A 56,091-nucleotide genomic window follows, 5' to 3' on the forward strand; every position below is an offset into this window, starting at 1 on the left:
TTGTTGTATTCTTTAACGAATGCGACTGTGTTGTGCGCGGTGCGCATGCCCTTGCCGCCGCCACCGGCGACAGCCTTAATGATGACCGGGAAACCAATTTTTTTGGCAGTTGCGAGTGCGTCCTTTTCATTGTCAACAGTGCCATCACTACCTGGGATGACTGGCACCTTGGCTTTGATTGCCATGTCGCGTGCCTTAGCCTTGTCGCCGAAATTGATGATCGCTTCGGAGCCAGGTCCGATAAACTTGATGCCACATTCGGCGCATTGCTCGGCGAAATCAGCGTTTTCGGCAAGGAAGCCGTAGCCGGGGTGAATGCCATCCACATCTGCAATCTCGGCAGCCGCGATGATGCGATCACCCTTTAGGTAGCTGAGGTTGCCCGCAGCTGGGCCGATGCAGATTGCTTCGTCAGCGAGTTGCACGTGGAGAGATTGCTCGTCTGCCTCGGAATAGACGGCAAGCGTCTTAATCCCAAGTTCGTTACAAGCGCGGACGATGCGAAGTGCGATTTCGCCTCGATTTGCGATGAGAACTTTTTTAAGCATCCGGATTAAGCCGTTTTAACTTTGAAAAGCGGCTGGCCGTATTCGACGGCTTCACCGTTCTCGATGAGAACTTCTGTGATGGTGCCGCTGATTTCGGCTTGGATTTCGTTCATCACCTTCATGGCTTCGATGATGCAGACGGTCGAGTCTGCGTTCACTTTTGTGCCAATCTTAGCGAATGCAGGGCTCTCAGGGGAGGCTGCTGCGTAGAAAGTTCCGACCATCGGAGATTTGACGATGGAGATGCCGACTTCTTCGACCGGTGCGGCTGGTGCTGCGGCAGCTGCTACTGGCGCTGCGGCAGCTACTGGCGCGGCTGCGAGTGGTGCTGCGGCTTGAATGATCTGAGTTTCGCCATTCTTGCGGCTGAGGCGTAGCTTGAAGCCTTCCTCCTCGATTTCGAATTCGGAAATTTCCGAACGTTTCATCATTTCAACGACCTGTTTGATAGCTTTTAAGTCCAAGGTGATTCCTTTCTGAGGGCTTTAATTTAATAGAGAGTGTGAATCAAATCTCTGTGCTCTATGGAGTGCATAAGATTGAATTACCGATCATGTAAGTGGAGCTTTCGCTTGGGTGCAATGACTTTGTTACGTATTTGATCAGGGGGGGGTAGATGCAAAAACGTAGTTTAGTCGTTTGGTTTGGCCTGTGCGATTCGGCTTTTTTTGAAGCGGTCACTGAATGTTGTCTGATCTGTAAATTGAATGCGTGCGGGCACTTTGTAGGGGCTGAGTGCTTTGCGGCAATGTTGCTTGATCTTGCGCTTGAGTGCCTTGCGGTCGGTGTCTTGAGCGGGGACGACTTCAGCTGCAACGTTTTGGCCCGTGATTGCATTTAGTTGGCCATAGACGAGGCAATCGGCGACTTCTGGGAGTTCGAGCAAGATGCTTTCGACTTCCGAGGGAGTGACTTTTTCGCCGCCGACATTAATTATATCTTCCCGTCGGCCTGTAATCGTGAGGAATCCGTCGTCGGCTTCTTCGACGAGGTCACCAGTTTTAAACCAGCCGTCGGCAGTGAAGCGCGACATCTCGTGGTTGAGGTAGCCTAGGATTTGGCTTTTGGAGCGCAGCCAGAGTTCGCCTTCGACGATTTTGTGTTCGGAGTTAGGGTCGTCGATTTTAATTTGTGTGCTGCTGGAAGAGCGACTGACCGTTTGTGAGATCCCAGTTTCGCTGGTGCCGAATGTTTGGATGAAGGCGACGTCGGGTAGCGCTTCTTTGAGTCTCAGTAGTAGGCTTTCTGGCATTGGTTCGGTGCCATACGTTATGAAGCGGAGGCTAGAGAGGTCGTAGTTCCGGTGGGCGCCGCTGAGTAGGAATAGGTTGAGGAAGGTCGGAGATGCTGGCAGTAGATTGACGCCGTGGCGCTGAATGGCTTCGGCGACGATATTGGCGTCACGTGAGCGTGGCGTGACAATGAGCGCGCCGCTTGCGAGGCCGTTGAAGAGTGTGTTGAGGCCTCCGATGTGATCGAAGAGCAGGAAGATCAGGATGCTGAGTCTGCGTTTACGTTTTTTAGCAAACTGATTGAGTAGGTGATCGGTGTTGTGGATCATGGCCTTGGGGTGGCCAGTGCTGCCGCTGCTAAATAATATAAGGCCTGCCGCTCCGCTTTGAGTGACTTCTACGATGAGTGCGTGTGGTGCTTGTTCTTGTGGATCGACGAGTCGGGACAGTGTGTGCGTGTGGTCTTCGTGGATCGTGAGACTCCAGTTTGCGTTGGCGACTTCTCTGCGCATCTCGATTTCAGTTTGAGACACGGTGGCGACGGGGGCGGCAATCGCACGTAACTGAAAAAGTGCAAACAGTGCGGCGATGCCTTGTAGCGAGTAGTCGGTTTCGAGGGTGACGACATCGCCGGCTTGTAGGCCTTGTTGCGCTAGAGCGCTGCGGTAAGCCTCGATTTGCTGGGAAAGCTCGGAGTAGGTGTGAGTTTCGGAGTCTTGTGCGAGGAAGGGGCGCTCACCGAATTCTTTGAAACGTTCGAATAGCCAATCGCTCATATTTAGTAGTTAGGAGATCCCTCCGAGGTAAAGTGTTTGCCCTGAAATGAAAGCGCTTTCGTCACGCAGGAAGAAGTCTACACAATTAATAACATCATCGATCGTGCCGAGTCGCTGGATCGCTTGGCGCGCGATGAGTGCGTCGATGGCATCTTTGGGGACGGTGCGGATGAGGTCTGTGTCGATCGGAGTCGGGCCGATTGCATTGACGGTGATGCCGTATGAGCCGAGCTCTTTGGCTGCAGTGCGTGTGAGTGATTCGATGGCGGCTTTACTGGCTGCGTAGATAGCTTCGCCTTCTAAGTTGAGCGGTGCGGCGACTGTGCTGAAGTTAATGATGCGGCCATGTTTCTTACGGCTCATTTGCTTAGCGCATTCGCGCATGCAGATAAATCCGCCCAAGACATTCGTTTCGAAGATCGCGCGGCAGGTTTTGGCAGGAGTGAGCAGTAGGTGGTTCATGGACGCGATGCCTGCGTTATTGATCAATGCGTCCATCGGTCCGAGTGTGCGCTTGATGCTGCGCACCATTTTTACCACTGCGTCTTCGTCTGCGATGTCGAGGTTGTAGTGGTGATAGTTGGGCGAGTCGATGTCGCTGTTGCGGCGACTGCAGCCAGCAACGATCCAGCCTTGCTGTAATAAGTGTTCGGCTAGGGCGCGGCCGATTCCTTTGCGCGTTCCTGTGATGAGGGCGATTTTGCTCATGCTTGATGCTCTGCGATTAGTTCCATCGTATAGTCGATGCAGCTGGAGACTCTGCGGAAAGGGGAGTGTGTGCGGCTCATTGCGCTTTGATTGGCGAGCGTGATGTCGATCTCGAAGTCGTCCGAGATACGTTCTTCGACATCGGCAATGAAGTTGACTAGATTCATACTGTCTAGGGAACTGCGAGCCCCGAACAGGCGTGTGGTTTCATCCGCTGTGGTGAGTTCCTCTTTTTCGAGATCCTCCCCGAGTTCGTGTAGTGTTTCGAGGACGATGGTTGCGATGTCGTTTCGAGTCGGTTGCATGGGGAGTCGTGATTTGGGTGTTTCTAGTGGAGGGGGCTATCTGTTGAATGAAACTGTTAAGCATGGTTCGGGCAAGACGTAATGCTTTGCTCACTTTGTGCGTTGAGGTGGCTATATTTGGGCGGAGGGAAATTGGACTTCCCCTTTCTTTCGGGAGTCCACATGGTTCTACTATGGCGAAAAGTTGCTTTAGTGGTGTGCGCATTGGAGGTGTGGTGACATGTGTTCCGACATCAGAGAAGTGTATCGATGATGAGATTGATCTGTTTGGAGGTAACGAGAAGCAAATCGCTCGTCTGAGAAAGACGATTGGCTTGGATCGTCGCCGAGTGGTGGACCCTGGCACGACCGCGGTCGATTTATGTGAGGCGGCAGCGCGACGATTGCTCGAAGCCAGTGAGGTGGGGGTCGATCAAGTGGATGCGCTGATTTTTGTCACACAAACACCGGATCACTTGCAGCCTTGTAATGCAGCAGTGCTGCATGGCCGTTTGGATTTGGCTAAGAGCTGTGCTGCGCTGGATGTGAATTTGGGCTGCTCGGGCTATGTGTATGGCCTATGGTTGGCGCATATGATGGTCAGTGCGGGCGGTTGCGAGCGTGTGCTGTTGCTAGCCGGTGATACGCTGAGTCGGGTTGTGAACCCGAAAGATCGCACCGTTGCGCCGCTGTTTGGTGATGGGGGCAGTGCGACCTTGATTCAAGGTGATGATACGGCCGCGCAGGCGTGGTTTAGCCTCGGCACAGATGGAAAAGGGTTTGATAAATTGATCGTGCCCGCAGGGGGGCAGCGTATGCCGAGTTCGGTAGAGACGCAGGTCGAAGTGGCGGATGAAGACGGGAATGTGCGCTCTGCTGAAAACCTCGTTATGGATGGCGCCGAGGTTTTTAATTTTTCGATTACTGTGGAGCCGAAGGCTGTGCGCGAGTTAGTGGACTATGCAGAGGTGGATTTGGAAGCAGTGGATTATTTCGTCTTTCATCAGGCGAATCGTTATATTTTAGGTAATATCGCGAAACGCTTGAAGGTGAATAAAGCTAAGGTGCCGATGCAGACAGTCGAGCGTTACGGGAACCAGAGCTCGGCGTCGATTCCGTCCGCCATGTGCGGCGAATTGTCGGAGGTGTTATGCGGCGCGGAAGCGAAGCGTGTGTTGCTTTCAGGCTTTGGAGTCGGGCTTTCGTGGGGCAGTGCTTTGGTCGATTTATCGGCATTGCCCGTGTGTGAGATCATTGAGTTGAATTCATCGCAATAGAACCTTGTGCCGAATGTGAATTTTTCGAATTGTTTGTGGGATATGAATTTAGATCAATTAATCGGAATTTTTTCGGAGTGCTTAGAGGAGTTGCCTGAGAATGCACTCGCTGCGGAGACCAAGTTTAAGGATTTGAAAGCATGGGACTCCTTGGCAGTGCTGACTGTGACTGATGAAATCGACATGGAATATGGAGTGTTGCTGCGGAAGACCGATTTTCAGAATCTAGCAACGCTTGAGGATTTATGTAAGTTCGTGAATGCGAAGCGTGGAGCAGCTTAAGCATTAATGAAGAATTTATACATTGTCGGTGCGGGAGGCTTTGGTCGGGAGGTCTATGCTTGGTTGCTTGATTCACCCGAGTGCAATGTAGAATGGAGGGTTCAGGGCTTTCTGGATGATAACTTGGGCGCTCTGGATGGATTCGACTATGAGCTTGGAGTCGTCGCGAGCATTTCGGACTTTCAGCCGAGCTCGGATGATTTGTTCGTTTGTGCGATCGGGGCGCGTGCGCATAAGCGTCGTGTGTGCGAGTCGCTGAAGGCGCGTGGTGCGAGCTTCTTTACGCTCGTGCATCCAACTGCGATTGTTGGTCCGAATGTGTCGATCGGCGAAGGGGTGGTGATCTGCCCGCGCGTAACTGTGACTTGCGATGTCGAAATCGGCGAGATGGTAATGCTTAACCTACATTGCACGGTTGGGCATGATGTGCGTGTCGGAGCCTGGAGCACTGTGAGTGCGCAGTGTGACCTGACCGGGTTTGTGCAGCTAGGAGAGGATGTCTTCTTAGGATCTGGCGTGCGTGTGATCCCAGGGAAGCGTATCGAAGACGGTGCTGTTGTTGGCGCCGGTTCTGTCGTGATCCGCAATGTGCGCGCAGGGCAAAAGGTCTTTGGGAACCCAGCCCGAGAGTTTGCTTAACCCTGAGGCGACTCCACTTTCTCTTGCATTCCCAATTGTAGGAGTGCGTCTAGGATTTGATCGAACCCGTCTTGCTGTTTGAGCTCTTCGAGGCTTTTGTTGCTCGAGAGTCTGACGAAGAATTGCTCTTGGCGTAAGTTTAGGCCGTGATTTTTAATGTCTAAAAGCGCGCCGAATATATTCGGCACTTCTTTTTGAGTATAGCCATGTGCTTTGCCGCCCACTAGGTGCCAGAAGTAGACTTGCTGGGCTTGTCCTGATTTTGAATAGATCCCAAATTCGGCGGGCTCGAGTGCTTGGCCATCATGTTGGAAGGGGATGCTGTATTCACGCTCATCGCGAGTCCATCCGTTAACCACCCAGCAGGTGTCGGGTGTGTGAGCGCCAGCCCAGCGGTAGGAGGCTTTGCCGGGTGTCCAGTAGGCGATGTAGAGGCCGACGAAGGTGTCGCCTTTCTCGAAGACGCGGAAAATAGCGTCGTCGAAGTTGAGGAAGTCGGTGATGCGGGCGCTGGACTCGGGGGACTCGGCCATGTCCATGTCTTTGATCTTCCAGCCGGGGAGTGCGCTGGGGACAATATCGGCGAGTGCTTTGTGCAGCGTCGGCTCTGGTGGTGGGACGAAGGCGAAGTAGGCACGTAGCCCGAGAGCGATGAGGAGGGTGGCGATGCCAAGAGTGAGGATGATTTTTTTCATTTGGGGCTTGAGAGTGGCGTCATAGAAACGGCTTCTGCTATAGACTCAAGAAAACAGATTGATTGATGGGTTCCCCGTTATGTCATTTAAGCGTTTGCATTTTATTGTTTATAGAGTGGTAGGGACTGTGTAATGCCTACTTCCTAATTACGAATTCCCCTAAAGTTATTTCTATTATTCTATGCCTTCACTGATCGATAAAACCGGTAATGTGCCCTACTTTGGCCGTCTCTCTTGGGGGAACTTCGTCGATTGGCTGGTTACTTTTTGTCTCGGGGGAATTATTGCCGCATCAACGATGCTGCTTGGAGGGGTGCGGCCAGATACGCATGTGCTGATTCTCCCGCTGTTTGTGTGTTTGATTGTGATGCATGGGCTTTGGCTGGCGGTGGATAAAGAGAAGCCGAAGCGGCTAAGCCATATTCCATTGTTTTTTGTCCCGTTTGTGGCGTGGGTGGTGCTGAGTGTTTTTTCCAAGAGCTCAATGGCGTGGCGTGGTTGGTATGAGCTGATTTATGTGCTCGAGGCTCTTATCTTTCTGTGGGTATTGGTGAATAATGTGCGCACGCGCGCGCACTTGTGGGTATTGATTACGATTGCGCTGTCGCCAGCGGCCTACGCCATTTTTATCGGATTTTATCAATTTTTTCAGAATCCAGGGAAACTCGCGACAGCGTTGACGGAGTATGGATTGCAGCTCAGTCCTGAGTTCTTAGGACAGGCGACCGGTTCGTTTGCGGATCCAAATAGTTTTGCCGCGTTTCTTTTGATTCTATTGCCGTCATTGCTGATTGCAGGCTTAGTGCCACGTTTACCGAAGGTCTTGCGCATTTTATGTATCTACATTGCAGTGATGTTTGTTGTGGGGATTTTGCTGACGCAGTTGCTGTGGCCCTTGGCATTGCTGTTCGTTATTTTAGTGGTGTTGCCGTGGGTGTGCTTCTTGAAAACGTCGCGCAGGGTGTGGGGGAGTGTGCTTGGAGCCTCTGTGATCGTGATGGCGGTGTTGCCACAGATGGCTCTGTCCCCGAAGTTTCAGGAGCGTGTTGGGCTGGCGATGACTGAGGAAGGTGAGGCGGTTCGTTTGGTATTATGGCAGGAGGCGCTGGATGTTACTTTGGGAGCGCCTTTGTTTGGCTCGGGTGCGGGAAGTTTTTCTGCTGAGTTTGAGCAGAGTGATACGGTTTCGTTGCACAAGTTACCCGCGACGCCGCACAACGATTATTTATTAATTTTGTCGGAGTATGGGGCTGTCGGAGGGGTGCTCTTTTTGCTGCCGATTGTATGTGTGGTCTGGTGGGCGTTTCGACAGTGGAGAACTGAGCCTGCGCGTGTGAAGTTGAAAGATGTAAAGGGCACGATCATGCCACCGACGAAGTTTTTCCTGTCGGTTGGATTAGCTGGAGTGTTGTCGTTTGCGCTCTGTTTGTTGTGCACTTTTGTTTTTTATACGCCTGCTCTCACGTTGTATGGTGTGCTGTTTTTCGCGATACTTATAAAATCCAGTCTACAGCGGCGTTTGAGCCTCCCTTCTGGTGGCTGGATGCGTTTTGCGTATTTCTGTTTGAGTATCGCGGTGGCATATGGGTTTTATTCGGTGAGTGCGTTCCGTGTCGAGTCGCAGGCACTGGAGTTGCATGCTCGTCAACGCTTGGATCAGATCGTTGAGCAGCGTGTGCATGTGTCTGGGAATCTAGAGTTGTTGGATGAGGTGGTCGAACTGTATGAGGCGGCGGTGTTGCTAGACCCTGACAATGCAGATGCATGGATTGGTCTGAGTGCGGCACATTGCCAGTTCTTTTATGGCAATCCTGCGAGTTATGAGTATCTCGGTGCGTTGGCTTCGGATTATGCTCAGCGGGCGATTGATCTCAGCGAGACGTATTGGATGGCTTGGGCGCAGTTGGGCATCGCTCAGGGCTTGGGCGGGGATGATGCTGAGGCGGAATTGGCATTGGCACGTGCCCTAGAGTTGGCTCCGAATAATAGTAATGCGCATTATTATTGGGCTGCTTATACGAGTCACTTTAAGGAGAGGCGCGATGAAGCAATCGTATCCGTGGAGCGCGCGCTAGAAATTAATCCAGATAATGCTGCGGCTCGCCGCTTACAGCAAAAACTTCTCATTCTATGAGTGTCACTTCCCGCAAAGTCTTTTTTGTCATTTTAACATGCCTATGCGTGACGTGTGCCATCGGCCAAGCCGAGCAATGGATGCGTGGTTCGGCGGTGGTGACGTCCGTGCGAGGTGAGCCGCGACTGGAAGAGGTCGGGGGGGAGATGCTACAACTGTCTTCGGAAGATTCACAGCCTCGTCATGTGCTTGGCTTATTTCAGGTTCGCACCGCGGTGGGGGAATCGGTCTTTCTTCAGACATCGAATCGGATCTCAATTTATAATCAAGGTTCGGGCTATTTTGCGATTGAGCGCTTTGAACAAGATATCGCGACGTCTGAGGATGCAGGCAAAAGCCGAATGATTTTGAATTTGAGGCAAGGTTTGGTGGCGGTCGACAACCGTGCGCTAAGTGATAATTCTCAAATGATTGTAGAGACGCCAGTGGGGCGTATTTCGGTGAAGAATGGCTGGTGGTTAATGGAAATCGTCTATGATGAGCGCAGTCATATCTATGATTTTTCTATTGAGTGTGCGGATGGTGTGCTTCGGTTTACTAATCTGAAGGGTGATACGTATACTTTACGTAATGGGCAGCGCTTAAGGGGAGCGGGGGCTTCGGGGCGCCCGTCCATCGAGGTGGCAGAAGTCTCAGAAGAAGCGAGCGAGCTATTTGAGGATTTTGCAGCGATGGAGGCTGCTGTGACTGAGTTGGATATATCGGCAGGGGCATTTCGCGCGAACATGAAGCCAATGCAACGTGCGGATAGCGGCGCCGATGCCCTGGCTGAAGTCGCTGAGGCGCGGGGAACGAAGCGACCGCTGTTGATTGAGTATGCGCCACAGTCTGCGCCAGTGACTCCGTCCCGCGCGGTTATTCAGTCACCATCGAGCTACGAGGCTGACTTGTTCTGAGGCTTGGCATTTGCCGCGAACTGATGCAGCTTGGTGTTTCTTGTGAATGGATTGAAGCAACTTATTTCTTATTTCGGGCTGATCGGGGTCTCGATTGCGGTGTGGATTTTTCTTTGGTCGGAAGGGGTGTTGGACGGCTTTGAGCAAGAGACGATGCGTTGGCGCTATTTGGCGCGCGGCGAGCAGCAATCGACAGCACCGATTGTATTTGTTGACCTTGATGCGGACACTGTGTCGTCGATTGGGGATCGACCATGGGATCGCCAGAACTTCGGTCTATTGCTCAATGCCTTACTGGGGCCAGGGAAGGCAAAGGTGGTTGGCGTTGATATTATTTTGTCGAAGTTTGGCAAGGGGTCGCTACTGGATGTCGATCGCGCGCGAAAAGGGGACCAATCCTTTGGTGAAGTGATCGAGCACTATGGCGATCGAATCGTTCTCGCCTCGGCGTATAATGGAACTTACTCGAATGTCGCCGACGAGCTGTCTAATCTCTTGTTTATACGTGATGGCTTTGATGATCCGACTGTGATTCCCTTTCCTGAGGCGCCGACATTTCCAATTATTACAGAGGAGTATGGTCGGATCGGCTTGGCGAATGTTGATGAGATGCTGAGTGGTGGAGCAGTTCCTTATCTAGTGCCAGCATTCATCGAAATTGAGGGAGCCCGCTTTAGCTTGCACTTAATGGATGGTGCTATGATGCAAAAGATGGATTTCATGAATGAACCGCAGGTCGTGGCCGAAGGAGACCAGTTTAAGTTAGTGGATAAGGATGGTTGGGAAACGTATGCATTGCCGAAATACTCAAAGCAGAGAATCCTTACGTTTGGTTTGGAAGTTTTCTTGGCGGCGCATGGGCTCGGCCCTGATGCGGTGACTCGAGAGGAGGATGCGCTGATCATATCAGACGGTTCTCAGGAATTTCGGAGAATCCCACTAGTGTTGTCGCAGTCACTGGAAGTGAACTGGTTCGAAGGTTGGCAGGAGAATGCTTTGGCTGAGCATTATAGTATGAAAGAAGTGCTTGGCCGAGCGAGAGCGCTCAGCGTAGCTCGTGAACAGAATGATGCTTCTATGACACAGGAAATGGAGCATTGGTTTAAACGTTTTCAGGGAAAAGTCATCTTTGTCGGTCCTGTTGATCCCCAGTTGAAGGACATCGCGCCCACTCCCTTTGATCGGTCTCCTGTGCCGAAAGTCGGTTTGCATGCGAATCTATATCGCACGATTCAGGATGAGGCTTACATTCAGCGTTTAAGCAGTGCTGGGGTAGTCGTGTTGACCATCGCTTTGACCCTACTAGTGGCTTGTATGACTCTCTGGAGTGGTCGGGGGTATAGCTTGACTCGAGTTGGCTCCTTGCTGGTGCTTACGCTTTACATCGTAGTCGTGTTTTATTCGTTCGCTATGCTGAACTGGGTGTTGCCATTGATTGCACCTGTGTCTGCGGCCTTCACCACCGCGCTCTTTGTAGTTCTGTTAAAGTTGGGCTCGGAAGAATGGCAACGTCGCCGTATGACGACGCTTTTCGGTGCCTATGTGTCACCGGAACTGGTGGATGAGATGGTAGAGTCCGGGCGCGACCCGGAGCTCGGTGGCACTGAGGCGGAGGTCTCGGCTTTATTCTCAGATGTGGAAGGGTTCTCGGCGTTTTCGGAGCAGTTGCCGCCCAATGAGCTGGTGCCTTTGATGAACGAGTATTTGAGCGCGATGACCGATGCGCTTCAGGCCGAGGGGGGCACGCTGGATAAGTATATCGGTGATGCCATCGTGATGATGTTTGGCATGCCGCTGCCAATCAAAGACCATGCCGCTCGTGCTTGTGCGGCTGCGTTGCGTATGCAGGAGCAGCATGAGAAATTGCGCCAAGAGTGGGCACAGTCAGGTCAGTGGCCAGATGTGGTGTCGCAGATGCGCACTCGTATCGGTATTAATACAGGAGTCGCAGTGATTGGCAATATGGGCAGTCGTGTGCGCTTTAATTACACTATGATGGGCGATTCGGTTAACCTGGCGGCACGTTGTGAAAGCGGAGCGAAGAGCTATGGCGTGTATACGATGGTCTCTGGATCCACGTTGCGCTCTGCGCTTCAAACCTTGCCTGAACTGTTTTACCGCAAACTAGATCGTATCGTGGTGAAAGGGCGAACTGAGGCTGTTGAAATCTTCGAATTGTGGGATCGAACTGTGGATCGCGCGTCGGCAGTGCGTTGTCGCAACCTTTATGAAGCGGGCTTGCAATTATATTTCAACGGCGAGTGGGCGGCCGCGTTGGAGCGGTTCAATGCGGCTGAGGCAGATGAGCCATCAAAGGCATTTGCTCCGACGACGCCTTCTACGGTGTTAGCGCAGCGTTGCCGTGAATTCTTGGAGAGTGGTGGCCCTGAAGATTGGGATGGTGCCTACCGTATGCAGACGAAATAGGCCCTACCAGGCTTCTTTACGCATCATGTTTTCTGGCTTGGAGATTTCATGCACGAGTGTGTCGCCGACGTAAATCTTTACCCAAATCCCTCGAATCTCGTCTTTACTGGTTTCTTTGCCACCGTTTTTAAAGTAGTAGCCGCTCTCAAGCTTGGTATCCATCATTGGGATGGGCTTGGTCTCTACGCTTACTTCTGAGCGCTTTGGTAAATACTTTAAGGTTGTGTTGCTCTTGAGGCGTCTGATTTGGCCTTCACTGCGCTTCTGTGCGGAGATGGCATCTTCGAATTTCAGAATGAGGTATTCGATTGTGAGATCAGATAGGTCTTCGTAGGCCGTGTTCTCGATTACGATGGAATTGTTGGACTTGTATGTTTCGCTTTTTATGCCCCCGCTACTTGCCTTGTGTTTGTCGGTCTTCTTTTCAGTGAAGCGCACTTCAAGGATGTCGCTTTGTAATAAGGCCTCTTTCGCCCATTCTTCTATGTAAGATTGATCCTTTTTACTGAAAATCGAGCGCTTTACCTTTGTGCTGAGCCCATCACGGCGTTCGATGTAGACGTCATCCCCGCTGATACGAGTGATTTTTGCTTCCATCTCTCGGCCTTGAGTATCTTTAAACGTATGAAAATCAGCAGCCTGTAGGGCTGAGCTACTCATGAATAGGGCGAGGATTAGGATGGCTAAGCGATGCGTGTGCATGCTTAAGGGCTGTTCGCTCTCGCTTCGGTTGTCAAACCGTTTCATGGAGAGGGTTTAGTAGCGAGGCACGGACGCGTCGACTTCGCAGCTCCAGGCATCGATACCGCCGCCCATGTTGATGATGTTCTCAAAGCCGCGTGATTCCAGATATTGGAGCACATGCATACTGCGCATCCCGTGGTGGCAAAAGACCACCAACGGGCAATGATGGGGGAGCGCTTCCGCTCGTTCTGGGATCTCGTTCATCGGGATGTGCAACGCACCCTCAATACTGCAGATTGCGAGCTCGTCGTCTTCGCGCACGTCGAGAAATGCGACGTCTTCGTTGTTATCACGTAAAATAGAGGCTTCTGTTGCACTGATTTCCTTGTTCATTGGCGAACTTTCATGATGATTGTCGGCTAAATGTCAAAGACGCCTTCTATCATCGTGCCAGCTCGACTGGCTTCCACTCGTTTCCCACGCAAGCTGTTGCATGAGGTGCAGGGCAAGCCGATCATTGTGTGGACCGCTGAGCGTATCCGCACGGTGGCGCCTGAATTCCCTCTGTATTTTGCAGTCGATGATGATGCGCTGGAGAGCTGCCTGAACTCGGCTGGCTTTGATGTGGTGCGCACGCGCCCCGATCACCCGAGCGGCACCGATCGTCTGGCCGAAGCGAACGCATCGGTGGGCGCAGCAGCAGTGATTAACGTGCAGGGCGATGAGCCGCTCGTCACGGGCGAGCAGATCCGTGCCTTAGCAGCAGGGCTGCAGAGCGGCGCGGCAATGTCGACCTTGGCGATCCCATTTGACCGTCCTGAAGACTTCGCCAACCCCAACCAGGTCAAGGTCGTGCGTGATCGGGCAGGCATGGCACTGTATTTCTCGCGTTCGTCGGTTCCTTTTGCGCGCGACACCGGCGGCGACGTCGGTGCGGCGTGGCTTGCAAAGCACCCGTGCTACCGTCATCTCGGGCTTTACGCCTACGATGCCGACTTTTTGAGCGCATTTTCTACGCTGGAGCCTGGCTTTCTTGAGAACATTGAGAAGCTCGAGCAACTCCGCGCCATGGAGCATGGCTATCGTATTCACGTCGGCATTACCGACCAACCCACCATCGGCATCGACGCCCCCGAGGACATTGCTGCCTTCGAAGCGCGTCTGCCTGCTTGACAAAGCGCCCCGCGCACAACCGTATTCTAATCATGGAGACCGCAAACCCATCCCTCGAAGTCGATCCCGTCAGCCTGCCTGACGCGCGTGGCCACTTCGGCACCTATGGCGGCATGTATGTGCCCGAGACTTTGATGACGCCGCTATTCGAGCTCACCGAAGCCTACGAGGCCGCACGTAAAGACCCCGAGTTCCAGAAAGAACTCGATTTTCAACTACGTGAATTCGCCGGCCGCCCGACCAATTTATACTTCGCCGAACGCCTCACAGAGCACTGTGGCGGGGCAAAGATCTACCTGAAGCGCGAAGATCTGCTCCACACCGGAGCGCACAAGATCAACAACGCCCTCGGCCAAGCGCTGCTCGCTAAGCGTATGGGCAAGAAGCGCATCATCGCCGAAACAGGCGCAGGCCAGCATGGTATCGCGACCGCGGCCATGTGTGCCAAGATGGGCTTCGAGTGTGTGATTTACATGGGCGAAGAGGACATGCGCCGCCAGTCGCTCAACGTCTATCGCATGCGCCTCTGTGGTGCCGAAGTGCGCGCCGTCACTGCAGGCCAACGCACGCTCAAGGAAGCGGTCAACGAAGCGATGCGCGACTGGGTGACGAACATTCGCACGACTCACTACATTATCGGTTCTGCGCTTGGTTCACACCCGTTCCCTATGATGGTGCGCGACTTTCATCGTGTGATCGGCGAAGAGTGCCGTCGCCAGATTATAGAGAAAGAAGGCCGCTTGCCGGACGAAGTCGCCGCCTGTGTCGGTGGTGGTTCCAATGCGATCGGTATCTTTTTCGCCTTCCTTCAGGATTTAGATGTCAAACTTACTGGTGTTGAAGCCGGTGGTCTCGAAATCACACGCGGACACCACGCAGCGCGTTTCGAAGGTGGCAGACTCGGTGTATTACAAGGATCCAAAACCTGGATTTTACAGGACGAGGATGGTCAGATCGACCTCACGCACTCCGTTTCCGCTGGTCTCGACTATGCCGCTGTTGGCCCTGAGCACGCTTATTACAAGGAAAAGGAGCGTATTGACTTCGGTTATGCGACCGACGCCGAAGCGCTCGACGCATTCAAAGCACTTTGTTCGATCGAAGGCATCGTGCCCGCGCTCGAATCGTCGCACGGGCTAGCTTACACCATGAAGCGCGCACGCGAAATGTCTCCGGATCAACTCATCATTGGCAACCTTAGCGGTCGCGGTGATAAAGACGTGCAGGAAGTCGCGCGCGTCCTAGGCGACCAAGCCTAGTCATCATTCATCACTTTCACTACCACCTTTTACTCGTCACTCAGCTATGCTGTTAGTCATCGATAATTTCGACTCTTTCACCTACAACCTCGTCCAATATTTTGGGGAGCTTGGGGTGGAGCAACAGGTCTACCGCAACAATGCGATCACCGTGGAGGAGGCTTTGGAGCTCAACCCGGATCGCGTCATGATCTCGCCAGGGCCGTGTTCGCCGAACGAGGCGGGCGTCAGCCTTGCCATGATCGAAGCCTTTGCAGGCAAGAAGCCGCTACTGGGCGTGTGCCTCGGGCATCAAAGCATCGGCCAGCATTTCGGTGGTAAAGTCGTGCGGGCAGATCGCCTGATGCATGGCAAAACCTCGCCCGTTACGCATCGTAATACTGATATTTTCGAAGGGATGCCCAACCCGATGGAAGCCACCCGCTATCATTCACTCCTCGTTGAGCGAGCAACCCTGCCGGATTGCCTCGAAGTGACTGCTGAGACCGCCGAAGGCGAGATCATGGGCTTGGCGCATAAAGACCTGCCAGTCTGGGGCGTGCAGTTCCACCCCGAGTCGCTCGCGACGCAAGAGGGCATGCGAATGCTCGAAAACTTCCTGAAGTTATAGGGGTGCGTTGTCAGTTGCTTGTTGTTGGTTGCTTGTTACCAGTCTCCAGTTAGCGGTTTTTCAGGTGTCAGTCTCTACAACCTCAGTTTTCCTAATTCTTAATTCCTAATTCCTAATTCCCCTATGCGTTGCCCTAAATGTGCCTCCCTTGAGACCAAAGTGCTCGATACCCGAACCGGTAAAAACGAGACTTCGATTCGCCGTCGCCGTGAGTGCCTTGACTGTGGCTATCGCTTCACCACGATTGAGGAAGTGCTGCGCGCTGACCTACAAGTGGTCAAACGCGACGGCCGTCGTGAAGATTTTGACCGTGCTAAATTGCTCGGCGGCTTAAAGAAGGCCGTGGAGAAACGCCCGATCGATGTGATGCAGATCGAAATGCTCGTGGCCGACGTGCTCGCTTCGCTCGAAAAGGAATACGATCACGAAATTCCATCCCAAGCGGTGGGTGAGCATGTGATGCAGCGCCTCAAACACCTCGATCAGATTGCATATGTGCGTTACGCTTCGGTTTATAAAGATTTCCGTGACTTAACTGAATTGGCGCAGGAAATTCTCGATCTGAAGAAATCGACCGAACATGGTAAAAAGTGACCCAGTTGAGCAGCTGCGGACTTTAAATGAATTGCTAGCACGCACGGGTGCTTCGGCTCCAGACCGTGCAGAACACGCTCGCCGCGCACTTGATTTCTTTAGTCAAGAGCAAGACCGGGGCTTTATGGAGGTGTCGCTGCGCGACTGTGCGGACCGACTGGCACACTTGCATTTCGGAGGGGAAGGGGAGAGCGAGTTGGCCTTTGCGCATTGGCATGTGCCAACCGTTGAAAATTTTAGCCCGTTGTGGATTCGACAGGCGATTGTGGTGGAGATGAAGAAGCTCGCCGGTCGTCGTGCGGCCTTGCTGTTGGTTACTGGGCTACGCGAAGCGGTGTGCCCCAAAGGCGCCTATTGGACGAAGTCTCGCCAAGCGCAATACGATCGTGTCCGCGGATGGATCGACGACCTGGCCTGTGCTTGGGCGACTCGCGGCTCGCAGCTGCAAGTGGTGGTGCTGTAGCCGAGTTCCTTTCTTGGCCTATGCCTGTCGAATGCAGGTGCTCGGCCGATTGTCGGTTGATGGCGCTGTCGGGTGACGAACTACATTCGGCAGGCTCATGTCAGGCAAGCAAGTCACCTACTTTCAGATTCGGCAACCGCATGCCTGATGGAATATCTGCTGGCGTCAAAAACGCATTGTGCTTTTATCGGGAGCCATGAGCACATTGTTCGAAAAAATCATCGCCCGCGAAATTCCTGCTAATATCGAATACGAAGACGATCAATGCATTGTCATTCATGATATTGATCCGCAGGCGCCGACCCACTTTTTGGTAATCCCGAAGCAGCTGATCCCACGCGTGGCAGAGGCCACCGCTGAGAATCAGGCAGTGCTGGGGCACTTGCTGCTGACAGCGGCTGCCGTCGCCAAAAAGCTGAACCTCGAAGGCGGCTTTCGGGTAGTGATTAACAATGGAGCCGATGGTGGCGAGACCGTGCCCCATATGCATGTGCACGTGCTTGGCGGACGTTCACTTGCGTGGCCTCCGGGCTGATTTGAGCATACTAACTTATTTATGGGATTTAGTAGTAAACAGTAAATCAGGTGCACACTCGACAATTGCGCTTGTAAAGCGCAAAGAAACTGTCAAATCGAGAATTGGTAGGCGATATTATGTCTACTTTAACCCCCCACAAAAGGATATATCAATGAAGGTAAAAGCATTAATCCTGAGCGCGATCTTCGCTGCTTGCGTCATTCCTACTGCTGTTCAAGCGGTCAATAATGAGGAAGGCGGAGGCAAAAAGAAAGCACCCAACCCAACTAAAGTATTTGAGAAGCTGGATGCTGATAAAAGCGAAGGCCTCTCAAAAGATGAAGTCGCTAAAAATAAGGGACTGACTAAGCAATTCGACAAGCTCGACACTGATAAGAGTGGTGAGCTTTCTCTCGAAGAGTTTAAGGCCGCTAAAGGAAAGAAGTCTAAGAAAGACAAGAAGGCTAAAGAAGAAACCGGCGACGAATAATCTCCGATCGTTTTATTTCACAAAGCCCGGGCATGAAAATGCCCGGGCTTTTTCATGTCCCAAACTGCTTAGTCTCCCTGCAGCACGTGCAGGTTCGCCATCGAGATGCCGCTGAGCATCGCGCCGATGATGCCCAAGAAGCCTTGGTCGGTGCCTGCTAGGTAGAGGTTGTCCAAATGGGTGCGGCCGTCCTTGATCTTGTTGGGCGCGCCATAGATCGCGCCTTGTAGGTGCCCGGTAAACTTGCGCACGGTGCGTGGCGTGAACATGTCACTGGCGATGCGGGCATCGTCGAGGCTGAGTCCGTTCTTCGGCGCGGGCAGAATGCCGAGCGCAACTTTCTGAAGCTCGGCATACCAGTGCGCTTTCTGCGCGAGGTAGTCCGCGGGGCTTAGGGCGCACCATTGGTCGTGGTTGGCCATCGCAGTGATGCGTAGAAAGCCTTCGTCGAGCTGGCGGCCGTCGCCGTATTGATAGTTGTTTGGGAAGCAGATCACGCCGCTGGTGGGATCGACGAGCTCGTCGTGCACGCCTGCGTAGTGGAAGCGTTCGCGGGTATTGAAAAAGATGATGGTGTCGTCCCAGCCGAACTCGGCGGGCTGCTTGTTGAGCGCGGTAATTGTCTCAGTGAAGCTGAGTTGGCCGATGTTTTCACTCGCGGCGTCGGCGGGTTGATCCGCGCACATGCGGGTGGTTTCGACGACGCCAGCGGTGGAAATGATCTTATCGGCAGTGAGGACTGCGCCGTTATCGAGTTCGATGGCGGAGGCCTTGTTGCCGTTGGTGTGGATCTGCTTGATGCCACACTTCATTTTGCGGATGCCGCCGAGTGAGCGGTATTTATCCTGGAGCAGCTTAATAATCACGCGCACGCCGTCGAAGGGGCGGGCGAAGCCTTCGAAGAACAGCGAGCGAAACATGATGCTGAACTGGCCGTAGTCCATGTCGTGCTCTTCGGCGCTGCCGTAATACATGACGGGGCAGAAGATCATATCTTCAAGGAGCGGATCGGAAATGTGGCGTTGCACCGCGGCACGAGCGGAGGTCGGAATGGCTCCGAGGTTGAACGCGTCGAGGGTGCGCACTTCTTCGGCCAGGGCACGAAAGCCGTCAATTTGCTTGGGAAAGGCGCGGGCGACTTCGGTTTCAAACAGTGCGAAGTCGTTGCTAAATTCGAGCTCAGCGCCTGGGAAGGCGATACGGGAACCGTTTTGTTGGCAGAGATCGAGCGCGTCGTAGGGGATGCGTAGCTGGCGTAGCAGTTTGGTGAGTGGCGTGCCTTTGGTGCCCTTCGGCACGAAGTTGGTCATCGCATGCAGGCCGACGTCGTATTTACGCCCCTCGATGCTGTAGAACGAGTTGAGCCCGCCGCTGGCGTTGTGGCGCTCCAGAATGATGACATGCTTGCCTGCGAGTGCGAGCCGGATGCCTGCGGCCATCCCTGCCATGCCTGCGCCGATGATGACGGTTTCAAAGTGTTGGTTGTCGAGGTCTGAGGGTTTCATGGGAGGCATGTGATACAGGCATTCTTGCCTGTTGCGTAGGGTGAGTGCTGACTCTGATGGGACAGACAGGAATGTCTGTTTCACTTTGCGGACAGACAGGAATGTCTATCTCACTTCCAGATACGACGAAACACAGGCAGGATGCCTGTGCTACGTGGTGGGTCGAGGCTGAACGCCTCGAAAAGCTATGCGTTGAACTTGGGAGTCAAGTAAGCCGCGCAGGTATCGAGCGATGCGAGTTGCGGGTAGTCCGCCTCTGGCACTTCGATGTTATGCTGCTTGCGGAGTTCCATGACGATGTCGAGGAAGTCCATGGAATCGAGGTCAAGCTGCTCGCGGAGTTTGATCTCTGGCTTGATGTTGGAAGTGTCCTCATCGGGCGCGATTTCTGCGATGATATCGATGACGATTTGTTTTACTTGATCTTCTGTCATTTTAAAAATGGGTGATGTATGGTGTAGTTTGACTGATGCGGGTGCTTAATCTTCGTATTTTTTAACGATGAGAGCGGAGTTGATTCCGAGCATGCCGAAGGAGTTGTTGAGGATAACTTTCACTTCGTCAACCTTGAGTGGCTCATTTATGACCAGATTTGGCACGGCGCACTCGGGGTCGAGATCATCGACGTTGATGGTTGGGTGAATGATGTTGTCCTTAAAAGAGGGGAGATTGCCTGCCAGCTCCAGCGCTCCGGCGGCACCCATGCAGTGGCCGATGTAGCTCTTGGTGTTGTTGACGTAGGTCGTTGGGCTGTCGCCAAAGACTTCGCGGATCGCTTTGCACTCCTGAATGTCGCCCATCGGGGTCGAGGTGGCGTGCGTATTGACCAGATCGACATCTTCAGGTTGCATGCCTGCGACCTTGAGGGCGGCGCGCATGCACTCAGATTGGCGCACCGGATCGGGTAAAACGTAGTCGCCAGCGTCGGAATTGATACGGTAGCCGACGATTTCAGCAACGATATCAGCGCCGCGGGCAAGTGCGTCGTCGAGGCGCTCTAATACGTAGATGGCGCCACCTTCGGAGACGACGATACCGTTACGGGTCTTATCAAAGGGGCGGCTGGTCTTGTTGACATCCGTCTCATGAGAGCCGAGGGCGCCTTGGCTCTTGAAGCCGGCGAAGATGCCGAACGATTGAATACTTTCACTGACGCCACCTGCGAGGGCGACATCGACTTCGCCGAGGCGGAGCATCTGTAGCGCTTGGATGAGTCCCGCATTTCCCGCTGCGCAGGCTGCACCGATGGTGTAGTGCGGTCCGGTGATCCCCATGTTGATGGTGATCTCGCCCGCCGGGTTATTGGCGACGGTGCGTGGATTGTGGTGGTGTGTCCAAAAACGTGTGTCGTAGTCGAACTTCGAGATGTTATACACCTCGTTCTCGGTCTCGACATTGCCGTGCTCGGTGGTGCCGACATAGACGCCGATACGGCTCTTATCGAAATTCTCAAAGTCCAGCCCGCTATCATTAATCGCCTCGTGGGCAGAATAGACGGCGATGCTACCAGCACGAGTGCCGACGCGCAGTTCTTTGCGGGTCTGATACTTCTTTGGATCGAAGTCGCACACACCGGCAGGAACTTTGCCCATGTAGCGCATATCGATGATTTGAACGCCAGCGACCCCAGCGAGGAGATTCTTACGATATTCCTCGAGAGTGTTGCCGTTGGGCGAGGTCAGGCCGACGCCTGTGATGACTATACGCGACTTGTGCATGAGTAAGCGGTAACTGTTACCATAATTCGTGGTGCAACTGTCAATAGTGTAAAATCCTTCGAGGACGGCAAACCTCGATTATGTTTTACTATCTATGGCTGTGGGGCGCGGTTTAGTCATGGATGAAGGGTGTTTTAATGTAATTGGTCTATCAACGTTGCTTCCTTGCAATCTTCAGAAGAATTGCTTTAGCTCAAGTATCTTAATGGCAACCACAGGCTCAGTCTCCAAGACCTTCGCTCCGGCGCAGGACGCTCCGCTCTCGGAGCGCGACCTCGATTGGGCAGTCGTGCAGCGTGTGCAAGCTGGCAATGTCGGTGCCTTTGACCAGTTGGTGCAGAAGTATCGCGAGCACATCTTCTCCGTCGTTTATAACATGACGAGTAACCGCGAAGATGCTTCGGATCTGACACAGGAGACCTTCATTAAAGCGTTTCAGGCGATTGGCCGCTTCAGAGGCAAGTCGTCCTTTTTTACTTGGATCTATCGAATTGCGATTAATACGACGATGACGTTTCTGAAGAAGCGCAGTCGCCGTCGCTATATTAGCTACGAAAATATTAACGAAGAGGTCTCTACGACTGAGATTTTTGAGAATTTGACTGCGAAGACTCGCACCGAAAAAGGAGCTTTAGTTCAAGAATTACAGGAAAAATTGAACGATTCGCTGCAAAAGCTGTCTCCTAAGCATCGAACTGTTGTTGTTTTACATGAAATTGAAGGCCTCGGCCATGCTGAGATTGCTGAGATCACCAAGACTTCGGTGGGCACGGTGCGCTCTCGCTTGCACTATGCAAAACAACAACTCCAATCATATTTAAAGGACTATCTGGCATAAGCCGACTGCGATTCATTATTCATCTATGTCTAAACTACCTGAAGAGCGCCCTGCTGACATCAATTTAGAAGATCTGCTTCGTTTGAAGCGATCGGAACGTCCGTCGGATGCATTCTGGAATGATTTCGACCGAGATTTGCACCAACGCATGCTCCAGACCTTGGTTAAGAAAGACCCTTGGTATTTTCAGCTGACACGTGCGTTCTCGGGGCGTATTGGTCAGAGTATCGCAGTGGCTGCTGCGGCCGCAGTGGTGGCGATGGTTGTGGTGCGTCCTGCGTTTCAACCTGTGGCAGGGCCTGAGAGTTTTGCAGTTGCGCCAATGCCGCTCATCGAAATGGCTCAAGCACCTGCAGTTGAAGCAGTCAGTGCTCCGGTTGAAGTGGCTGTTGCATCGCTGTCATTGGCTGAAATTGCTGATTTGAACAGTGCTGCAGATTATCATGCCGACCGCATCTCCGTTAATGAATCTGCCAACGATGTGAACTTCGTTCGTGATTTTGGCATGGAGAGCATGCAAGTCGCGTCGTATGAAGCCTCCGCTTATTCTGGTGATACTGCGCACGCGCGTGTCTCGTTTGCTTCGACTGGTGTGGCTAGTTTAGTCTACTAGTGTTTCGACTTATGCTCAGACTTGGGTGGATTGCTCTTTTGTTGGTCGCAGGTTCGGTGCATGTGTGTGCCGCTTCTGTAGATGCACTTGCTCTGCAACAACGCCTAATCGATGTGTTTGAGCAGAATAAGGATGCCGTCGTTCGTGTGAAGGCGGCCTACCGAGGCCCCGACGAAGATGGTAAAGCGCAAGTGATGCTACGAGTGGGCACGGGCTTTTTTATTAGTCGCGAAGGACATGTGCTCGTGAGCGCCAGTCGCGCTGCAGGTGCAGATCGCGTCTGGATCGAATATAAGGGCAAGCCCTATGCAGCAGAGGCAATTGGGCATGATCGTCTGACGAATGTCTCAGTGCTACGCGTGCTGGAGTTGCCAGAGGATTTTGCCATTATATCGATGGATCCGAATGTGACGCAGCCTCGCTTGGGGGCGATTGCCATTGCGATTGCGTGTCCGCTTGACTTTGAGCCTTCACCCTCGATGGGGCTAGTTACGGGGATGGATAAGAAGCTGGGCAATAAAGTGTTTCCGACTGCGTATATGCGCACCTCGATTTCAGTCGATGCGGGGCAGGGCGGTTGCCCGATCTTAGATATTAATGGGCAATTTCTCGGGATGTCGGTGGCATCGATTACGGAGCTGGATGCGTCCTATTGTTTACCAGTCGCTGCGTTGGCACGTGTGCGCGACGATCTTTTGTTTTCCGGGCATATCATTCATAGCTGGATGGGCTTTGAAGTGGGTGAATTGTTGGGCACGGATTCTGAGAATGCGGTGTATTTATCCTCTGTGGTGGAAGGCGCGCCCGCTGATGAAGCTGGTTTATTGAAAGGCGACCACTTGGTTTCGATTGCTGGACATCCGATTCATAATGTCTCCGATGTGCCGGGGGCTGTCTTCTTTATCAGAGCGAATCAATTTACTTCAATTGCGGTGATGCGTGGCGACGAGTTGATGGAGTTTTCCTTGAAGACGATTCCGCGTCCTGAGCAGATGCCAATTGTCGAAGCCTTAGAGGTGGAATTGGAAGAGTCGGTTGGGGGCGCACCAGCCGTTGGAGAGGTCGTGGCGCCTGCCGGTGAGCTGGAGACTGCTGCCACTGTAGAAGCGCCCAAGAGGGACTTGAGCGCTTTTTTTGATTGGACAGCCGGAGGCGAGCCAAAGGGCCAGAAGTTTAGCCGTGGTCCCAACTGGATGGATGAGCAGTCGCTGCGCAAGGGCTCGGACGATTAGTCTTCTGTGTTTGTGGGATCACTCACCCTATCAGGCCTAGCTTCGTTTGAGGTCATCAATAGGCATGTCGGAATGTCACGGACTTATACTGCCGTGCATTCACCTAGAGTCAGGAGTTAGAAGTTAGTCTTTGGTAATGAAGTGCTTGCGGCCGAGTTTGACGCCGCCAATTTGGCGAATCGGAGATTCTTCATAAAACACTGATATTCAGCTTCTGACTACTGTCTTCTAACTACTCTTTTAAGGATTAAGAAGTGTGATTGTTCCCATAGCACATTAGGGAGGGATGGCCTCCACGCTGAACTTTACTCATATTTTTGTATGTTCAAGTTGTCACGATGAACGCGGTTCTTTGGGCTCCTGCCCTGCGAAGCATCTCCTATATCTTTGTTCCTCACTTTTAACGTCAGTAGGATCGATGAGTGATGTGTTTTAACTCTCCTCCTGATTTAGGAGGAGTGGTGGGCTTGCCCGACCGAGGTGGTTTTCAGCACATTACCTGACAGATTCATGTATACTCACGCGCATCATGATTTGTGAAAAGTGCTATCTTGCTGTAGGGGCTTTGCTTGCGAAGCCCGCGCAAAGGCGACACGCATAGGAAGTTGTAAAACTTTAGCTGCCTTCGCGGGTGCCGCCCTTCGACAAGCTCTGGGCCTTGAGCCTGTCGAAACGGCAAGCAGCACCCCTACGCCAGATGCTTCGATTTCACAAATCACAATACTTGATGCGCGTGAGTATAATACCCTTTCTTAAAAGGTCTGGGCTGGTAGCGCAGGTCCGTCTCGAAGGCGCTACTGTCGAATGTCCCAGGTAGAGGCGGACGTCCAAGCCGCCGCACGCCTGAGTATGCAATGGCGCGCGGGGCGCACGGCGCTACCTCTAATTTAATGGCTCACGCCTTTCGAGAAACGGTATCAAAGCACTGCAAAGAACCCTTCCGTCTCGTCCGCCGAACCTCAGTCCACAACTAGCACGCGGGTCTAGCACGCGGGTCTAGCACGCGGGTCTAGCACGCTGTGGTCGGCGCAGGCGCAGTCCCTCAGTAAGCACTTCGGCCATTAAATCCAATCTGAAGAAAGCAAATGGTTTTCGCCACCTGTGCTGGAGGCTAAGTCCGCCTCTAAAGTTTTTCGTCAATGGGCGGTTAAGCCCATTGACGAAGGGTTCATACGTAGGGGGGTAAAGCTTACCACCATGATTCGACCTGCACGCCGTAGCTGATGCCGGAGGTATCTTTGTCGTAGGTAGTGCCGCCGATCTCACCTTTGTATGCGTTGGACCATGTGGCATAGGTGAAAAAGAGGCGGATCGCAGGACGCGAGAAGAAGCCGAAGTCCGGTGTGATTTGCGGCGCGATGGTGAACTTCATTAAGCCGCCGTCTTCGCCTCCTTGAAGTTCGGAGTAATCGTAGCCTGCTTCAAATGCGAGACTGTAGAGTTCGGTGAAGTCGTAAACTGGACGAACGCCGACAGAATACCAAGTGATGTCGGAGTCATTATCTAAGCCGAGGTCATCTTTTTGATAGATCGCGACTGCCTGCATGCTGAGCTTCTCGCTGAATGAATAATCGATCACGTCCATAATGCGTAGGCGTGATTGGTCATCGGCATCGTAGCTAGGATCGACGATTGTTTTAGTTGGATCTTTTGGATCCTCGATTGATATATTGCTAAGTCCACGGGCGAATGGGCTGAAGCTGTTAAAGTTGGTGGCGACACCAGTGCCATACTGAATGATTGCGGTATTCTTGCTGTTCTCGCCGAGTTCGTTCTCGAGCCAGAAACCGACTGCGTAGCCGTCGGCGCTATCATTAGTGCTGCCTCCATCGTCAAACTTGTAGTGCGCGTAGTTTAGCCAGAGGTTCCCCATGCCGATTCCGAGATCGATATCGTTGAGGCGCACGTCGAAGTTGTTCTTGTCCGTGTTTTCGAGGTCATCTGGGATGATCGTGTCGGTGCCAGTGAAGTCGTCGCTCGTGCCGCCGATCCATGCGATCGATCCTGTGGCGAAGCCTAGGTCGTAGTCTTCGATGCCGCCACCGTAGCCGCTCATGTCGAGCCAGTAAAAGTCGTTCATGTGCACGTCATGGCGCCGGTAGTAGCGTTGGCCGCCCCATACAGTGGCATCTGGTTGACCAGGTAGGACGTTTTTGGCGGTGACATATACTTGGCGTAGTGAAGTATTACTTTCAGTTTCAGTGCTTTTATCCTGGGTCGAATAGGCAAGCATGAGGTGTGTGCCGAAGACGGGTGAGTCGCTGTCATTGTCTTCATCGATATGAAAATAGGAGAAGCCTGTTTCGAGGTAGGTATCGCTTTCATTGCCGAGTCGATAAGCGGCGCCGGCGCCAGGTAGAATAAACTTCTCCTGTTCAGTGTGGTCTTTATCCTGGCCGTAGCCTGCGCGCATGTAACCATAGAAGCTGAACAAGTCGGGGTTGAACCCCGAGGTAAAGGCACCATTTGGTAAGCTTCGGACTTCTTGCACGTCCTGCTGGACGGTGGTGACTGTCTGGTGCACTTCGGTGACTGTCTGCTTCATTGACTTCTCGCGCTGCTCGATGGCTGCAAGTCGTGTTTCGACTTCACCGATCTTTGAGACGTAGAGCTCTTTGAGTGCTTCGAGCTCGTTCTTGAGTTGTTCGATCTCGGGGTCAGCGGCGAATGTTAGGTTCGCCAGAATGCAGAAGAGTAGGACGGATAATCGCTTCATTTTTCGAGGGTATGCTCGGATGGTTTGGGTAATCAGAATGGTTAGGAGCTTTATGGTGCCTAACTGAAACGAATGCAACCTAATGATGGGAAAAAGACAATACGGTGGTAATGTCTTTTTAAATCATGCTCCAGGATCGGGCCTGCGGCTGTGTGAGCTTATTTCGTTTCCGAGAGGTCTTTGACCTCATTCAGTAGCTTCATGTAGCCGCGGTGGCCGTTTTTGAGGACACGCCAGCCAGGTTTAACAGCGCCGTCGTTCATATGCTCCATGATATAGACTTCGCAGTGTAGTCGGTGGTTGCCATCATTGAGTGTCTCGACGCTGAGCTCTGGTTCAATGGTTGTGCTGTCAGTGTTAAAGGAGGTGCCGTAAAGGATGGTCGTCGCTTTAGAGCCATCTTTGGTGAAGCGCACCGTGTTGCCAGTATCCCTGACAACTTCAAAGCCTTCTTTTTGCGAGAAGACTTCGATCGCCGCTGCTTTGATGAGCGCAGTATCGCTACCGTTGATCTCTACGTAGGCGAAGCCATTTGGCTTGTCGTCGTTGAGACCAACTGTGGATGCGCACCCCGAGAGCAGGGCAGTGATAAGGATGAGGCAAAGTGCCCAAGCCGAGTGTTTGGTGTGCTGTGTCATGTTAATTAAGCAAGTAGAACTGCTGGCTACTTATGTAGCGGCGGTTGGGCAACTTCAAGTGCGATATGGTTGCCGCGTAGGTCGACGTAGAGCGGTGTCTCTGTTGCCGTCGTTGCTACGATGGCACTGCCGATTGGGCGGCCCAGGATTGGAGAGAGCGTGCCAGAGAGCACTTGGCCGACGACCTGGCCATCGGTGTTTACTACGGAGGTGCCTTCACGTGCAATGCGGCGCCCTTCGAGCTTGAAATGAATGACGCGGCGTGGGATGCCGCTCTCCTTTTGCTCGGTGAGCGCGTTTTTGCCAATGAAGTCGTCCTTCTGGAGTTTCACTGTCCAGTCGAGGCTGGCTTCGAGGGGGGTAATGCTATCGCTCAATTCGTGGCCGTAGAGTGGATACCCCGCCTCGAGGCGGAGGCTGTCGCGGCAGCCTAGGCCGCAGAGCTTTACGCCGAAAGGCTCGCCTTTGCCCATGATCTCGCGGGCCAGTGTCTCGGCCGCTTTGGGGGAGGCATAGATTTCGAACCCATCCTCGCCCGTATAGCCGGTGCGGCAGACGCGCACCTTTTCGCCTGCGAAGGGTAGTAATGCGTGGCAGAATTTCTTGATCTGGTTGACGGTTTCGAAGCCGATGGCTTCGAGTATTGCGATGGCCTTTGGCCCTTGGAGCGCGAGCAGCGCATACTCATCGGATCGATCTTCGATCTGCACGTCGAGCTCCCAGCGAGCGGCTTGCTTGAGGAACCAGCCAAAGTCCTTTTCGATGTTGCCGGCATTTACGCAAACGAGGAACCCTTCTGCGCTGGTGCGATAGACAATCAAGTCATCGACGACACCTCCATCGCTGGCACACATTGGCGAATAAACCGCTTTGCCGATGGCGGCATTGCTGATCCGATTTACTACCAGTTTATCGAGAAACAGGGCAGCATCTGCGCCTATGACGATAAACTCGCCCATGTGGCTGACGTCGAACAGACCGGCTGCAGTGCGCACGGCCTTATGCTCTTCGAGGATGCTGGTGTATTGCACGGGCATGTTCCAGCCGCCGAAGTTGACGAAGCGTGCGCCTTGCTCGGCATGGAAGTCGTGAAGTGGGATTTGTAGAATGTCGCTCATGGAAAAATGTGGAAATCGTGCAAAGATACTTGCGAAGCAATAAGACTGCTTTTGTGTGACCATCAGATAATTTAATCGGGTCAACAAGTTTGCGAGCCCACCTTTAAGCCTTACTTTTTCGAAAATGCAAAATACTTCTGTCGATCAGCGCGAACAAGCGCGTCATTACATTCCAGCGAGCGATGCCGACATCGATGCAATGCTGAAAACTGTCGGTAAGGCTTCGCTGAGTGAACTGTTCGATCACATTCCTGCGGATGTGCAGTTTCAAGATGGTGGTGCGCTTCCTGACGAACTTGCCTACGATGAGCTCTATACGCGGCTCGAAGCCATTTCGAAGATGAACCGCACAGGCACGAGCTTTCTTGGTGATGGCGTGCCCGACTTTGTGCCGTCTCCAGTCGTGGGGCCGGTGTGCGACATTCGTAATTTGACGACGGCCTACACTCCGTATCAGCCAGAGCTGAGCCAAGGGACGCTGCTAGCGCACTGGATTTATCAGTGCTCGATGGCGCGGTTGACGGGGTTTGAGGCGGTCAATGCATCGCTCTACGACCGATCCACTTCGATTTTTGAGGGCATTTGCGCTGCGATTCGTATGGGACGCGGCAAGTCCATCGCTCTTATTCCGGAGACTTTGTATCCTGGGGATTTAGAAGTGCTCGAGACTTTGTCCGAAGATACCGAGGTAGAGCTGGTGCGTGTGCCAGTCGATACGGTCAGTGGTTTGATTGATTTTGCTGCACTGAAGGCTGCCGCAGAAACTGCAGGCACTCGCCTCGCGGCGATTGTATTTCCGCATGTAAATACCTTCGGCCTCGTCGAAGCGGTGGATACCTTGACGGATTTTGCAGCGGAGTTGAAGGCGAAGAGTGTCGCGGTGATTGACCCGATGCTGCTTGGGCCTGGAGGCCTAAAGGCACCGTCTGAGTTCGGCGCGAACGGAGCCGATATCATCGTTGGCGAGGCGCAACACTTGGCGCTGGCACCGAATTTCGGTGGCCCTGGTCTCGGTTTGTTCGGCGTGCGTTTCTCGGATAAAGACCGTGGCGGCGTGCGTGCGGCTCCTGGCCGCTTTATTGGTAAGGCCAAGGACTGCTCTGGTCGTGATTGCCGCGTCGGCGTGCTGTCCACCCGCGAGCAACACATTCGTAAGGACAAGGCCACTTCTAATATTTGCTCCAACCAAGCCTTCGTCGCGACCCTTGTCGGCGCGTCGTTGCTGGAGCGTGGTGACTCCGGTCTGGAAACCATTTTGGCTGGCCTACGGGCACGTCTGGCAGAGGCGGTCGAGTGCTTGACAGTCTTTGACGGTGTATCGCTAGCGTTCCCTGATCCTGTAAGTTTCCACGAGGTCACATTTGAACTGTCGGTTCCAGTTGCGGATGTATTGGCAAAGGCACGCGAGAGCGGCATTCTTGCAGGTGCAGATGTTTCGGATCGCGTCGCGGGTGGTCGTCAGTTGTTGAAGCTGTCGTTTTCGAATCGTGAGCAAGCGATTACGGAATTGGTTGCAGTGTTTGAGGCGATCTTTGGAGCTGTTGGAGATGCGGAGCCTGCTAAATTGTCTCCGGTTGGTAATCATGATCTGCGTCAAGTCGCTCCAGGGCTGCCAACTTACACCGCCGACGAGGTGATTGCTTACTACAAGCGCCTCGGTGATCTCAATGTGAGCCCCGATGACGGTTGCTATCCGCTCGGTTCGTGCACCATGAAATACAACCCGAAGGTCAATGACTGGGCGGCGAGTTTGCCGGGCTTCACCGATATTCACCCGCAAGCGCCAGTTGAAGATGCGCAGGGCTGCCTCTATGTGCTGCATGAAACGCAGGAGTGGTTTAAGAAAATCACAGGTCTCGCGGCAGTCACGACGCAGCCGCTGGCTGGCGCACAGGGCGAGTTGGTCGGCCTGAAGCTGTTCCAAGCGTATCACCGTGATCGTGGCGAAGTGCGCGATGTCATTTTGATCCCACGCTCGGCGCATGGCACGAATTTCGCGACGGCGACGATGGCCGGTTTCGCAGGTAAGAAGGGCAAGATCGTTTATCTCGATGCTGATACGGAAGGCCGCGTCTTGAATGATCACTTGGATCGTTGCATCGAGGAATACGGCAACCGTATCGCGGGTGTGATGATCACGAATCCGAATACCAGTGGTATTTTCGAGACGTCCTTTAAGCAAATCGCAGAGAAGATCCACGCGATCGGCGGCCTCGTCTATATGGACGGTGCGAATATGAATGCCATCGCTGGTTGGATCGATCTCGGTGCGCTGGGTGTCGATGCCGTGCATAACAATCTGCACAAGACGTGGACGATTCCGCACGGTGGAGGTGGTCCAGGTGATGCGATTGTTGCGGTCAGTGATCGTCTGACCCCGTATTTGCCTGGGTATCAAATCGAATTCGACGGCGAATTGTATCAACCCGTGCGCGCGCCGAAGTCGATTGGCTCGTTCCATCGCCACTGGGGCAATTTTGCGCACAAGATCCGCTGCTACACATACTTGCTACGCTTAGGGCGCGAAGGCGTGCGTCGTATGTCGGCGGTCGCGGTCTTGAGTGCGCGTTATCTGCAATCGCAACTCACTTCGGATTACGCATTGCTGCCGAACGGTGCCGATAGCGAGCCGCGCATGCACGAGTTTATCCTGACCTTGAAGCCGGAGGATTTCGGTATTCTGGATTCGGTCGGTCTGCGTAAGACGGATGCCGCGCCACGTATCGGCAAGCTGTTCCTGGACTTTGGGTTCCACGCGCCGACGGTTGCATGGCCAGAGCCGCTCGGCTTGATGGTTGAGCCGACGGAGAGTTATACCAAGGCCGAACTGGATCGCTTTGCCGAAGCAGTGCAGGCAATCATCAAACTCGCGAAGGAGCACCCTGACGTGCTCAACTCCGCTCCGCACTTCACGCCGATTGACCGCGTCGAAGAGGTTGAGGCGAATCGTGATGTTTGCCTGTCCGAGTCGTTGGAGTCCTTGCCGGAAATCAATCCCGCGCGTGTGTCGACGAAGGAGCTCGCCAAGCTGACGGTGCCTGAGATCTACGCGAAGGTCGTTGCACAGCTGTAGTTTTTATTCAAAAGCCCGAGGCGTTACAGCGCCTCGGGCTTTTTTGTAGACAAATCGAGTGTAGCGGATCCGCGAAGCGGTTTCGGTCAGTGTGGATGCTCAGGTGTGGCCGAAATGGCTCCACCAGTCTGTTACATATGATGAGCTGATACTGAGTGTAGCGGATCCGCGAAGCGGTTTCGGCGCTTGGATGTGTGTGGTGGCTCGTGGCCGAAATGGCTTCGCCAGTCCGCTACAAATGAAGAGTTGGTGTTGAGTGTCGCGGTTTCGATCAGTGGAGAGACTTTGCACAGCGCCCCCCCCCCGTTGAAAAATCAAAGCTTTCCCATCTGACCTCAAACCGCTATATTTCCTACATTATGAATGAAGTAATGGCACTTTTTGCAGGCGTGGGTCTGGCGGCGGCCTGTGGTTTTCGCGTTTTCGTTCCTCTTTTTATTACCAGTCTCGCGGCGGGTGGGCACGTTGATATGTTTGGCGATATGGATGTGGAGGCCATGCTTGGAGGCCAGGAGTGGCTTGCGAACCCTGGCATCACACTCGCGCTCGGCATTGCTACAGCGCTGGAGATTGGTAGCTACTACATTCCCTGGTTGGATAACGCGCTCGATACGGTGGCGACCCCTGCCGCGGTGGTGGCTGGCACCTTTATTACTGGCGCGATGATGCCTGACATGATGGGCGATGGCTCATTTAAGTGGATCGCTGCGACCATCGCGGGAGGTGGCACGGCTGGCTTGGTGCAGGGGGCTTCGGTGATTACACGCGGCACCTCAACGGCGACGACTGGCGGTATTGGTAATCCTGTGGTTTCGACGGCCGAGCTCGGTGGCTCCATTCTCACCGCTGGCTTAGCGCTGCTAGTGCCAATCGTTGCTGGCATCTTGGTCTTGATCCTGATGTATTTCGTGCTCCGCACGATCTTCCGCTTCTTTAAGAATCGTTCAAAGAGTGAACCCGTGGTCAATGTGCATCCGCCTATAGTCGATTAGATGCAGGTGCGCTAAGCGCAGAACGTCGAACGCGGAACTTCCAACTTTGAACGTCGAATGTTTTTAGTTTTCTCCTGTAGAAACCCCTTGAGATTGTATCTGCTCACTCGTGGTCTATTCAATGTTCTGTAGTTCCGCTACAGCGCCTCCGGATATTCGCCGCTCTCAATCAGTCCTGCGATGCTAGCTTGCACGAAGGGCTTGTCGTTCGGATACGTCACGCCAAACCACGCGCCGTCGGTTTCGATCACCGCGCACTCGGTTTGTTCGGATTGAATCAAGGTATCAATCACGGTCGGGATGTAGCACTCCGACTTCATTTCCTGCCCGTGTGCTTCGAGGAATTCGATAAACAACGCCTCTAGGCTAGGGAACAATGCGGGCGTGAAGCCCCAGAAATTCATGGAGACAATGGCAGCTTCGTCGATTTCAACGGACGCGCCTGCTAAGTTGTCACCGCGCACGGTGCCGCTTGCATCACGGGCGATGGTGCAGTGCTCTTCCACGGTCTGTAACGCGCCATTGGCCACGCTGCAGATGCCACGGTTCACTGAGCCGTGCTCGGAGAGCGTGTTCTTGAGTGGATACCCGACCATGCAGGTGCGCAGTTCGGGCTCGTCGCAGCTTTGCGCGAAATAGCCTGCCAGCTGCTTATAGGCATCTTGACCGTAGAAGTCGTCCGCGTTGATCACTGCAAAGGGTGCGTCGATTTCGTTGCGCGCAGCGCGCACGGCATGTGCGGTGCCCCACGGCTTTTCGCGGCCTTCGGGGATACTGAATCCTTCGGGGAGGTCGGCGAGTTCTTGAAATGCATAGGCCACCTCGATTTTGCCCTCAAATTTATCGCCCACCGCCGATTTAAATGCATCTGCGAAGTCGCGACGGATCACGAATACCACCTTGCCGAAGCCAGCGCGAATGGCGTCGAATACCGAGTAGTCTAGCACGGTCTCTCCGTTGGGGCCCATCGGGTCGAGTTGCTTGAGGCCACCGTAGCGGCTGCCCATTCCGGCTGCGAGTATCAAAAGTGTCGGTTGCATGGTGGCTGTGTTTAGTGGATTCGGTGCCTAGCGCAAATGCGATTTGTCGTCATGGGCATAAAGCCGCTCAGGCTCCCTTTTTTATACTCTCTCTCTGGTTCTTTCGTGGTGTGTGGGGGTTAGGATAAGGATTAGGGTTAAGATTAGTAATTTTTCGATGGGGGCTGATGCCTATGAAAGATGCACGGTTCTTCCGTTTTTCCTTGCGTTAGCTTTTTGTGGTGTCGATAGTTCAGAACTCAATTCTGAACCCTTACTCCAATTTTAGTGCTAATGATCGACTGGTGGACTCAATTAACTCCCGAACTCAAGGTTTTCTATGGGATTGGTATGCTCTCGCTCATGGTGGTGATCATTCAAATGCTGATGACCTTGATCGGTTTCGATGCCGACGGGCTCGATGGTGGCTTTGATGTCGATCTTGACGTTGGCGACGCCAGTTCGGGAATTGGCCTTTTCTCCTCCCAGACGCTAGGCGCGTTCTTTCTAGGCTTCGGCTGGATGGGTGTGGCGGCGATTCAGAGCGGTGCATCGGTCATGTTGGGTGTGGCGCTCGCTGCTGCCTGTGGTCTCGGTGCCATGTTTGCCATGTTCTATATGATCAAGGGGCTGCTGAAGCTTCAGTCTCGGGGCAATCTCGATTACAGTAGCGTGATCGGTCAAGAGGGCACCGTCTATGTCACGCTTCCGGGCAATGACGAGGATGGCGGCGGTCAAATCCAAATCATGATCCAAGGTCGTCTCACGACCGCCAGTGCACGCAAGCACGGCGAGGGCGCGCTCGCCCCTGGCAAGCGTGTGCGAGTCATCGCTGTCAACGGTCCCGCGTCATTCGTGGTCGAGCCTCTTTAGGTAGAGACCTGAGGGCGCAAGCCTGAGGCCTGAGGTTTAGATCAACTCACAACATTCAAACTACTACTTTTCCACTTTTCACTTTATCACTTTCACCCGGCAAAGCCACCTAGCGAAGCCGTCACTCTCACTATCACTTGGCAAAGCCATCACTCGGCGAAGCCGTCACCTTCACTATAAAATATGGAATTCCTGATACTCGCAGCAGTCTTAGTCTTTTTCTTCTTGGCGATTATGATCGCCTTCGCGACGCGCTATAAGCGGTGTCCGTCCGACCGGCTCTTGGTCGTCTACGGTAAAGTCGCTGGTGGTAAGTCCGCCAACTGTTACCACGGTGGTGCCGCCTTCATCTGGCCCGTCATTCAAGGTTATCAGTGGCTCGATCTCACGCCATTGCCGATCGATATCCGCCTCGAAGGTGCGCTCTCGAAGCAGAACATCCGTGTGAATACGCCGTCCACTTTCACCGTCGGTGTCTCCACTGAGCCTGGTGTGATGGAAAACGCCGCTGAGCGTATGCTCGGTCTCGGTCTCGCTGAGATCAAGGAACTGGCGAAGGATATTATCTTCGGTCAAATGCGTGTTGTGATCGCGACCATGGATATTGAGGAGATCAACGCTGACCGCGACAAACTGATCGCGAATATTTCCACAGGGGTGGAGGTCGAGCTCAAGAAGGTCGGCCTGCGCCTGATCAACGTCAACGTGCAGGACATCACCGACGAGTCCGGCTACATTGACGCGCTCGGTCAAGAAGCTGCCTCCAAGGCGATTGCCGAAGCGAAGGTCAAAGTCGCCCAAGCGCACCGCGATGGTGACATCGGTGCGGCCCACGCCACACGTGACCAACGTATTCAGGTCGCCGATGCCAACGCGAAGGCCACCGAGGGTGAAAATACCGCGACCGTCGAGATTGCGAACTCCAATGCCGAACGTCGTCAAAAGGAAGCGGAAGCCGAACGTGCCGCATCTGCAGCGGAAAAGGTCAAGGCTGCCCAAGCCTTGCAGGAAGCTTACACCGCTGAGCGAATTTCAGAGCTTGAGCGTGCTAAGCGCGAAAAAGCCACTCAACAGGCCAACATTGTTGTCCCTGCTGAGATCGCCAAAGAAAAGGCCATCGTCGATGCGGAGGCGCGCGCTGAATCTGTGCGTCGCACACAAATGGGTGAGGCCGACGCGGTCCGCCTTGAGAAGCAAGCCGAAGCCGATGGTCTCAAAGCCGTCAAGCTGGCTGAAGCGGATGGTCTGCGCTTTAAGTTAACCGCTGAAGCGGACGGCACACGCCTCAAGCTCCTTGCGGAAGCGGAAGGTGTCGAAGCAGTCCTCACCAAGAAGGCGAAGGGCTTCACCGATATTATTGCATCTGCTGGCGACGACAAGCAGATGGCGACTATGCTCCTCATGATCGAGCAGTTACCGAAGCTCGTCGAAGAACAAGCCAAGGCGATTTCCAACCTCAAGATCGACAAGATCACAGTCTGGGACAACGGCAAGGGAAAGGACGGCAAAGGCAGCACCGCCGACTTCCTCTCAGGCATGGTGGGTTCGCTCCCTCCACTCCATGAGATCACCAAGAACGCTGGTATCGAACTGCCTGAGTTTCTCGGTAAGATCGCTGAGCCTAAGGAGGCTGAAGAAGCTGACGAAGTCAGCGAAGCGCCTGAAGGCGAGAAGTAAGTTTGAATCAAAGGGCGCTCTCAGTGAGAGCGCCCTTTTTTTTGAATCGCGCACCAAATGGCGGGAGGGACGAGCTCCGCCTCGTCCGCGGAACCAAGGCACTCACATACTGCGGACAACGCGGAGGTTGTCCCTCCCAGCGTCTAAATCACCAATTTATTTTTAATTATGAAATTCTTAGAAAAACTATTCTCTGCCGAACAAGGCTCCTCCCTGCACGGGCAGCTCCAGCAACCTGAGCGCGAGGCGATTGTCGACCTCTTGCTGCTCGGGGTTTATATCGACAACCACCTTTCACTCAGTGAAACGAGTGAGTTTGATTCGGCGACTGAAGCACTTGGCTGGGAGTCGATGACTGGCCCTTCGATTTATATCAATAGCGCGACGAATCGCGCACGTGACGTTCGCTTAAGCGAAGACGCCACCGCCGAGTTCATTCGCTTCGCTGCCCAGCGTCTTACGTCTGCTGGCTCGAAGGAGCGTGCTTTAGTGTTGCTGAACCGATTGCTGATGTCCGATGGCAAGACCGATAAAGAGAAAGCGTTCTTTAGCCAAGTTGAAGGAACGTTTGCGAGTTAGGCTTTTGACCGAATATATGAAAAAATCAGTTAAAATTATTATCGCAGGTTCCGTGCTATTTGCTGGCGGCATTGTCTTCGGTGTAGGCGGAACAGTCGTCAGTATGATAGACACGTTTAATGCCGTAAGTGTGTCTGGTGCGGGTGATCCAGATGCACTCGCAGCGGAGATTGGCGACTCGCTTATTGCGACTGTGATTGGTATCCCTGTCTCATTTGTAGGGTTCTGTATGTTCCTCGGGGGAATCATCGCTTACTTTGTCGGAAGAAATAAGGGAGATGTTCCAGAAGCGGTCTCCTAACACTCAAACATCCCAGAAGGATCACTCTCAAATCGCAGTTTGCATGATGATTGATTGCTACGACTATGAGTAACTGAACGAAAAGAGTTTAGAGTTCTGTGTCGAATGCGGGGGCGCTTCACCTAGATATGAGTTGTGAGATTTTTCCTTGTAGGGGCTTTGCTAGCGAAGCCCGCAATGGCAAGATCGGCTTCGACTGCACGAGCGCGGTCTTCGCCAATTCGACAAGCTCATGGTCTGATGACAAGCAAAGCCCCTACAAAAGATTTATGAAACCGACCTTCAACACCGATGCATAAAACTATATTCATTGTTATTCCTCTCTCGGCTTTGGTGTTCTCTCTCTTTATCGGCCGTGATCTCGCCAATCAGCATCTGTTGCACGATTGGGGAGAGACGGTGGCTATGAATCCTCAACCGCATGTGGAGTCTCGGCTAGGTTCTAATAATTCAAGGCAGTATATGACGTGTATTAGTTACGAATATAGCGTCCAAGAGGTTCAATATACTGAACGTGAGTGCGGTATCTTCAATCACGTGAATTTAGAGTCGACTGCGGACGCATTGATCCAGGGATATTTGGAACGCGAAGCGCCCAAGGGGCTCATCGCTCGGTATCGAATGGATGATCCTGCTGTAGCGTATCTGGTGTGTGAGCAGAAAGAGGCGCGGAGTCTAAAAGCATTCTATATCAGTGTAGGCGTGCTGATTCTATCTGTGGTTTATTTGATTGCTAAGTATCGGATCGATAGACAATAAGAGGCTATGGAGCCAGAAGGTATTGTAGGATCATTTATCGCCATTCAGATCATTTTCTTCATCGGGATGATGCTGTTTGGATTTATCGCGCTCGCGTTTTGGATTTGGATGCTGATCGACTGCTTGCAGAATGAAACCTCCGAGGGGAACGATAAGCTCACGTGGATGCTGGTGATTGTGCTTACGAATTGGATCGGCGCGCTGATCTATTTCTTTGTGCGTAGGCCAGAGCGAAAGCGCTTACTTCGGCGGATTGCAGAGTAGATTGGGGATTTTAAATGCCTGAAATTAAAGGCATTTAAGAAGCATTGTTGACATTTCTAATTTATGTTAGTTAATTCTGGGGTATGGAAATGTTAGCACCAGTATTATTAATTCTTGGAGGCGTGATCGTCTTCGTCGGGGCAATTTGGTTTCTCATTGAGAGCTTTCGTGAAAGTATTTTATGGGGACTAGGCTGTCTGATCTTCGCGCCAGTTCAGCTGGTCTTCTTGATTCTCCATTGGGGCGTTGCGAAAAAGCCATTTGGTCTTCAGTTGCTGGGCTTTGCTATTATGTTTCTCGGGGCGTGGTTCACCGATTCGCGCAGTGTGCCCACTTATTAGAGCAATGCTTTGATGGTTGATCGGATTTTGTAGGGGCTTTGCTCGCGAAGACCGTGTTGGCAAGGATGGGTCCGTTTTTACGTTCGCGGTCTTCGACGAGCAAAGCCCCTACGAATGGAGTTAACTTTAATAAATGAAAAGTAAATGGATTGTCGCTGTCTTGCTTGTCTCCGTGATTTTCGGAGCAGGCTTTCTGTATTTTCAGGGTAAGCGTTATGAGGTGGTGATCACTCAGTCTCAAATTGATCAGGGGTTGGCGAGTCGTTTTCCTGTCTCCAAGCAGTATTTAAGAATTTTCAGCATTACCTATTCAAACCCGACCGTGGAACTGTTAGAAGTCGCAGATCGTGTGCAGGTTGGGATGGATGTGACCCTGAACCTTCGGATCAATAACGAACCGAAAGAGCTGGGGGGTGGCGCAACTGTGACTTCGGGGATTCGTTACGAGCCCGAAGCTCAAGTGTTCTATCTGGACGACGTCGTGTTTGACCGTCTCGAAGTGCAAGGCTTACCGCAGAAATGGTTGAAGCCAGTCACTGAGTTTGCCTCTAAGGTCGCCGAGGATTTTATTGAGTCACAGCCCATCTATCGGCTTGAAGCGAAGGACGCGAAAACCGCTGCAGCCAAGATGCTCTTAAAGGGATTCGAGGTGCGGGCGCAAGCGGTGCATGTGACGCTGGGTATTTGAGTGATGGTCGTCGTTACATCAAACGCATGAGTTCTGTGTAGCTGTCTTTGAGTCTGTGGATTGCTTCGATGCTCGCGATCAGCAAGAGCCATGTGAGGACGAGCACGATGACTGTCCAAATGATTTTACGTGCGATACTCCAGCGAGGGTGCCACCACATGAGCGGTAGCGCAAGCGGGCCGACGCAGAGGAATGCGATCACGATGCCGGACGTCTTCAGATACCACTTCTCGCTGGTCAGAGCGCTTGTGGGCAAGGGGGGCGGCTGGGTGGCGCCGTCAAGGAACTCGCCGCAGTGCTTACACTTGATGGCAGCGTCTTGTATCTCTTCGGCACAGTAGAGGCAGCGTTTCATTGTGCTGTTGTGCTAGAATCCTTTGGCTTCGACGTCGAGGGAGCTGCGAGAGCGCCTGTTTTGAGGAACTCAACCGTCAGGGCGATGGCTTCCTTGTTTTTCATGATATAGGGGTGCGTGGCGTGGATGACTTTGTAGGCGTCCATACCTTCGACTTTAGCGCTTTCGATTGAGACTTTGCCATCGTCGTCGCCCGGGATGATGCAGGAGTTGATGCCGTTGATGCTGCGGTCACCAGTGATTACACAGAGCGGGAAGTCGACGGGGCCAAGCTTTGCGATAAATCCATTAATGTCTGTTCCGAGTTGATCGCCTGCGGGGCCGTTGATCCAGCCGAAGGCACTATAGTCACCGAGTGTATCCACTAATTCACTACCTTGGTTCGGTGGGCTGAGCATGACAACGCGGCCGATGTTTTCGAGTGGTGCTTTCTTTTGGATCGTGCGCACGATGATGCCGCCCAACGAATGGGTAACGAAGTGAATGGTATCGTCGCTTTCGGTGGCCGCTGCGACTTGCGCGCGGACGATGGTTGCGAGTGTGTCGATGGATTGATGCCGTGACGGGTAATCTAGGTTGTGGACGACGTAGCCTTCAGTGGTGAGGGTGTCGGCCATCTTCTCCATCGAGCTCGATGTGCGCGCGAGGCCGTGCAGCAGGATGACCACGTCACTCGCGGCGAGAGGTGCAGTGAGCGCGCAGAGCAGGCAGAGGATGGTGAGGGGGTGTTTCATTCTGAGTTGTAGTGGAAGCGACACTCTTGTCGCTTTATCGTTGTAGTGGGGCGGTGCGTGAAAGCGACAAGAGTGTCGCTTCTACTGTTGTTGCCCCGCGAGTTGAACCACCGTGCTGTAAACGCCTTCCACGACTTGCCCCATTTTTTCGTAGTTGAGTCGATCCCAGGTGTCGTTGGCTTCGTGGTAGGCGGTGTTACGATAAAAGGCGGTGTCGGTGATCATGACGGCGTCGTAGCCGAACTCCCAGTAGTTGCGATGATCAGAGAAATCGATGCCGGGGATGCCAGCGGGAGCGTTGATCGATTCAATGGGTAGGTCGTTGACGCCTTTCATGCCGACTTTCACTTTTTTGGTGAATGCGCGTTGATCCATTTTTCCGACGACTGCGATGAAGTTCCCAGTGTTGGGGTAGATGAGTTTGAAGAGCGGGGTCGGGTAGTCTTGTGAGCCAAATTCATCTGTGAAATATCCGATCATTTCGAGGACGATAACGCCCGCAACGGCTTGGCCTTCGTCGTGAATGGATTTGGCGTGAAAGTGGCTGCCCATATAGTTACTGCCAAAGAAGGGAGGCTCTTCGAGCGGGTAAGCGACGAGTTCGAAATTGCCGTCGGGGGCATTTTCGCCGAGCAAGTAGGCAAGCTCGATGAGTCCTGCGATGCCGCTGGCATTGTCGTCTGCGCCGGGTGTTTGATCGTGCGAGTCATAATGCGCGCCGATGATCAGTTTTGGGGCATCCGTGTTGCCGAAGTGGCAGCGCACATTCTTGTAGGTATGTCCTGAAACTTCGAAGGATTGAAGGGTGACCATGCCGCCTGCGGATTCGAAGTGCTGTTGAATATAGGCGACAGTGGCTTCGAGATTTTTGGTGCTTCGGTAATTGCGCGGGTGAAAATCGATGGAGAGTTTTTTGACGATGTCCTGTAGTCGCTGTTGGTCGATTACTGTGTTGCTCGGATCGCCTTTGGCGAGTGTCGGTTGCGATAGATAGCCCCATATGGCCAGCAGCACGATTACGAGTGTGACGACGATGCGCTTGAGTGCGGTGAGCAGTTGCTTGATCATATGACGGTGTGGGGTTCGGGGTTCGTTCGTTTGTAGGGGCTTTGCTCGCGAAGACCGCGATGGGATGATTGGTTACGCGTGCGCGAATTCGGTCTTCGACTCGTGACGCTTTCGTCTTTTTTTACGATGGTGCTGTGGTGGTTGCGGAGCTTTTTGATCGATTGGGACTTTGCGGTGGTATTGCGGTCTTCGATGAGCAAAGCCCCTACGATTTTTATCTATTCAAAAACTGATTGAGGAAGCGGCGGATAAGGATTTCGGAGCTGTCGGCTTCGGTGACGTTGAGCTTGCCGTTCTGCTGTAGCATGCAGATGCCATGTAGGGTCGACCAAACGATTTTGGCGTCTTGGCGGGCGGTGTTCTTGTTGCTGCAAAGCGGGCGTATCGTTTCAACGACTTGATCGAAGACTTCGTGGATTGCTTGGCTATAATCTACGGACTTTATTGTAATTGGTGTCGCGAACAGAAGCATCCATAGTGCGGGCTCGTTTTGCTGAATATCAAGATAGGCCTGGCAGATGTTCTCGAGTTGCTTCTTTGGTGTGCTGTTGTCTGAGCGTATCGCAGTGATGGTTTCGGCAAATGCGTTGAGCGTGACGCAGTTGATTGCCGCGGCGAGGCCTTCGATGTTGTCGAACAGATTATACAGTGTGCCTGGCGTGTAGCCAATTGCTTTGGCGACGTTGCGAGCAGTCAGCGCGCTGGTGCCTTCTGCTCTTACGAGGTCGCGGCCGCTGGTGACTGCAAGTTGAGTGAGTTCTTCGCGGGTGTGATCTTTTCGTCGAGCCATGAATGAGTGAGAGTGAGGAGTGAAAGTGGCTAGTGGCGATGGGTAGTTTTAGTGGATGGTGAGTTGAACTATTGATTGGTTCTGAACATTGTTCAATAATAATATTGAACAATGTTCATTTTTTGCTTTTGTAGGTCCTTATTATGGAAATGCTAGCTGTTCTATTGGTCTGTTTGTTGGTCGCTGCAATTGTAATGCCATGGGTGAATCACGGGCGTTTGATTCTGCGTGGGCGTGAGGTGGAGCGACTGAAGGAGGAGGTGGATCGTTTGTCGCGAAAGGTGCTAGACTTGGAGGTGCCGCGAGCGGATGCGGATACAATGAAGGTTGCGGCTGAGGTGGTTAAAGAGAAGGATTCGGTTGTGGTTCCTGAGGTCGTTTCGGTGATTCCGCCACCGATTCCGAAGGTAGTGGTTCGTTCTGAGGTGGAGCGACGGGCAGAATCACAGGCAGAAATGCCTGTGTCACGGGAAGAACAGACAGGAATGTCTGTGTCACGGGGAGAACAGGCAGGACGTAGGTCTGCCGAAGATGGTGAAGCAATGTCTGTATCGCGCGAGAAACAGGCGTCGCAGGATTGGTTTAGTAAGTTGGCGGTGTGGGTGGGTGGTGTGGCCTTGCTGATGGCTGGGTTCTATATGGTGAAATACTCAATTGATTCGGGTTGGTTGACGCCGACAGTGCGCTTGTGGATGACGACGATCTTTGGTGCATTGCTCTGTATTGGTGGATTTGTCATCGGTCAAAGGTCAGACTCGGTCGGCAATCAGAGGATCGGGCAGGCGCTGACGGGCGCGGGTGTGGCGTGTTTGTATTTCGCGGTGTATGCGGCGGTTAATCTGTATGGCTTTCTGTCGTCGGGCGCTGGGTTTGTGGGGATGGTTGCGGTGACTGCGCTCGCGGTTGGCCTATCGTTACGGCATGGTGCGCCGATCGCGTTGATGGGGTTCATTGGTGGTTTTTTAACGCCGATGCTGATGGGGGACTTTCGTGAAGATACGGTGTCGCTCTTTGTGTATTTGTTTCTGCTCTTCGGTGCGGCGCAGTTCTTGTGCGTGAAGCGTGGTTGGTGGGGCTTGTTTCTTGGCACCTTGATTGGCGCTTATTTTTGGACGGCGAGTTTGTTGTTTAGCTATGCGTGGGGTTATGATGTGTATCCGGAAGGGGCGCTGTTCTTTATCCTGGGGATTTGTGCGCTGAATGCGGGCTTGAGTTTCTATCTGGATGCGAAGGTCGATGCGGGGCGTGCGCGTCCGTTGCTGTGGTGCATTCGCATACTCGCTTGGGGCGGTGGCTTATTGCAGACTTTGGTGCTTGTCTGGCTCGGTGGGTTTGGGGCGGTGGATATGGCGCTGTTTGCCGTGCTGAGCTTTGGCGCCTTGACCCTGGCGGTTGTGCGCGAGGAGGCATTCTCCTGGGCGGCATGGCTGGCGTTCTGTGCAATGTTGATTGGCACTTTGGCGAATCCGGAGAGCTCGTTGCTGCATTACTGTGTGTGGCCTGCGGGTGTGGCGTTGGTGTTTTTTGTGGTGGGGCACTTCAAGGCCTTGCGCTCGGAGCAGTCAAGTTGCTGGCGGGGGTTGTCGGTCTGTGCATTAATCATGATGCTGCTGGCTGTGTTTGTGAATCGTGAGTTCGTAGTGATGAATGAGGCTCCATTTGAGGGTTTCTGGCTATTGCTGGCGATGGTGGTTGGGGGGCTACTGCTGATTGCGGCGGAGCATTTGAAGCGCAGTGACGACTCGTATGTATCGACGGTGGCGGAGTATTCCTCATTTGCGGTATTTTTGGTGGGATTCGGGCTCTGGGAAACTTTGCCAACTGATTACTTGTCTGCGGGCGTGGCAGGCTTGCTGTTTGTGGCCGCGGTGTATTGGAAGGTGCGGCAACTGGCTCGTGCGGAGTTAGTGTTTGGCGTGCTGGCCGCTGCGTGGGTAGTGACGATGCTTGAGCGGATTGGATGTTCGTTGGACTATCTTTTGCACTTTGAGGAGTTTCGTGTGGTGGGAATTGGTTGGAGTGAGCTGGGGAGTTGGTATCTGGGAGCTGCGGTGTTGGCTCTGATTCTTAAATGGTTCGGCTCTGTTCGTAAGTGGGGAGGGTGGTTGCTCGGCCTGGTCAGTTTATTGGCAATTGTGGCGAGTTATCACACTTGCGATCTGATTTGGCTCCAGAATTGGTGGTCGGAGGAGGCTGTCGAGGGCGGGCTGACGGCATTGCTGGCGGTGTTGGCTCTTGCTTGTATGATTTCTGCGAAGCGCTGGGCTGGCGGATTATCGGGCTGTTGGTTGTTGTCGGTGATCGTCGGCTATCGAATCGCAGTGATGCATCTGTTTGACCGAGGTGCTCAGGGGGATGGCTTTTTCTGGAATGCGTTGTTCTGGCAATTTGGTGTGCCCTTTGTTGCGGTGTTTGCGATGGCGTGGATCAGTCGGGTGCGTGCACTCGTCGGTAGCGCGAAGGCGTATCAGATCGGCGCGATGTTGCTCGGTTTCGTGTGGGCGACCTTTCTGGTGCAGGATTATTCCGGTAGTTCGCGCCTGTTTAGCGGCGTAGGCACGAGCACGGAGATGTATACTTACTCGGTGGTGTGGCTGCTGCTGGCGGTGGCTTATCAAGCGATGGGGCTGTGGCGTGGCATTAAGACGCTGCATGTCGGTTCGCTGATTTTATTGCTGCTGACGGTGGGAAAGGTGTTTCTCGTCGATGCATCAGAGTTGGAAGGTCTGTATCGCGTGCTGTCGTTTCTCGGGCTGGGAGTGGCGCTGATTGGAATCGGGTTCTTCTATAACAAGGTGGTGTTTACGCCTTCGGCGAGTGACGGCTGCGCAGAGTGAGAGTGGGAGTGAGAGTGAGAGTGGATGAGGGGGGAGTGAGGGAGTTTGAGTTTAGTCTTCTAAATTCTGACTTCTAGCTACTAACTTCTGCCTGACATGACTGATCTGAAAATATGGCTCGAAGCCACTCGACCGAAAACCCTGCCTGCGGCGGTGGTGCCGGTGATGCTGGCGTCGAGTGTGGCGTATGCGGATGGTTGCTTTGACTGGCGGCCTGCGCTGATTTGCGTGCTGTTTGCACTATTTATCCAGGTTGGAACGAATTTTGCCAACGACTACCTCGACGGCATCAAGGGCACCGATACCGAGGCGCGGCTGGGGCCGCGGCGCGCGGTGGCGGCTGGATTGATTGCACCTGCGAGGATGAAGCGGGCGACGATTCTGGTGTTGGCGGTGGGGTTTTGTATTGGGCTCGCACTCATTCCATTTGGTGGTTGGTGGCTGTTGGCAGTGGGCGTGGCAAGTGTTGCCTGTGCGTGGCTCTATACGGGCGGCCCCTATCCGCTGGCTTATAATGGGCTAGGGGACGTCTTTGTGGTCTTATTTTTCGGCTTCGTGGCGGTGGGGTGCACCTATTATGTGCAGGCTGGCACGATTTCGCGCGATGTGGTGCTGCTGGGGCTGGGCTGCGGTTTGCTGGTAAATAATATTCTGGTGGTAAATAATTATCGGGATCTCGATGAAGACCGCGCGGCTCGAAAGCGAACGCTGGTTGTGTTCTTTGGGCGGCGTTTTGCGCAGATGCAGTATTATGCGTCGGCGTTGCTGGCCGGGGTCGTCGTCTTGAGCTTTTGGGCGCTTGGCTATGGCGCAACTGTCTTGATTGCGCTGCTGCCGGTGATGTATGCGCTTGTTCTCGGCGGGCGGTTGAGTTCGGCCGAAGGGCCGTCTGACTTTCTTGAAGCGTTGAAAGGTTCGGCGAAAGTCGTTGCTGCGTATGGGGTGCTGTTTTCCGCAGGGGTGGTAATTGGGGCGGTCTTGTAGGGCTAGCACTCGCGACTGTGTGGGTTGCTTGAGGAGGGTCGGCCGGTGCGGCTCCCGCGTTCTACGCAGCCGTTCGGCGAGCCTGAGCGCAGAGCCACAGCGCTCAACCACAGCACTAGCACGCCGCAGGACGAGGCGGAGCTCGTCCCTCCCGAATGTGTTGAGCGAACCATCGCAATGGTTGATGCGCGGTCGTAATCGTTGGTGTCATGTGCAATTTTATCGGTGGTGCAGGTTTCGATGGTTTGTCAGCAACTTGGTAAGCGTCGACGTCCATTATCTGGTCTCTATTCAGTCATATTCGGCTGATTCGCGCATTTCTGGAGACTTGAGAAATATGCTAAAACGCTGGGAGTGTAATAGATACTTGCCATTTAGGGGCGACTGCCTTTGCTTCTCCCGTTTTTGAACTTACACAGCGTTATGGCACTTCCAGAAATTTCTACTCTCATTCCTCTTGCTCAAGCTTCCGGTGGCGGCCTCGGGCAATTCCTTCCTATCGTCCTTTTATTTCTCGGGATGTGGTTTCTCATCATCGCTCCACAGCGTAAGCGCCAGAAAGCGCATGATAAGATGCTCTCTGAGCTGAAGAAGGGCGATGAGATCGTCACGACTGGTGGTCTTTTCGGAAAAATCACTCGCGTTAAAGATGATCGCTTCGTCGTTGAAATAGCAGACAACACTCGTGTCGAGCTCGGTAAGGGCTTCGTCTCTAGTAAGATCGAAGCAGCTATCGTCGAGTAATTCGACACTCCCTCAATAATATATCCCATGTCCGGTAACATTTTTTGGAAATTCGTCCTCACGGCAGCCATCATCTTTTGGTGCGCCGCTGAGATCTCTCCGCTGCAAGATCGTCCTTTCGAGGATTACATCGTCGATCAGGCGACGGCTCAAACTGATGAGTTCGCGACGATCATGGAGCGCGCTCAAGCACGCGTTGATGAACAGGAGTCGAAGACACTCTTCCTCGCATTGCGCGAGATGGGCGTCGAAGAGGGGATCGATTACGCGGTATTCTTCCCCGAGATCAACCTGCGTGACGTCGCCAATCAGACGAAGCGTAACAACATCCTGCTGAAGCACATCCTCAGCACCGCGCAGAGTAATTTGCGCCTCGGCCTCGACCTTAAGGGCGGCGTCGGTGTGACGTTGAAGATCGCTGAGAATGCGGAAGGCAGCCAATTCGAGCAGGCTGAACAGCTGAAAGATGCGATTGAGATCATGGGCAACCGCCTCGACGGTCACGGTGTGGCCGAGCCGATCATTCGCCCAGTCGGGAATGACGCGATCGAGATCCAAATCGCGGGTCTGTCCACTAAGGATAATCCAGAAGTGCTCGAAGACTTGAAGAAGCCAGCTCGCCTGGAATTCCGTGCGGTGCACGAGACTTTGTTCCCTGACACGACTCCGAAGAACAAATACCCAGTTGGCTACGAAGTGCTCGCTGAGGAGAGTGAAGACCGCACGACTGGCGAAGTCACTGAGCGTCGCATGTTTGTGAAGCTCATTCCTGAAGCCACAGGCGAAATTGTGGATGATGCGTATATTTCTCAGACACAGACTGGTGGTTTTCAGGTGAATCTGGAAATGACCAGCGAAGGTGCTGATATTTTGGAGGCAGTGACCGAAAGAATGATCGGCAAGCCGCTTGCGATCGTGCTTGATGGCAAACTTTACTCGGCGCCAACAGTCCAGGGCGTGCTTTCCAGCCGCGCGCAGATTACTGGCACCTACTCGCAGCGTGAGGCATTCGACCTTGCGAACGTCTTGAACAACCCGTTGGCAATTGAGCTTGTGGTTGACCAGATGTATGAAGTGCAGCCGACTCTGGCAGAAGGCACACGTGCGAGCTCGATCAATGCGGCTGAATGGGGTGCGATCCTCGTGGTCGGCTTCATGATCGTTTATTATTTCCTCGGTGGTCTGGTCGCTGTGGCTTCTGCTGCGGTGAATGTGATCATCGTGCTCGGTGTGCTCGCCAGCTTCGGTGCGACACTGACACTGCCAGGTGTGGCCGCTCTTGTCCTAACACTCGGTATGGGTGTGGATGCGAACATTCTGATTTTTGAGCGTCTACGTGAAGAGCTCAAGTCTGGCAAGAGCCTCAAGAATGCAACCTCTGGTGCATTTGCGAAGGTGACCTCCACCATTGTGGACGCCAACTTGACGACGTTGATCACTGCTTCGATTCTGATCTGGCTCGGCACGGGTCCGGTTAAGGGCTTCGGTGTGACGCTTGCGATTGGTATCTGTGCTTCGATCTTCTGCGCGTTGGTTGTCACTCGCTTCTTGCTCGACTTCCTGGTGTTCCGTCTCGGCGTCAAGAAGGTGCTTGGCTTGAATTTGTTCTCCGAAATGAAGTTCGATTTCTTTGCACTTCGTAAGCCTGCGTTCATCGCTTCCTGGCTGCTTGTGTTGGCTGGTGTGATCAGTGTGTTCGTTCACCACGATAAAATCATGGGTATCGACTTCACCGGTGGTGATGAGATGACGGTTTCCTATGATGTCACCCATCGCATCGATCTCGGTGATATGGAGGTTGCGATCGAGGAACTCGATCTCGGCGAAGTGAATCCTGTCTATCAGAGCCTGATCGGTCAGGAGGCGGAAGTTCTCAAGTTGCAAACACGCTTCGACGACAGCCGTAATGTGCTGGCAGCGTTACAAGTCGCGTTCCCTGAGGCAAATCTTCAGGAGGCTGGCGTGACTCAGATCGGTGCATCTGTTTCCAATAGCATTCAAGCCAATGCGATTTACTCGGTGCTCGCGGCTCTCATCGGTATCTTGCTCTACGTCGCCTTCCGCTTCGAAGTCGGCTATGGTATCGGAGCGGTGGTTGCGACAATTCACGACGTTTTGATGACGATCGGTGTGTTCGTGATCTGCGGTGAGTTCGATATGTTCGTCAGTGGTCAGTTCACTGCGCCGATGTTGGCAGCGATCCTGATGATTGTCGGTTATTCGATCAATGATACCATCGTGGTCTTCGACCGTATTCGTGAAGAGCTGGAATTGAACCCAGGTGCAAATCTACGTTCGATTATCAATTTGGCGATCAACCGTGTGTTCTCTCGCACATTGCTGACCAGTATCACAACGTTGCTTGCTGCGATGTCACTCTACATCTTTGGTGCAGGTGTGATCAACGATTTGGCTTTTGTCTTCATCATCGGTATTCTTACTGGAACATTCTCCTCCATCTTCATTGCTAGCCCGATCTTCTTCTGGTGGCACAAGGGGGATCGTCGCCACGTCGAAGAGCATCAGCTCACGCCGAAGCGCTACGAGTGGGAGAGTGAAGGCTCAAGCGAAGCCTAGTCGCACTATCCATTTCAATTTACGGAATGGCGATTCGGTGACGAATCGTCATTCTTTGTTTTCAAACCCCATTTTATAAGCCTTTTTTATAGCGCCTGCTTACCTTAATATGCTTTGGACCACTACTGAGACAAACGAGACACTCGCCGCTCAATTGAGCGACGAGCTTCGTGTGTCGGCGGTGATGGGGCAGTTGCTGGCTCAACGTGATTTACCGACAGTCGAGGCCGCGGAGGAGTTTCTCCGTCCGCGTTTGGCTCAGTTGGATAACCCGTTTGCGCTGAAGAACCTTCGCGCGGCGGTCACTCGTATCGAGCAAGCCATTGAGGGGAAAGAGTCGGTCGTCGTGTTTGGTGATTACGATGTGGACGGTGTGACTAGCACGGTGCAGCTCGTCAGTATGCTGCGCACACTCGGGCTAGAGCCGCGCTTCTGTGTGCCGCTGCGCTTGGACGAGGGCTACGGCTTGAGCCATGATGCCATTGATCGTATCTTTGATGGTGATGTGCCTGAGCTGTTCATTGCGCTGGACTGTGGCACGAATGCGCACGAGCCGATCGCTTACCTGCGTGAGTTGGGCTGCGATGTGATCGTGGTGGATCATCACCAGACGAAGACGGAAGCGCCTAAGGGGTGTATTTTTGTAAACCCGCATGTGAATGACCCTGAGGATGCGCCTTGGCGTGATCTCTGCACGGCGGGGCTCGTTTTTAAGTTGCTGCATGGTTTGCTGAAGAGCCGACGTGAGGCCGAGGATCCACGCGTCGAAGGGATTCAGCTCAAAGATTATCTAGATCTCGTGGCGATGGGCACGATTGCCGATCTAGTGCCGCTGCACCGTGAAAACCGGATACTGTCTTGGTTTGGATTGCGGCATCTGCGCGCGAATGGACGTATGGGTGTCCGCGCGTTGGCAGAGGTGAGTGGGATCGATGCCAGCCAGGAAATGGCGAGCTCAGATATTTCGTTTAAACTCGCGCCACGTATCAATGCGAGTGGCCGTCTGGCGGATGCGACGCTACCGATTAATTTGTTGCTGAGCGACGACCTTGAGCAATGCAAAGGCATTGCGCAGGAGCTCGACGCGATGAATCGTGAACGTCAGGGCATTGAGCGTGGGATCGCAGCGGAGGCTGAGCGTCGCGCGGCGGACGAGTTTGCAGATGAGCCCGGCATCGTATTATTTGGCGAAGACTGGCACCCTGGTGTCGTTGGTATCGTCGCAAGTCGCGTGAGCCGTCGTTTTCACAAGCCCTGTGTGATCCTTGGTGCGGATGGTGATGAGACGCATGGCTCTGGTCGCAGTGTGGCGACGGTTAATTTGGTCGAAGTGTTCCAGCGCTGCACCGATCTACTCGGGCACTGGGGTGGGCATCCGATGGCGGCGGGCGTGTCTCTGCCGACTGCGAACGTTAAAGCATTTACCGCGCGCTATCTTGAGAGTTTGAAGGCGCTCTATCCCGCAGGTCTACCAGAACCATCCTTACGACTGTCGACATGGTTGGAGGTCGAGGACCTGGAAGAAGGGTTGTTGGATGAACTGGATCGCTTACATCCGTTTGGCCAAGGGAATGCAGAACCATCCTTCGGGGTGCGAGGCGTCGTGCTCGAAGAAGCACCGCATGCATTTGGCGAAGGGAACTTCCGTTTTCGCATGCCTGCAGTCAACGGTAGTCGCACCGGCGTAGCAGGCATCGCATGGCGTATGCACGGCGTGCCTGAGGTCGGTCAACCGATTGATATCGCCGTCCGCTTTTCGTGGAACTACTGGCGCAATAGCCGCTACCCGCAAGTCACACTGATCGACTGGAAGCCGTCGGGGGAGAATTAGGAATTAGGAATTAGGAATTAGGAATTGGCTCGTGTGTCAAATCCAGTTCGACAACTGGAATAAAACTGCCATTTTTTATTTAAATGACTACTTCCGCTTCTAAAATTCTTCTTGGTGTCAATGTCGACCACTGCGCGACAGTGCGTCAGGCGCGCTTTCGTGAGCATGCGCTTGATCATGGTAACGAGGTGGAGCCAGATCCAGTGGCGTTTGCGCTGCTCTGTGAAAAGGCCGGGGCCGATGGCATTACCATTCACCTGCGTGAAGATCGTCGCCATGTGCAGGATTCGGATGTGCGCCGTGCGCGTGAGCAAATCGGCACGCGTCTCAACCTAGAAATGGCCTGCACACCTGCGATGATCGAATACGCGCTGGAGCTGAAGCCAGATTCGGTCTGCCTCGTGCCGGAGAGTCGCGAAGAAGTGACGACTGAGGGCGGTTTGGATATCGTCGGGCAAAAAGCACGCGTGGGCGAAGTCGTCGCTGCGATGACGGATGCGGGCATTATCACGAGTTTATTTATCGATCCCGACCCTGCGCAGATTGAGGCCTCGGCCGAGCTAAAGGCTCCTTGGGTCGAGCTGCATACCGGTGCGTATGCGAATGCGTATTATGGCGAGCGTCGTGCTGCGGAGCTAGAGATTCTACGCAAGGGCGCGGAGCTCGCGCACAGTCTCGGACTCGTAGTGAATGCAGGGCACGGCATCAACTATACCAATATCACGGAGGTGCTGGAGATCCCGCATCTGCATGAGTTGAACATTGGGCATACTATTGTGAGCCGAGCTTTGTTTGTCGGCGTAGAGCAGGCGGTTCGCGAGATGAAGGCGTATTTGGTCTAGAAATGGTTTCGGCTGACTTAATCGTAAAAAAATAGTGTCTTTGCATGGAACTTGAGGCAAAGTATTGGTTTCTCAGGTAAAGACCCTAATTTTTGCCTCTTTTGAGACTTCCAATATGAAAGCGTTACCGTGTGCCCATCCTGTTCTTTCCTGTCAACAAGCTGCAACATTTGAGGCTTCTGTTCTCGCGGATGAATCTGCCGAATGGTCAGCGATGCAAAAGGCGGGGATCGGGATCGCTAAGGCGGTCTGCTTGGACTACCAAGAACTACAGCCATTACCACAGGGGCTGAATGTCTTGGCCTTGATCGGCAAGGGTAACAATGGCGGCGATGCCTTGATCGCATGTGGGCAGTTGCTCGCAGATTTTCCACGAGCGCGAGTCACCTTAATCTTTGCAGTCGATCCCGCGTCTTTAAAGCCCTTGGCCGCACGCGCGTATCAGCAGTTGAAAGGCCGTGTGAGTGCACATCAAGTGGATGCTGGCAGTGATGAGGCCACGATTTGGGAGCTGCTTAAGAGTGCTTCCGGTGGTCGCGCGTATGATATTTGCATTGATGGCTTGCTGGGTATGTCCTTTCAGCCACCAGTGCGTGAGCCTCTGCGTGCCTTGATCGAAGCGGTCAATCAATACGATCAAATACATCTGCGGGCTGCGGTCGATTTACCCAGTGGTAAGGGGGATGCGTCTGATGAGTTGTCGTTTCAGGCGGATTTCACTTATGCGACGGGTATTACGAAGCAAGTGTTGTTCGATGGGATCGCAGGATGCGGTCGCGTGCGTAGCATCGACCTAGGATTTTTTACAACGCCTGAAGGTGCTGAGGTCGACGCCACTGAGATGGTTTTAAATGACAGTGTGCTCGATCCGCTTCGTAAGCTGCGACCTGCCGCGGTCGATAAACGCACCTTCGGTCACATCTTTATCGTTGGTGGATCGGCCTTTATGCCTGGTGCTCTATTGATGGCGGTGCAGGCGGCGGTGCGTTCGGGCGTGGGACTGGTGACGGCGTTCGCGCCTGCTTCGGTGGCTGCGACGCTAGCTGCTCAAGTGCCTGAGGCGATTTGGGTGCCATGGCCTGAAAGTTCGAATGGCACGTTGAGTCCAAGGGCCATGCCGTTGCTCTTCGATCGTATCGATCAAGCGACTGCGGTATTGATCGGCCCAGGAATGGGCAAAGATCGCAACACCGAAAAGGTGGTTCAAGAGATCGTGCAGAAGGTCGCGTTGCCCGTTATCTTGGATGCGGATGCGTTGCGAACACGTGCCTTAGAATTGTCACTGAAACGTAAGCCTGAGATGGGGGCTGTTATTTTAACGCCACATATGGGTGAGTTCATGCGGATGGCAAAGCTGGGTCAGCCGGACTATTCGAATCAGACATTGATCAACTTTTGTAAGAGCTACCGCGTGATGACAGTGCTCAAGGCCGCACATACACGGCTCTGTGATGGTGAGACCGTCTGGTATAATATATGCGGTGGCCCAGTGCTATCACGGGGTGGCAGTGGAGATGTGTTGGCCGGTCTGATCGGGGGGATGGTTGCTCAGGATAATGCCAGTGCGCAGACCTCGGTCGCCCGTGGCATGGTGCTGCATGGCCAAGCGGCTCAACACTTAGCTAGGGAGCTTGGTCAAGTGATGGTGCATACCACACAGTTGCTGGAGTATCTGCCTAAGGTATTACGAGGAGATTCATAGAGCTGTTGGGCTAGATAGTTTAAGATTGTCCTAGTCATGCGCTTGGGTAGTGTTTGCGCATGCCCTCTACCCTAAACCAACGCCAAGCGCTTTTGGTGCTCAATGGCTTGCCGCATGTCGGACCCATCTTGTTGCGGCGGTTGATGGATGCCTTTGACGGCGATGCAGTGGCGGTGCTCTCTGGGGCGCAATCGAAATTAATGTCGGTGAAGGGAGTCGGACAGAAAGCTGCGGATACTTTAGTGCATTGGGCAGATCGGTTTGATCTAGCCAAAGAAGTGGCACAGATGCGGCGCACGGGAACCCGTTTCTTTATAGAAGAAGATGAAAAGTATCCAGAGATGCTTCGCGAAACCTATGATCCGCCGATTGGATTGTATTGGCAGGGTGAATACATCGTGGATCGCCCATGCGTGGCCATCGTCGGCACACGTCGCTCGACGCTTTATGGGCGCAGTGTGACAAAGAAATTTGCGTCCGAACTCGCGCGGCTAGGATTTTGTATCGTCAGTGGCATGGCGCGTGGCACCGACACCGCCGCACACGAAGGAGCACTCGAAGCAGGCGGTAAAACCGTGGCCGTGTTCGGATGTGGCCTCGATACGATTTACCCGCCGGAAAATCAGGGGCTGTATCAGGAGATCCTAAAGACGGGCGCAGTCGTCAGTGAGTTTCCCTTTGGGCGTCGTGCCGATCGGCAGACCTTTCCGATGCGCAACCGTGTCGTCGCAGGCATGTGCCAGGGCGTGATCGTGGTGGAGAGCGCCGCTTCCGGAGGCAGTATGATCACCGCCCGTTTCGCAGGCGAGCAAGGGCGCACGTTGATGGCAGTGCCCGGACGTATCGATCAAGACAGTAGTGCGGGGTGTCATCAGTTGATTCGCGACGGCGCGATCATGGTGACTTCTGTGGACGATGTTTTAGAAGAGCTGCGCTATGAGCGCACGAAAAGCGCAGCGAAGGAGCCAGAGCTCGATTTGGAGTCGCCAGCTGCCGAGCAGAGCCTGTCCGAGCCTGAGCAAGCGGTGCTCGACTGTTTTATCGGCGGCGAAATCGCATCGCCCGATGCATTGGCCGAGCGGTTAACGCGCCCCATCGCCGAGATCTCAGGCGTCTTAATGGGCTTGGAGTTGAAGCGCCTGATCGTGAAACGAGCGGATGGTTGTTTCGAGGCGCGGTGAGGGGTGCCTCAATGGATTAAACAGTCCGACATGCTCCGAATGGCACGAACTTAAGCTGACGTAGCAGCGGCATCCTGCCGCTGATGTAAGTAAACAAGCGGTTGGAAGCACGCTTCTACTGCCGATTCAGCCGCATTCGGTTCACTCCATGCTGATTACGGTTTTTCTAGTTCCTTTCATTTGCAATGCAGGGTGGTTTCCCAGAAAGTGCGCGCATTATGAAAATGCACCGCATCTTGGCAGTTGCCGCCTCCGAAATAATTGACGCCGTCTTTAGCGAGCAGAAGGTGCTCGATCGTGAATTGGCCAAGGCGTTCGAGGCTCATCCGAAGTGGGGGAAGCGTGACCGTAGTTTCATCGCCGAGACGGTATTCGAAGTGGTTCGTTGGCGGCGCGCTTTGAGCTTTTTAGTCGAGAGTGAGGCGGTGGCTGCATTGTGTGCGGCTCAATGGATTCGGATGGGCTTTGAGCTGCCTGACTGGTGGACTTACGAGGGGAATGCGGCCGAGCAGGTGCAGGCGCGTGAATCGGATTTGGCGGAGCAACCGCGTGCGGTGCGTGAGTCGATTCCAGATTGGCTGGATGCATGGGGGGCGGAAGAACTCGGCGCCGCATGGGATGCCGAACTGACGGCTTTGAACCAACGCACCTGCGTCTATTTACGCGTAAATACCTTGAAGGCGACGCGCACGGAAGCATTGGCTTGGTTGGCGGGTTACAACATCGTCGCACATGAAGTGCCTGGTTTGCCTGATGCGCTGTCGCTCAATCCTGGGAAAACATTGGCAAAGTCCTTGCGCCTAGATGGTCGTGTGGAGATTCAGGATGCGGGTTCTCAAATGATTGCTCCGCTCGTGGATCCGCAGCCTGGTGAGTGCATCATCGATACCTGTGCAGGTGCGGGTGGCAAATCGCTGCACCTCGCGGCCTTGATGCACAACAAGGGGCGCATCATTGGTATGGATATCGTCCCCAGAAAATTGAAAGAGCTGGAGCGCCGCGCAAAGCGTGCCCATCGCTCGCCCTGTATTGAGACGAAGGTCATCTCACCGAAGGCTTTGTCAGCGCTGGCGGGGGTTGCGGATCGTGTCTTGATCGATGCGCCCTGTTCGGGGCTCGGCACTTTGAAGCGTCAGCCGGATTTGAAATGGCGCCTGAAGCCGACACAGATTGAGCGCGTGCGCGGGATCCAAGCGGAGCTGCTGGACTCCTATACCGCACTGCTCAAGCCCGGTGGCCGTTTGGTCTTTGCGACCTGTTCGGTATTGCCATCGGAGAATCGTGCCAATGTCGATCGTCTCATAGCAGCAGGTGGATTTACTCTGGAAGCGGAGTGTGCGGTGTCACCCGCCGCCACAGGCTACGATGGTTTTTATGCAGCCGCTTTGGTGAAGAACGCTGCTGGCTAGTGGTGAAGTCGGAGCTGACTGTAAACATTCCGAGATGATTGTTTCCTCTTCGAATTTCTATTTTTTTATTAATTCAGTCGGTATGATACCTCGGGTTCTGGAGCGTGGAAAAAAGCCTACCCGAAACTCCGGTCCAGTTCGTCCGCCCCAAAAATGTGATGGACTTCCTCTTTTAGTCATCGTGCCTGGACAACGGGGGCATCTTTGTGGGAGCGATGGAACCAACTCGTGGTTGGCTTGACAGTATGCAGTCGGTGCGTATGCATAGCTCCTACCTTTGATTAGAAAATTCACAGTTACATGGCTGCTCAGCCTGTTCGTTTGGAATGTCGCCTTGGCGGGCGTGCCGAGCTTATTGCTGTGCTTGCATAATGACTTTGAGGTGCATCTTGAAGCTGAGGATGC

55 protein-coding genes (2 of these 55 cut by a window edge) are annotated in these 56,091 nt (G+C 53.5%); 36 read left to right on the forward strand and 19 right to left on the reverse strand.

The features are described from left to right. From accC to GZZ87_RS05575, 5 genes are all read right to left on the reverse strand, one after another. Positions 1–548, reverse strand: the beginning of a protein-coding gene (gene accC / locus GZZ87_RS05555; RefSeq protein ID WP_162025532.1) for an acetyl-CoA carboxylase biotin carboxylase subunit. It extends 817 nt beyond the left edge of the window; only the first 548 of its 1,365 coding nucleotides appear in the window; the start codon lies at positions 546–548; the stop codon falls past the left edge of the window. 5 nt (positions 549–553) lie between these two features. Further along, on the reverse strand, positions 554–1,012 hold the full coding sequence (gene accB, locus GZZ87_RS05560; protein ID WP_162025533.1) for an acetyl-CoA carboxylase biotin carboxyl carrier protein: 459 nt from the start codon (positions 1,010–1,012) through the stop codon (positions 554–556). Positions 1,013–1,179: 167 nt separating this feature from the next. Then, entirely contained in the window at positions 1,180–2,556 is a 1,377-nt protein-coding gene (locus GZZ87_RS05565; protein ID WP_162025534.1) for a fatty acid--CoA ligase family protein, read from the reverse strand. A 9-nt stretch (positions 2,557–2,565) separates the two neighbouring features. Continuing rightward, entirely contained in the window at positions 2,566–3,264 is a 699-nt protein-coding gene (locus tag GZZ87_RS05570) for an SDR family oxidoreductase (RefSeq protein WP_162025535.1), read from the reverse strand. Further along, positions 3,261–3,569, reverse strand: coding sequence for a hypothetical protein (locus GZZ87_RS05575; protein WP_162025536.1), 309 nt, complete (start codon positions 3,567–3,569; stop codon positions 3,261–3,263). Before GZZ87_RS05575 ends, GZZ87_RS05570 begins: the two co-directional genes overlap by 4 nt. A gap of 173 nt (positions 3,570–3,742) precedes the next feature. Between GZZ87_RS05575 and GZZ87_RS05580 the strand changes: the two genes are divergently transcribed. From GZZ87_RS05580 to GZZ87_RS05590, 3 genes are read left to right on the forward strand one after another with little or no spacing between them, the layout of a single operon-like run. Next, the gene (locus GZZ87_RS05580) at positions 3,743–4,825 is read left to right on the forward strand and encodes a 3-oxoacyl-[acyl-carrier-protein] synthase III C-terminal domain-containing protein (RefSeq protein WP_162025537.1); all 1,083 of its coding nucleotides are present in this window, start codon (positions 3,743–3,745) and stop codon (positions 4,823–4,825) included. Positions 4,826–4,867: 42 nt separating this feature from the next. Continuing rightward, the gene (locus tag GZZ87_RS05585) at positions 4,868–5,107 is read left to right on the forward strand and encodes an acyl carrier protein (RefSeq protein ID WP_162025538.1); all 240 of its coding nucleotides are present in this window, start codon (positions 4,868–4,870) and stop codon (positions 5,105–5,107) included. A gap of 6 nt (positions 5,108–5,113) precedes the next feature. After that, positions 5,114–5,746, forward strand: coding sequence for an acetyltransferase (locus tag GZZ87_RS05590; protein WP_162025539.1), 633 nt, complete (start codon positions 5,114–5,116; stop codon positions 5,744–5,746). On the opposite strand, the gene GZZ87_RS05595 is transcribed toward GZZ87_RS05590, so the two are convergent. Next, complete coding sequence (locus tag GZZ87_RS05595) at positions 5,743–6,441, reverse strand: exosortase-associated EpsI family protein (protein WP_162025540.1); 699 nt, start codon at positions 6,439–6,441, stop codon at positions 5,743–5,745. The two genes, GZZ87_RS05590 and GZZ87_RS05595, sit on opposite strands and share 4 nt — an antisense overlap. 181 nt (positions 6,442–6,622) lie before the next feature. On the opposite strand from GZZ87_RS05595, the gene GZZ87_RS05600 reads away from it, so the two are divergent. From GZZ87_RS05600 to GZZ87_RS05610, 3 genes are read left to right on the forward strand one after another with little or no spacing between them, the layout of a single operon-like run. Continuing rightward, positions 6,623–8,575: an O-antigen ligase family protein gene (locus GZZ87_RS05600; protein ID WP_162025541.1), complete on the forward strand. Its 1,953-nt coding sequence runs from the start codon at positions 6,623–6,625 to the stop codon at positions 8,573–8,575. Then, positions 8,572–9,471 carry a hypothetical protein gene (locus GZZ87_RS05605; RefSeq protein WP_162025542.1) on the forward strand — a complete coding sequence of 300 codons (900 nt, stop codon included), beginning with the start codon at positions 8,572–8,574 and terminating at the stop codon, positions 9,469–9,471. Before GZZ87_RS05600 ends, GZZ87_RS05605 begins: the two co-directional genes overlap by 4 nt. 51 nt (positions 9,472–9,522) lie before the next feature. Next, positions 9,523–11,898 carry an adenylate/guanylate cyclase domain-containing protein gene (locus tag GZZ87_RS05610; RefSeq protein ID WP_162025543.1) on the forward strand — a complete coding sequence of 792 codons (2,376 nt, stop codon included), beginning with the start codon at positions 9,523–9,525 and terminating at the stop codon, positions 11,896–11,898. A gap of 3 nt (positions 11,899–11,901) precedes the next feature. Here GZZ87_RS05610 and GZZ87_RS05615 read toward each other — a convergent pair whose 3' ends face one another. Together GZZ87_RS05615 and GZZ87_RS05620 are read right to left on the reverse strand one after the other, a co-directional pair. After that, positions 11,902–12,645 (reverse strand): hypothetical protein, encoded by a 744-nt coding sequence (locus tag GZZ87_RS05615; RefSeq protein ID WP_162025544.1) that lies wholly within the window; start codon positions 12,643–12,645, stop codon positions 11,902–11,904. A gap of 9 nt (positions 12,646–12,654) precedes the next feature. After that, positions 12,655–12,975 (reverse strand): rhodanese-like domain-containing protein, encoded by a 321-nt coding sequence (locus tag GZZ87_RS05620; protein WP_162025545.1) that lies wholly within the window; start codon positions 12,973–12,975, stop codon positions 12,655–12,657. Positions 12,976–13,005: 30 nt separating this feature from the next. Between GZZ87_RS05620 and kdsB the strand changes: the two genes are divergently transcribed. The 7 genes from kdsB to GZZ87_RS05655 all read left to right on the forward strand — a co-directional run bounded on the left by kdsB (position 13,006) and on the right by GZZ87_RS05655 (position 17,688). Beyond that, positions 13,006–13,755, forward strand: coding sequence for a 3-deoxy-manno-octulosonate cytidylyltransferase (gene kdsB / locus GZZ87_RS05625; RefSeq protein WP_162025546.1), 750 nt, complete (start codon positions 13,006–13,008; stop codon positions 13,753–13,755). Positions 13,756–13,787: 32 nt separating this feature from the next. Next, on the forward strand, positions 13,788–15,014 hold the full coding sequence (gene trpB / locus GZZ87_RS05630; protein ID WP_162025547.1) for a tryptophan synthase subunit beta: 1,227 nt from the start codon (positions 13,788–13,790) through the stop codon (positions 15,012–15,014). A gap of 46 nt (positions 15,015–15,060) precedes the next feature. Next, positions 15,061–15,624 (forward strand): aminodeoxychorismate/anthranilate synthase component II, encoded by a 564-nt coding sequence (locus GZZ87_RS05635; RefSeq protein WP_162025548.1) that lies wholly within the window; start codon positions 15,061–15,063, stop codon positions 15,622–15,624. 123 nt (positions 15,625–15,747) lie between these two features. After that, entirely contained in the window at positions 15,748–16,218 is a 471-nt protein-coding gene (nrdR, locus tag GZZ87_RS05640; RefSeq protein ID WP_162025549.1) for a transcriptional regulator NrdR, read from the forward strand. Then, positions 16,205–16,681, forward strand: a complete 477-nt coding sequence (locus tag GZZ87_RS05645; protein WP_162025550.1) for a hypothetical protein — start codon at positions 16,205–16,207, stop codon at positions 16,679–16,681. Before nrdR ends, GZZ87_RS05645 begins: the two co-directional genes overlap by 14 nt. A gap of 196 nt (positions 16,682–16,877) precedes the next feature. Further along, positions 16,878–17,216, forward strand: coding sequence for a histidine triad nucleotide-binding protein (locus GZZ87_RS05650; RefSeq protein WP_162025551.1), 339 nt, complete (start codon positions 16,878–16,880; stop codon positions 17,214–17,216). A gap of 154 nt (positions 17,217–17,370) precedes the next feature. Next, the gene (locus GZZ87_RS05655) at positions 17,371–17,688 is read left to right on the forward strand and encodes a hypothetical protein (protein WP_162025552.1); all 318 of its coding nucleotides are present in this window, start codon (positions 17,371–17,373) and stop codon (positions 17,686–17,688) included. A gap of 68 nt (positions 17,689–17,756) precedes the next feature. Here GZZ87_RS05655 and GZZ87_RS05660 read toward each other — a convergent pair whose 3' ends face one another. The 3 genes from GZZ87_RS05660 to GZZ87_RS05670 all read right to left on the reverse strand — a co-directional run bounded on the left by GZZ87_RS05660 (position 17,757) and on the right by GZZ87_RS05670 (position 20,911). After that, on the reverse strand, positions 17,757–19,193 hold the full coding sequence (locus GZZ87_RS05660; RefSeq protein WP_162025553.1) for an FAD-dependent oxidoreductase: 1,437 nt from the start codon (positions 19,191–19,193) through the stop codon (positions 17,757–17,759). Between the two features lie 185 nt (positions 19,194–19,378). After that, the gene (locus tag GZZ87_RS05665; RefSeq protein WP_162025554.1) at positions 19,379–19,627 is read right to left on the reverse strand and encodes a phosphopantetheine-binding protein; all 249 of its coding nucleotides are present in this window, start codon (positions 19,625–19,627) and stop codon (positions 19,379–19,381) included. Between the two features lie 45 nt (positions 19,628–19,672). Continuing rightward, on the reverse strand, positions 19,673–20,911 hold the full coding sequence (locus tag GZZ87_RS05670) for a beta-ketoacyl-[acyl-carrier-protein] synthase family protein (protein ID WP_162025555.1): 1,239 nt from the start codon (positions 20,909–20,911) through the stop codon (positions 19,673–19,675). 205 nt (positions 20,912–21,116) lie between these two features. Between GZZ87_RS05670 and GZZ87_RS05675 the strand changes: the two genes are divergently transcribed. The 3 genes from GZZ87_RS05675 to GZZ87_RS05685 are packed head-to-tail and all read left to right on the forward strand — an operon-like array spanning position 21,117 to position 23,594. Further along, positions 21,117–21,749 (forward strand): sigma-70 family RNA polymerase sigma factor, encoded by a 633-nt coding sequence (locus tag GZZ87_RS05675; protein ID WP_162025556.1) that lies wholly within the window; start codon positions 21,117–21,119, stop codon positions 21,747–21,749. A gap of 25 nt (positions 21,750–21,774) precedes the next feature. After that, positions 21,775–22,362 carry a hypothetical protein gene (locus GZZ87_RS05680; protein WP_162025557.1) on the forward strand — a complete coding sequence of 196 codons (588 nt, stop codon included), beginning with the start codon at positions 21,775–21,777 and terminating at the stop codon, positions 22,360–22,362. An 11-nt stretch (positions 22,363–22,373) separates the two neighbouring features. Then, entirely contained in the window at positions 22,374–23,594 is a 1,221-nt protein-coding gene (locus GZZ87_RS05685) for a S1C family serine protease (RefSeq protein WP_162025558.1), read from the forward strand. A gap of 1,189 nt (positions 23,595–24,783) precedes the next feature. Here GZZ87_RS05685 and GZZ87_RS05690 read toward each other — a convergent pair. The 3 genes from GZZ87_RS05690 to gcvT all read right to left on the reverse strand — a co-directional run bounded on the left by GZZ87_RS05690 (position 24,784) and on the right by gcvT (position 28,066). Continuing rightward, positions 24,784–26,310 (reverse strand): carbohydrate porin, encoded by a 1,527-nt coding sequence (locus GZZ87_RS05690; RefSeq protein ID WP_162025559.1) that lies wholly within the window; start codon positions 26,308–26,310, stop codon positions 24,784–24,786. Between the two features lie 158 nt (positions 26,311–26,468). Then, entirely contained in the window at positions 26,469–26,948 is a 480-nt protein-coding gene (locus GZZ87_RS05695; protein ID WP_162025560.1) for a hypothetical protein, read from the reverse strand. 26 nt (positions 26,949–26,974) lie between these two features. Continuing rightward, positions 26,975–28,066 carry a glycine cleavage system aminomethyltransferase GcvT gene (gcvT, locus tag GZZ87_RS05700; protein WP_162025561.1) on the reverse strand — a complete coding sequence of 364 codons (1,092 nt, stop codon included), beginning with the start codon at positions 28,064–28,066 and terminating at the stop codon, positions 26,975–26,977. A gap of 124 nt (positions 28,067–28,190) precedes the next feature. On the opposite strand from gcvT, the gene gcvPB reads away from it, so the two are divergent. Together gcvPB and GZZ87_RS05710 are read left to right on the forward strand one after the other, a co-directional pair. Continuing rightward, entirely contained in the window at positions 28,191–31,139 is a 2,949-nt protein-coding gene (gcvPB, locus tag GZZ87_RS05705) for an aminomethyl-transferring glycine dehydrogenase subunit GcvPB (protein WP_162025562.1), read from the forward strand. 359 nt (positions 31,140–31,498) lie between these two features. Further along, a complete protein-coding gene (locus tag GZZ87_RS05710; protein ID WP_162025563.1) occupies positions 31,499–32,131 on the forward strand; it encodes a DUF4126 domain-containing protein in 633 nt (210 codons plus the stop codon). Positions 32,132–32,268: 137 nt separating this feature from the next. On the opposite strand, the gene GZZ87_RS05715 is transcribed toward GZZ87_RS05710, so the two are convergent. Next, complete coding sequence (locus GZZ87_RS05715; RefSeq protein WP_162025564.1) at positions 32,269–33,171, reverse strand: sugar phosphate nucleotidyltransferase; 903 nt, start codon at positions 33,169–33,171, stop codon at positions 32,269–32,271. Between the two features lie 273 nt (positions 33,172–33,444). On the opposite strand from GZZ87_RS05715, the gene GZZ87_RS05720 reads away from it, so the two are divergent. The 8 genes from GZZ87_RS05720 (at position 33,445) to GZZ87_RS05755 (ending at position 38,632) form a co-directional block, all read left to right on the forward strand. After that, entirely contained in the window at positions 33,445–34,023 is a 579-nt protein-coding gene (locus GZZ87_RS05720; protein ID WP_162025565.1) for an NfeD family protein, read from the forward strand. A 183-nt stretch (positions 34,024–34,206) separates the two neighbouring features. Beyond that, entirely contained in the window at positions 34,207–35,700 is a 1,494-nt protein-coding gene (locus GZZ87_RS05725) for a flotillin family protein (RefSeq protein ID WP_162025566.1), read from the forward strand. 168 nt (positions 35,701–35,868) lie between these two features. Further along, positions 35,869–36,279, forward strand: a complete 411-nt coding sequence (locus GZZ87_RS05730) for a hypothetical protein (RefSeq protein WP_162025567.1) — start codon at positions 35,869–35,871, stop codon at positions 36,277–36,279. Positions 36,280–36,295: 16 nt separating this feature from the next. After that, positions 36,296–36,580, forward strand: a complete 285-nt coding sequence (locus tag GZZ87_RS05735) for a MotA/TolQ/ExbB proton channel family protein (protein ID WP_162025568.1) — start codon at positions 36,296–36,298, stop codon at positions 36,578–36,580. A 291-nt stretch (positions 36,581–36,871) separates the two neighbouring features. After that, on the forward strand, positions 36,872–37,339 hold the full coding sequence (locus GZZ87_RS05740) for a hypothetical protein (protein ID WP_162025569.1): 468 nt from the start codon (positions 36,872–36,874) through the stop codon (positions 37,337–37,339). A 6-nt stretch (positions 37,340–37,345) separates the two neighbouring features. Beyond that, positions 37,346–37,603 carry a PLD nuclease N-terminal domain-containing protein gene (locus GZZ87_RS05745; protein ID WP_178106556.1) on the forward strand — a complete coding sequence of 86 codons (258 nt, stop codon included), beginning with the start codon at positions 37,346–37,348 and terminating at the stop codon, positions 37,601–37,603. A gap of 83 nt (positions 37,604–37,686) precedes the next feature. Next, positions 37,687–37,944, forward strand: a complete 258-nt coding sequence (locus GZZ87_RS05750; protein WP_244648116.1) for a hypothetical protein — start codon at positions 37,687–37,689, stop codon at positions 37,942–37,944. A gap of 133 nt (positions 37,945–38,077) precedes the next feature. Further along, on the forward strand, positions 38,078–38,632 hold the full coding sequence (locus tag GZZ87_RS05755; RefSeq protein ID WP_162025570.1) for a DUF1439 domain-containing protein: 555 nt from the start codon (positions 38,078–38,080) through the stop codon (positions 38,630–38,632). A gap of 13 nt (positions 38,633–38,645) precedes the next feature. Here GZZ87_RS05755 and GZZ87_RS05760 read toward each other — a convergent pair whose 3' ends face one another. From GZZ87_RS05760 to GZZ87_RS05775, 4 genes are all read right to left on the reverse strand, one after another. Then, positions 38,646–38,987, reverse strand: a complete 342-nt coding sequence (locus GZZ87_RS05760; protein ID WP_162025571.1) for a zinc ribbon domain-containing protein — start codon at positions 38,985–38,987, stop codon at positions 38,646–38,648. Continuing rightward, a complete protein-coding gene (locus GZZ87_RS05765) occupies positions 38,984–39,721 on the reverse strand; it encodes an alpha/beta fold hydrolase (RefSeq protein ID WP_162025572.1) in 738 nt (245 codons plus the stop codon). The genes GZZ87_RS05760 and GZZ87_RS05765 overlap by 4 nt, the downstream gene beginning before the upstream one ends. Positions 39,722–39,802: 81 nt before the next feature. Further along, the gene (locus tag GZZ87_RS05770) at positions 39,803–40,789 is read right to left on the reverse strand and encodes a M28 family peptidase (RefSeq protein ID WP_162025573.1); all 987 of its coding nucleotides are present in this window, start codon (positions 40,787–40,789) and stop codon (positions 39,803–39,805) included. A gap of 214 nt (positions 40,790–41,003) precedes the next feature. Further along, positions 41,004–41,579 carry a TetR/AcrR family transcriptional regulator gene (locus GZZ87_RS05775; RefSeq protein WP_162025574.1) on the reverse strand — a complete coding sequence of 192 codons (576 nt, stop codon included), beginning with the start codon at positions 41,577–41,579 and terminating at the stop codon, positions 41,004–41,006. Between the two features lie 149 nt (positions 41,580–41,728). Here GZZ87_RS05775 and GZZ87_RS05780 point away from each other — a divergent pair, with 149 nt between their 5' ends. The 10 genes from GZZ87_RS05780 to GZZ87_RS05825 all read left to right on the forward strand — a co-directional run. After that, positions 41,729–44,416, forward strand: a complete 2,688-nt coding sequence (locus GZZ87_RS05780) for a DUF2339 domain-containing protein (RefSeq protein WP_162051207.1) — start codon at positions 41,729–41,731, stop codon at positions 44,414–44,416. 96 nt (positions 44,417–44,512) lie between these two features. Next, entirely contained in the window at positions 44,513–45,400 is an 888-nt protein-coding gene (locus tag GZZ87_RS05785) for a 1,4-dihydroxy-2-naphthoate polyprenyltransferase (RefSeq protein WP_162025576.1), read from the forward strand. A gap of 423 nt (positions 45,401–45,823) precedes the next feature. Further along, complete coding sequence (yajC, locus tag GZZ87_RS05790) at positions 45,824–46,144, forward strand: preprotein translocase subunit YajC (protein ID WP_162025577.1); 321 nt, start codon at positions 45,824–45,826, stop codon at positions 46,142–46,144. Positions 46,145–46,171: 27 nt separating this feature from the next. Further along, a complete protein-coding gene (gene secD / locus GZZ87_RS05795; RefSeq protein ID WP_162025578.1) occupies positions 46,172–48,721 on the forward strand; it encodes a protein translocase subunit SecD in 2,550 nt (849 codons plus the stop codon). Between the two features lie 109 nt (positions 48,722–48,830). Beyond that, entirely contained in the window at positions 48,831–50,552 is a 1,722-nt protein-coding gene (gene recJ / locus GZZ87_RS05800; RefSeq protein WP_162025579.1) for a single-stranded-DNA-specific exonuclease RecJ, read from the forward strand. Between the two features lie 83 nt (positions 50,553–50,635). Beyond that, entirely contained in the window at positions 50,636–51,394 is a 759-nt protein-coding gene (locus GZZ87_RS05805; protein WP_162025580.1) for a pyridoxine 5'-phosphate synthase, read from the forward strand. A gap of 115 nt (positions 51,395–51,509) precedes the next feature. Further along, positions 51,510–53,096: an NAD(P)H-hydrate dehydratase gene (locus GZZ87_RS05810; RefSeq protein WP_162025581.1), complete on the forward strand. Its 1,587-nt coding sequence runs from the start codon at positions 51,510–51,512 to the stop codon at positions 53,094–53,096. A gap of 59 nt (positions 53,097–53,155) precedes the next feature. Beyond that, the gene (gene dprA / locus GZZ87_RS05815; RefSeq protein ID WP_162025582.1) at positions 53,156–54,277 is read left to right on the forward strand and encodes a DNA-processing protein DprA; all 1,122 of its coding nucleotides are present in this window, start codon (positions 53,156–53,158) and stop codon (positions 54,275–54,277) included. A gap of 218 nt (positions 54,278–54,495) precedes the next feature. Then, positions 54,496–55,686, forward strand: a complete 1,191-nt coding sequence (locus GZZ87_RS05820; RefSeq protein ID WP_162025583.1) for an RsmB/NOP family class I SAM-dependent RNA methyltransferase — start codon at positions 54,496–54,498, stop codon at positions 55,684–55,686. Positions 55,687–55,963: 277 nt separating this feature from the next. Beyond that, positions 55,964–56,091 carry the start of a hypothetical protein gene (locus GZZ87_RS05825; RefSeq protein ID WP_162025584.1) on the forward strand. 298 nt of this gene lie beyond the right edge of the window, so only the first 128 of its 426 coding nucleotides appear in the window; it begins with the start codon at positions 55,964–55,966; its stop codon lies beyond the right edge, outside the window.

Source organism: Lentimonas sp. CC4 (assembly GCF_902728235.1).
In the GTDB taxonomy this organism is placed as follows: domain Bacteria; phylum Verrucomicrobiota; class Verrucomicrobiia; order Opitutales; family Coraliomargaritaceae; genus Lentimonas.

Bases quoted from the DNA above. Each gene is read 5' to 3' on its own strand.
- GZZ87_RS05565 (WP_162025534.1), bottom strand. From the start codon at position 2,556: ATGAGCGATTGGCTATTCGAACGTTTCAAAGAATTCGGTGAGCGCCCC.
- GZZ87_RS05570 (WP_162025535.1), bottom strand. From the start codon at position 3,264: ATGAGCAAAATCGCCCTCATCACAGGAACGCGCAAAGGAATCGGCCGC.
- GZZ87_RS05575 (WP_162025536.1), bottom strand. From the start codon at position 3,569: ATGCAACCGACTCGAAACGACATCGCAACCATCGTCCTCGAAACACTA.
- GZZ87_RS05580 (WP_162025537.1), top strand. From the start codon at position 3,743: ATGGCGAAAAGTTGCTTTAGTGGTGTGCGCATTGGAGGTGTGGTGACA.
- GZZ87_RS05585 (WP_162025538.1), top strand. From the start codon at position 4,868: ATGAATTTAGATCAATTAATCGGAATTTTTTCGGAGTGCTTAGAGGAG.
- GZZ87_RS05590 (WP_162025539.1), top strand. From the start codon at position 5,114: ATGAAGAATTTATACATTGTCGGTGCGGGAGGCTTTGGTCGGGAGGTC.
- GZZ87_RS05595 (WP_162025540.1), bottom strand. From the start codon at position 6,441: ATGAAAAAAATCATCCTCACTCTTGGCATCGCCACCCTCCTCATCGCT.
- GZZ87_RS05600 (WP_162025541.1), top strand. From the start codon at position 6,623: ATGCCTTCACTGATCGATAAAACCGGTAATGTGCCCTACTTTGGCCGT.
- GZZ87_RS05605 (WP_162025542.1), top strand. From the start codon at position 8,572: ATGAGTGTCACTTCCCGCAAAGTCTTTTTTGTCATTTTAACATGCCTA.
- GZZ87_RS05615 (WP_162025544.1), bottom strand. From the start codon at position 12,645: ATGAAACGGTTTGACAACCGAAGCGAGAGCGAACAGCCCTTAAGCATG.
- GZZ87_RS05620 (WP_162025545.1), bottom strand. From the start codon at position 12,975: ATGAACAAGGAAATCAGTGCAACAGAAGCCTCTATTTTACGTGATAAC.
- kdsB (WP_162025546.1), top strand. From the start codon at position 13,006: ATGTCAAAGACGCCTTCTATCATCGTGCCAGCTCGACTGGCTTCCACT.
- trpB (WP_162025547.1), top strand. From the start codon at position 13,788: ATGGAGACCGCAAACCCATCCCTCGAAGTCGATCCCGTCAGCCTGCCT.
- GZZ87_RS05635 (WP_162025548.1), top strand. From the start codon at position 15,061: ATGCTGTTAGTCATCGATAATTTCGACTCTTTCACCTACAACCTCGTC.
- nrdR (WP_162025549.1), top strand. From the start codon at position 15,748: ATGCGTTGCCCTAAATGTGCCTCCCTTGAGACCAAAGTGCTCGATACC.
- GZZ87_RS05645 (WP_162025550.1), top strand. From the start codon at position 16,205: ATGGTAAAAAGTGACCCAGTTGAGCAGCTGCGGACTTTAAATGAATTG.
- GZZ87_RS05650 (WP_162025551.1), top strand. From the start codon at position 16,878: ATGAGCACATTGTTCGAAAAAATCATCGCCCGCGAAATTCCTGCTAAT.
- GZZ87_RS05655 (WP_162025552.1), top strand. From the start codon at position 17,371: ATGAAGGTAAAAGCATTAATCCTGAGCGCGATCTTCGCTGCTTGCGTC.
- GZZ87_RS05660 (WP_162025553.1), bottom strand. From the start codon at position 19,193: ATGAAACCCTCAGACCTCGACAACCAACACTTTGAAACCGTCATCATC.
- GZZ87_RS05665 (WP_162025554.1), bottom strand. From the start codon at position 19,627: ATGACAGAAGATCAAGTAAAACAAATCGTCATCGATATCATCGCAGAA.
- GZZ87_RS05670 (WP_162025555.1), bottom strand. From the start codon at position 20,911: ATGCACAAGTCGCGTATAGTCATCACAGGCGTCGGCCTGACCTCGCCC.
- GZZ87_RS05675 (WP_162025556.1), top strand. From the start codon at position 21,117: ATGGCAACCACAGGCTCAGTCTCCAAGACCTTCGCTCCGGCGCAGGAC.
- GZZ87_RS05680 (WP_162025557.1), top strand. From the start codon at position 21,775: ATGTCTAAACTACCTGAAGAGCGCCCTGCTGACATCAATTTAGAAGAT.
- GZZ87_RS05685 (WP_162025558.1), top strand. From the start codon at position 22,374: ATGCTCAGACTTGGGTGGATTGCTCTTTTGTTGGTCGCAGGTTCGGTG.
- GZZ87_RS05690 (WP_162025559.1), bottom strand. From the start codon at position 26,310: ATGAAGCGATTATCCGTCCTACTCTTCTGCATTCTGGCGAACCTAACA.
- GZZ87_RS05695 (WP_162025560.1), bottom strand. From the start codon at position 26,948: ATGACACAGCACACCAAACACTCGGCTTGGGCACTTTGCCTCATCCTT.
- gcvT (WP_162025561.1), bottom strand. From the start codon at position 28,066: ATGAGCGACATTCTACAAATCCCACTTCACGACTTCCATGCCGAGCAA.
- gcvPB (WP_162025562.1), top strand. From the start codon at position 28,191: ATGCAAAATACTTCTGTCGATCAGCGCGAACAAGCGCGTCATTACATT.
- GZZ87_RS05710 (WP_162025563.1), top strand. From the start codon at position 31,499: ATGAATGAAGTAATGGCACTTTTTGCAGGCGTGGGTCTGGCGGCGGCC.
- GZZ87_RS05715 (WP_162025564.1), bottom strand. From the start codon at position 33,171: ATGCAACCGACACTTTTGATACTCGCAGCCGGAATGGGCAGCCGCTAC.
- GZZ87_RS05720 (WP_162025565.1), top strand. From the start codon at position 33,445: ATGATCGACTGGTGGACTCAATTAACTCCCGAACTCAAGGTTTTCTAT.
- GZZ87_RS05725 (WP_162025566.1), top strand. From the start codon at position 34,207: ATGGAATTCCTGATACTCGCAGCAGTCTTAGTCTTTTTCTTCTTGGCG.
- GZZ87_RS05730 (WP_162025567.1), top strand. From the start codon at position 35,869: ATGAAATTCTTAGAAAAACTATTCTCTGCCGAACAAGGCTCCTCCCTG.
- GZZ87_RS05735 (WP_162025568.1), top strand. From the start codon at position 36,296: ATGAAAAAATCAGTTAAAATTATTATCGCAGGTTCCGTGCTATTTGCT.
- GZZ87_RS05740 (WP_162025569.1), top strand. From the start codon at position 36,872: ATGCATAAAACTATATTCATTGTTATTCCTCTCTCGGCTTTGGTGTTC.
- GZZ87_RS05745 (WP_178106556.1), top strand. From the start codon at position 37,346: ATGGAGCCAGAAGGTATTGTAGGATCATTTATCGCCATTCAGATCATT.
- GZZ87_RS05750 (WP_244648116.1), top strand. From the start codon at position 37,687: ATGGAAATGTTAGCACCAGTATTATTAATTCTTGGAGGCGTGATCGTC.
- GZZ87_RS05755 (WP_162025570.1), top strand. From the start codon at position 38,078: ATGAAAAGTAAATGGATTGTCGCTGTCTTGCTTGTCTCCGTGATTTTC.
- GZZ87_RS05760 (WP_162025571.1), bottom strand. From the start codon at position 38,987: ATGAAACGCTGCCTCTACTGTGCCGAAGAGATACAAGACGCTGCCATC.
- GZZ87_RS05765 (WP_162025572.1), bottom strand. From the start codon at position 39,721: ATGAAACACCCCCTCACCATCCTCTGCCTGCTCTGCGCGCTCACTGCA.
- GZZ87_RS05770 (WP_162025573.1), bottom strand. From the start codon at position 40,789: ATGATCAAGCAACTGCTCACCGCACTCAAGCGCATCGTCGTCACACTC.
- GZZ87_RS05775 (WP_162025574.1), bottom strand. From the start codon at position 41,579: ATGGCTCGACGAAAAGATCACACCCGCGAAGAACTCACTCAACTTGCA.
- GZZ87_RS05780 (WP_162051207.1), top strand. From the start codon at position 41,729: ATGCTAGCTGTTCTATTGGTCTGTTTGTTGGTCGCTGCAATTGTAATG.
- GZZ87_RS05785 (WP_162025576.1), top strand. From the start codon at position 44,513: ATGACTGATCTGAAAATATGGCTCGAAGCCACTCGACCGAAAACCCTG.
- yajC (WP_162025577.1), top strand. From the start codon at position 45,824: ATGGCACTTCCAGAAATTTCTACTCTCATTCCTCTTGCTCAAGCTTCC.
- secD (WP_162025578.1), top strand. From the start codon at position 46,172: ATGTCCGGTAACATTTTTTGGAAATTCGTCCTCACGGCAGCCATCATC.
- recJ (WP_162025579.1), top strand. From the start codon at position 48,831: ATGCTTTGGACCACTACTGAGACAAACGAGACACTCGCCGCTCAATTG.
- GZZ87_RS05805 (WP_162025580.1), top strand. From the start codon at position 50,636: ATGACTACTTCCGCTTCTAAAATTCTTCTTGGTGTCAATGTCGACCAC.
- GZZ87_RS05810 (WP_162025581.1), top strand. From the start codon at position 51,510: ATGAAAGCGTTACCGTGTGCCCATCCTGTTCTTTCCTGTCAACAAGCT.
- dprA (WP_162025582.1), top strand. From the start codon at position 53,156: ATGCCCTCTACCCTAAACCAACGCCAAGCGCTTTTGGTGCTCAATGGC.
- GZZ87_RS05820 (WP_162025583.1), top strand. From the start codon at position 54,496: ATGAAAATGCACCGCATCTTGGCAGTTGCCGCCTCCGAAATAATTGAC.